The organism is Paenibacillus sp. FSL W8-0187, from assembly GCF_037969755.1.
In the GTDB taxonomy this organism is placed as follows: Bacteria; Bacillota; Bacilli; order Paenibacillales; family Paenibacillaceae; genus Paenibacillus_AQ.
Map to the genome: position 1 here is coordinate 5,699,442 of NZ_CP150206.1, position 57,671 is coordinate 5,757,112.

Genomic DNA, 57,671 nt, shown 5'->3' on the forward strand with positions numbered 1-57,671 from the left:
CGGCTTCCTGCCATCCGAGGTGCTCAAGCAGCATTACGCCGGAGAGGATAACGGAACCAGGATTTACTACGTCTTTGTCTGCATATTTCGGAGCTGTACCATGAGTCGCTTCGAAAATCGCATGTCCAGTTACATAGTTGATGTTAGCCCCTGGAGCGATACCGATACCGCCAACTTGTGCAGCCAGCGCGTCAGACAGATAGTCACCGTTCAGGTTCAATGTCGCAATGACATCAAAGTCGGTTGGACGAGTCAGAACTTGCTGCAGCGCGATGTCAGCAATCGCATCTTTAACGATGATTTTGCCAGCATCTTCAGCTGCTTTTTGAGCAGCATTAGCTGCATCTACGCCGTCTTTATCCTTGATGATATCGTATTGAGCCCAAGTGAACACTTTATCGCCGAATTCAGCTTCAGCCACTTCGTAACCCCAGTTTTTGAAGGCGCCTTCTGTAAATTTCATGATGTTGCCTTTGTGAACCAATGTCACCGATTTGCGGCCATGCTTGATTGCGTATTCAACCGCTGCACGTACAAGACGCTTGGAACCTTCGGAGGATACAGGCTTGATGCCGATACCGGACGTTTCCGGGAAGCGGATTTTGTTGGCTCCCATCTCGTCTTGAAGGAACTTGATCACTTTCTTCACTTCTTCGGAGCCTTCTTTATACTCAATACCTGCGTAGATGTCTTCCGTGTTCTCACGGAAAATAACCATGTCAACCAGCTCAGGGCGTTTTACCGGAGATGGTACGCCGTCGAAGTAACGAACAGGACGCAGGCAAGTGTACAGGTCCAGCTCTTGACGAAGGGCAACGTTCAGGGAACGGATACCGCCGCCGATAGGCGTTGTAAGAGGCCCTTTAATCGCAACGATATACTCGCGAATCGCTTCAAGCGTATCGTTCGGGAGCCATTCACCGTATGTATTGTATGCCTTCTCACCGGCAAATACTTCATACCAGGCAATTTTCTTGGAACCGTTGTATGCTTTTTCTACTGCTGCATCAAGGACGCGTTTGGAAGCTTTCCAAATGTCACGGCCAGTACCGTCACCTTCAATAAAAGGAATGACAGGGTTGTTAGGCACCTGCAGAGTTCCGTTATCAATCGTAATTTTCTCGCCTTCAGTTGGTAGTGCGAATTTTTCCAATTTCATGAGTATGAGTTCCTCCTTTGAATATGGTTCTTGTCTCTAACTATTCCAAAAATTCCACCAGAATAGGCACAGAGAAACCCGCCACCCGCGATTCACTCACGTTTGAGCGGTTCTCTAGCCTATTGTACATGATTGCCAGCCACTTAGCGAAGTTCTATCGGCACATATTTTTGGTCGGTCATACCTGTATACTCTGCACGCGGGCGGATAATACGGTTGCCTTCATACTGCTCAAGGATGTGCGCAGTCCATCCGGATACACGGCTGATGGCAAAAATCGGCGTGAACAATTCCTGCTCGATGCCGAGCTGCGTGTAGACCGATGCGGAATAGAAATCAACGTTCGGCTTCAGCCCTTTTTGGTTGGTAACCGTTTCGTCGATCAGTACCGACATGTCGTACAGCGTAGTGTCGCCTTTCATTTCACCAAGCTCACGCGACATTTTTTGCAGATGCTTCGCGCGCGGGTCGCCGTTTTTGTAAACGCGGTGTCCAAAGCCCATAATTTTTTCACGGTTGTCCAGCTTCTCCTGAATGTAAGCCTGAGCCCGATCAATCGAACCGACTTCGTTCAGCATCTTCATGACGGCTTCATTCGCACCGCCGTGCAGAGGACCTTTCAGCGCACCAATGGCGGAAGTTACGCCGGAATATATGTCGGACAGCGTGGCTACGGTTACACGGGCAGCAAACGTGGATGCGTTAAGCTCGTGATCCGCATGCAATACCAGTGCCTGATCCAGAGCCTTGATCGAAGTCTGATCAGGATCTTCGCCTCTGAGCATATACAAGAAATTCTCCGAGATGGAGACGCCGGCTTTCGGAGCGACCGGCTCTTTACCCTGACGAACACGGGCGATGGCAGCGATGATCGTCGGAAGCTGAGCTTGAAGTTTAACCGCTTTCTTTTCGTTCGCTTCACGGCTCATATCGTCGCCTTCGGCGTCATACAGAGCAAGCGCGGATACAGCCGAGCGAAGCGCAGCCATCGTATTGGTATCCTTCGGATACAATTTGATCTGCTGGATAAGCTCATCCGGAATGGCAGCATAGTCGCTCAAATCTTGTTGAAGGGCCTTAAGCTCTTCGGCATTCGGAAGTTTTCCGAACCAGAGCAGATAGGCTACCTCTTCAAAACTTGCATGTTCTGCGAGATCGTCAATATCATATCCACGATAAGTCAGAACGCCATCGACGATCGAACTAATCGCGGAGGTGGTAGCTACAATGCCTTCCAAACCCTTGGTAGCTGTCATGCAACATCTCTCCTTTATGATCGGGATAAACTGAACTATTTTGACATTCATGAAAACATTTTCATGAAGTCGGATAAAAAAGAAAAACGCGAAAAAATTGCTATGGTCCTAGTCATAAACCTTCTCATATCATACTGGATTTTGTCTGATATGTGAACATGAGCAGCGACATTCGCCGCATCAAATTGTTTTATCGACACCATAAACATTTTTTTGAAATCACTTACAATTCCATTATACCTGTGATAATTCTCATTGTCGAATCATGAAGACAAGCGTTTTCCAACTCTTTATCCTTATATTGAAACTCCTTGCATAGGTATAGAGAATGAGCGACTCTGCTCGTCCTTGAAGTGCTGCAAAGGAGTGTGATTGTTTGGAACGATTGATGCTCAAGCGTTTTGGCCGGGGAGTGTGGGTGCTGTCTTCCATCTTCGTGATTGCCTATTTAATATATGTACTGCTGCCGCTGCTTTATCCCTTCCTTCTGGCCTGGATCATCGCCTATGCCATGAATCCTTGCGTCCACCTGCTACAGCAGAGTTTGAAGCTGCCGCGGTGGTTCGCCGTCACGTTGTCCCTGCTGCTGTATTTCGGAGCGGCTCTACTGATTCTTACTGCGGCTGTTACCAGACTGGTCAAGGAACTGATTATTCTGTCACAGTCCTTCAATCTCCATATTGATACCTGGATGGAATGGCTGACGGCCTGGATGCAGAATGATAGCTTCCAGAATATCATCAATGAGATTAGCCGGTTTTATCAGAACAACCCGAATTATCACGATACCATCAATCAAAATATTACCCGCACGACACAAACGATTGGCACGGCCGTGACCGATTTAGTTACCAGTATTTTTAACGGAATTTTGCAAATTATTTATTATTTGCCGAACTTAGGCACGATTCTGATTGTTGTTTTACTGTCAACATTCTTTCTCAGCAACAGCTGGGAGCGCCATAATCGCGCGCTTATCCGCATCCTACCGGGCGTCATTCTCAAACCCATGATCTATATCTTCTCGGATCTGAAAAAAGCATTGTTCGGATTCGCGAGGGCCCAATTGATCCTCATCTCCATCACGGCCCTTATCGTCATGCTCACGCTTTATGCGCTCGGGGTCGATTCCGCCTTCTCCATCGGACTTCTGATCGGCTTGGTGGATCTTCTCCCATACCTCGGCGTTGGCATCGTCCTGATCCCCTGGTCGCTGTATGCCTTTATGTCGGGCGACCTGACGCTCGGCATCGGACTGACCGTCCTGTACAGCATCATCCTGATCGTCAGGCAGATCATGGAGCCCAAGGTGCTCGCCAGCAGTGTGGGACTGGACCCGCTCGCCGCCCTGCTGGGCATGTTTGTCGGGCTCAAGCTGTTTGGCATTCTGGGATTGATTGTAGGTCCTGTGTCGCTTGTCATCCTGGATGCATTCCACCGGGCCCATGTATTCAAGGACCTAAGGAATTATATTATCGGAGGCAGGTTCAGATAGTAAATAGACCGGCCCACGAAGGGGCCGGTCTTATGGGTGATCCTGTTTGTTTTATCTGCGAAAGATCGTAATCTTGCCGTTTTTCATATTTTTCTTCATCCATTTCAACAGCAGAATCCGATACAGCGGGCGGGTCAACGGAAATATCAGCGTAAATCCGATAATGTCAGTTACAAAGCCCGGCAGAATAAGTAGTACTCCACCTGCAAATATACATAGGCCATCAGCCATGGAAGCACCCGGAACCATGCCTGAGTTCATTCTCTGCTTGGCATCTTCCATCGCTTTGCGACCTTCGAACCTCATCATGGCCACGCCAACCGCAGAGGTCAGCAGTGTCAATAACAAGGTATTCATGCCACCCACGCGATCCGCAACAATCTGGAAGCCGAATATTTCAATAGCAGGCACGAAGATAATCGCTGCCAGCAACCATTTGAACATGAAGCTACTCCTTCCTCCCCCAAAGGGTGTCCCTCAATGCATCATACAGCTTTGGGGAGCATTTATCCAGTCGGGCCGGCTTCCACTCTCGATTCAGCCATACATGTCGGGTCGCACCTGCCGTTAACAAGGCACCGGGCAGCCCGGATTCGGGAGACAAATCCATCGTCCCCAAATCTGCCTGCTCCTGTTCGCTCAGCAAACGGACCTCATATTCATAGTGTATTCGAAGTGGGGAGAAAGCAGTCATTCTGGTAAATACCGTTACGAGATCATCATACCGCGCAGGCTGGCGGTACTTGATATCAAGTTCAACCACCGGGAGCAGGACGCCTTCTTCTTCCATTCCACGATACGTAAATCCCATTTCACGGATCATTTGGGTGCGCCCGATCTCGAACCAGTTTAAATAGTTAGCATGGTATACGACACCCATTTGATCGCTTTCCTGATAACGCACCCGAAATGACGTCCAGAACCAGCGGCTTAGTGTCGGCACGGATGGCTTAGGCATCAACATCCCCCCTTATCTATGCAAAAAGCAATGGTCGACAAAATCATCGTCCATTGCTCATATGCTGCTATATTCAGAATCCAACGGATTCTTGACTGTTGTATTACTTCTGTTGTGGAATTTGATCCACTTTCAGCAGGTTGGTCGAACCGGAACGGCCCAGCGGCACGCCTGCTGTAATCACAACAAGATCGCCTTCTTTAACGAGTCCGGACTTCACGCCACCTTGCAGCGCGTAATCAAACATCTCGTCCGTAGAAGAAGCCTGTTCGCCTTTAACCGGCGTTACACCCCAAGTCAGTGCCAAACGTCTCATCGTTCTGTCTTGAGTCGTGACAGCGACGATAGGAGCCTCTGGACGGTATTTGGATACCATACGAGCCGTTTGACCAGATTCCGTGGACGATATGATTGCTTTGGCATTCAGGTCGAGTGCCGAGATCGCAACGGATTGGCTGATTGCTTCGGTAACGCTGGTATCTTGAGCAATACGCTGTTTCAAGAACATTTCACGATAGTTCAGTGCGGACTCCGCTTTCTCTGCGATACGGGACATGGTCAAAACAGATTCTACAGGATATTTACCTGCAGCCGTTTCGCCGGACAGCATGATGGCATCGGTACCGTCAAAAATCGCATTGGCAACGTCACTTGCTTCCGCACGGGTAGGACGTGGGTTGCGCTGCATGGAATCCAGCATTTGCGTAGCCGTAATGACCGGTTTGCCAGCCAAGTTACATTTTTCGATCATGCGTTTTTGCACCAATGGAACTTCCTCAGCCGGAATCTCAACACCGAGGTCGCCCCGGGCTACCATCAAGCCATCGGATACTTCGAGGATTTCATCCAGGTTGTCAACGCCCTGCTGGTTCTCGATTTTGGAGATGATTTGGATGTGCTCGCCATTATGCTTCTTCAGCAATTCGCGAATTTCAAGCACGTCACTTGCTTTACGAACGAAGGAAGCAGCAACAAAATCGATGCCCTGTTCGATCCCGAAAACGATATCGTTGGCGTCTTTTTCCGTAATCCCTGGGAGCGAAATCGCGACTCCCGGTACGTTTACACCTTTTTTGCTCTTAATGGTTCCGCCATTGACGATGCGGCATCTGATTTCGGAGCCTTGAATCTCCACCACGGTCAGACCGATCAAACCGTCATCGATCAAGATCGTGGATCCCACTTGAACATCTTGCGGCAACTCTTTATAAGTAATGGACAAACGATTCTTATCACCAAGGATTTCCTCGGTAGTAAGGGTGATATATTCATCTTGTACAAGCTCAATCGGTTCCACTTCAAGTTTACCTGTACGGATTTCCGGTCCTTTGGTGTCAAGCAGGATCGCTACCGTTTTGTTCAACTCTTCACAAGCTTGGCGGATGTTCTTGATCCGGTTGCCATGCTCCTCGAAGTCGCCGTGAGAGAAGTTCAGACGAGCCACGTTCATGCCGGCCATAATGAGCTTCTTGGTGTTTTCCAACGATTCACTGGAAGGACCGATGGTACATACAATTTTTGTTTTGCGCATTTGGGTTTCCTCCGTTTATTAAAGGGTTCTCTATATCTCTTTTTCCAACAACTAAATCTACTACAAAAAGTCTAATTTGTATAGGAACTTTGTCATATCGTCACATACTCATCAGATTTTCACAGAATCGTCTTCCTGTTCCGCCTTCGCAAAATCGAATTCGCCAATCTTGCGGAACTTGCGGTACCGGTCTTCCTTCAGCTCGCAGGCATCCATGACGGATAGCTCTTTCAGCTGGCTGATCAGTGCGCTTTGAATGGCTGCGGCCGTCTCTTCATAGTCGCGGTGCGCACCGCCCTTAGGCTCCGGTATAATTTCCTCAATGACTTCCATTTCAAGCAGGTCCTTAGCGGTGATCTTCATGGCTTCCGCAGCCTGGTCCGCTTTGGATGCATCCTTCCACAGAATGGATGCGGCGCCGTTCGGTGAAATGGCGGAATAAATGGCATGCTCAAGCATCAACACACGATTGCCTACAGCCATTGCAAGAGCACCGCCGCTCCCACCTTCGCCGATGACCACAACAACAATAGGCACCCCAAGGGACGACATTTCCCGTAGATTACGGGCAATCGCCTCGGACTGACCTCTTTCTTCTGCTGTATTACCCGGATATGCGCCTTTTGTATCAATAAATGTGATAATGGGACGCTTGAACTTGTTCGCCTGCTGCATAAGTCGCAGAGCTTTACGGAAGCCTTCCGGATGCGGACTTCCGAAGAAACGCGCGATATTATCCTTCGTATCCTTACCGCGCTGCTGACCGACCACCGTGACGGGAACACCGTCCAGTTTGGCCAAGCCGCCGACAATGGCAAGATCGTCCCCGTAGAGACGATCTCCATGCAGCTCAATAAAATCCGTAAAGATCAACTGGATCAAATCAAGCGAAGTCGGTCGCTGCTGATGACGGGCCAGATGCATTTTCTGGGAAGGCGAAATCGAAGAATAAATTTCTTCCTCCAAACGACTATATCGTTCTTCCAGGCGGGCGATTTCATCCGTGAAATCGATCCCTTTTTCCTGTCCGAATTGTTTCAGTTCATCAATCTTCTTGCGCATTTCGGCAAGTGGCATTTCAAAAGGCAATTCGCCTGACATCAGAATCCCCCTTTCACGGTATGCATCTCCAGCAGCTTACCAAGCATGGAGCGCATATCTTTCCGATGAATAACCATGTCAAGCTGACCATGAGCCAAGTTGAACTCCGCTGTCTGGAAGTCATCCGGCAGCTTCTGGCGAATGGTCTGTTCAATAACGATACGGCCCGCAAAACCGAATACGGCTCCTGGCTCGGCAATATTGATATCGCCAAGCGTCGCAAAGCTGGCGGATACACCGCCGGTCGTCGGATCCGTTATCACTGAAATATAAAGCCCGCCGAGTTCGTTAAACCTGGACAGGGCTGCGCTTGTTTTGGCCATCTGCATCAAACTGAGAATACTCTCCTGCATCCGGGCACCGCCGGAAGTGGAGAAAATAATGAGTGGTAAACGCTTGTCCGTCGCAAACTCGATCGCTCGGGTGATTTTTTCCCCGACGACGGAGCCCATGCTTCCCGTGAAGAAATCAAAACTCATCACAGCCACCACAACAGGCTGGCCGAGAATCGAGCCTTGACCGGTAATAACCGCATCATGAAGACCGGATTTCATCTTCTGCTGCTCCAGCTTGGCCGCATATCCCGGAAACTTGAGCGGATCCACCGAGATCATATCTGCGTCAAACTCTTCAAAGCCTGTCTCATCCAGCGTCATGGCAATCCGTTCTACCGCATTCAGGCGCATATGATGTCCGCATTCCTGACACACCTTCAGATTCTTCTCAAGCTCTTTGCTGTATTGAATGGTGCCGCACTTAGCACACTTATTCATCAGACCTTCCGGAATTTCCCGTTTCGGGCGTTCGCCTTCCTGAGGCTGCCCTGCTGTCCCAAGTCGTTCCGATGGGATCGTTGCGTATTTCCTTTTTTTCTGAAATAAGTCTTTAAACACAACTACACCTCTCCAGCCGTAAATTTGAATGGCCGCCGCAATAGCACATCGCCGATCCGTACGCTAAGCTTCGCTATGTAACCCAGATGAAACTAGGGGTGCAATATCGAATTCAACACTTCCTGTACTTCCTCAAGCTCTCCGGAGGGTACCAAAATCTCAAACTGCTGTTTGGAAAGATTCACAGGACGGCTTTGAACCAAAAAACCTTCTTCCGTTAGCCTGGTCTTGATCATTTCCGCCACCTTTGCAGTTGGCGCAATATAGATTACCGTCCACATGCCTTTCAGATCCCCCTAATCTCGTCCCACAGGCATATCCTGAGCCGATATAATGGATAATGATAACATACTTCAGTTTTTACCTCAACAAAGAGAGCAGGGGGCTGAAAGCCAAATCTTACCCTTATGCAGCAATTCGACACCGCTCGCGCAAATCAGTCAGAACCTGCGGTATAATGGGCCGCATCGGGATTGTTATGGGCGATGCGTGAGGAAGCGGCAGCGGCGATGCCTGCAACGAGATCATCCAGAAACACATGTATCCCGTCCGACTTTTCATTTAATATCTCAATTACACCAATTTTTTCTTTGTCCAGGTAACCGAAACTGGTCAGTCCGATCATGCCATATATGCTCGTGACACCAAGCGCCATGGTCTCATCCACTCCGTAGAGCGGTTCGTCTTGCTCCATAATCGATTGCAGCGGCTCCGGCAGCAGTTTCTTCTCCGCCAGCTCATCCAGCGCAATGCCCGTATACAGCGTATACTGAACTTCGCGCTTGCCGAGAACGGCCCGGACGCTTTCTTCACACTGCTCGATGGTTAACTTCGGATGATAACGCTGCTGCAGCTTCAACACAATATCCGCGATGGAGCTTACGCTGACTCCTCTGCGGCTGAGCATGCTTTCTGCCAAGTCCATTGACATCACAAATCCCCCCCGCGTCTTTGGCCGCGCTCTTTCAATCCGGTTCTATCATGAAGAGCCTTCTTCATGCGAATACTCGGCCAACATTACCTGTAGTGTCCTAATTGTATGCGGGAGGGATGGGAAACGTTCTTAAATTTTCATGTCACTTCACTTTAACGGTGTCCTTGCCCAGCATGCTCTCCATTTCGGCAAAAAGCTCTGTCGAAGGCTTAATCCGATAGGCATCGCTAAGCGCAAGCACCTTCTGGCTTCGCTCATAAAACAGCACCGTTGGCACATGCCCCGGATGCTGCTGCAGGAGCTCTTTCAGCTTCACCAGCAGCTCCGATTGCTCCGCATCGGCCGTTATTTTCACAAACACGCGCTGCTCAGCCTTATGATTCGATACTCCGGTACGAGATTCCTTCTCGGACGATAAGCTGCTGCCCGATGCTTCATTTCGGATTGAGGTCGAATCATCGCCACTCCGGGCGGCAAGCGGCTCCGGAGGCGGGACGGCCGAGGGATTACCGGCCGAAACCGGCGGCATGCCGACTGCGCCCGATTTTACGCCCCGACCGTTATTCTCTCCGCCGGATCTTCCTCTTCCGCCTGCTGTTCCCCGAACCTTGCTCCGGTGAACCAGTTGGCTCAAGGTTTGCGCCTCAAGCGGAGCGATTTCTTCGGCCAGCAGCTTGAAGCCTTCGTCCTGCAGTTGGACCTTTGCCCGGATCGCGAGCAGTGCGCCTTTTTCAATCAGATGCGCGCTTCGCTTCCACACTTCGGGAAAGAGAACGACCTCGCAGCGCTCGATTTGGTCCTCGCACTCCATGAAGGCCATCGCCTTCCCCTGTTTCGTCGTAATGGTCTTTAGTGTAACCACCATCCCGGCAACCGTAGCCATCGATTCATCTTCCGCTTCATGCAGATCCATTAACCGATCAGCTCCGGATTCCGTCAGCGTATCTTCGAATCCGTCTAGTGGATGACCGGACAAATACATGCCCAGCAGCTCACGTTCGAATTCGAGCTGCTGACTTGCGGTATACGGGGGGATGTCCGGATATTCAATGTCCCAATTCGTCGTTTCCACGAAGTCGAAGAGCTGAATCTGGAGATCATCCCGCTCCTTTCTCCACTTCACGGCCGCTTCGACCGTTTCGTCCAGCATAGCAACCAGTTGGGAGCGGTGACCCTGCAAGGAATCGAAAGCCCCCGCCTGGACAAGCGACTCGATCACGCGCTTGTTGCATACGCGGAGGTCCACCCGGCGGCAAAAATCAAGCAGGCTTTCAAACGGCTTTTCACGCCTGATCTCGACGATATTCTCCACCGCTTGCGTGCCAACATTCTTAATCGCGGCAAGCCCGAATCGGATTCCGCCTCCGGCAGGACAGCCTTCATCATCGCCGCCCTCGGCAGCAGGACCGCTCATGACCGGCGTGAAATACGTTCCGCTTTCGTTGACATCCGGCGGCATGACCTCGATGTCGAGCCGCCGTGCCTCCAGCACGTATTCGGCTACCTTCCGGTGACTGCCCATAACCGCAGTCAGCATGGAAGCCATGAACGGAACCGGATAGTGCGCCTTAAGATAAGCCGTCTGGAAGGCCAGCACGCCATAAGCGGCAGCATGCGCACGGGGAAATCCGTAATTCGCGAACCGGACGATCATATCGTACACACGGTTGGCCTCATCCTCGCTATAGCCGAGCTTGAGACTGCCCGACACGAAATGGCTCCGCTCCCGGTCCAGCACTTCGCGCTTCTTCTTCGAAACCGCTCTTCGCAGCAAATCGGCTTCCCCGAGCGAGAAGCCGGCCATCGTCGAAGCGATCTGCATGATCTGCTCCTGATAGACGATAATGCCGTAAGTATCGCCTAATATCGGGATCAGGTCCGAATGGGGATACTCCGGCTCAATCCGGCCGTGCTTGGCTTGAATGAACTTCGGAATAAACTCCATGGGACCCGGGCGGTACAAGGCATTGACAGATACGATATCCTCAAATGCCGAAGGTTTCAGATCCTTCAACACCCGCCGAATGCCCGCGGATTCGAGCTGAAATACGCCCGTGGTATCGCCGCGCCCCAGCATCTCATACGTCAGATGATCGTCATCTTGCACTTGTTCGAAATCGAGTGTTCTGCCGGTCAATTCTTGAATCCATCGCAGCGTACGCTCAATGATGGACAACGTCCGCAGACCCAAAAAGTCCATCTTGAGCAGCCCCACGCTCTCCAGATTCTCCATGGAATACTGTGTCAGCGCCGTCTTCTCGCTGCCTTCCTGCAGCGGCACCGCATCCGTCAGCGGATCGCGGGAAATGACAATGCCCGCCGCATGCGTCGAAGCATGACGAGGCATGCCCTCGACCTTCATCGCCATATCGATCAGCTCGCGCACCTTCGGCTTCGTCTCGTACTGCTCCTTTAGCTGTGGGCTTTGCTCCATCGCTCCTGCGATGCTGATGCCCAGGTGGTTAGGGATCAGCTTGGCCGCCTTGTCCACATCCCCGAACGGCACATTCAGCGCACGTCCGACATCACGGACGGCCGCCCTTGCCGCCATCGTACCGAACGTGATGATCTGAGCGACATGTTCTTTCCCGTATTTATCCACCACATAATCAATGACCTCTTCCCGGCGCTCGTCACTGAAGTCGATATCAATATCCGGCATCGTAATCCGTTCCGGGTTCAGGAAGCGTTCAAACAACAATTTATATTTCATCGGATCAACATTTGTAATGTGAAGCGTGTAAGCTACCAAGCTCCCCGCCGATGAACCCCTGCCCGGTCCAACCGCGATGCCTTGCCTGTGGGCATAGGCGATAAAATCCCATACGATCAGGAAATAATCGCTGAAGCCCATGCTCTCAATGACACCGAGCTCATAGTTCAGTCGCTGCTCCAGCTCGCTGCGCAGCGCTTCATCCTGCCACCGCTCCGTATTCTCATAACGTCCTTTCAGCCCGTTCAAACAGAGATCCCGCAAGTATTCTGCTGCATTTTTCCCTTCAGGAAGAGAGCTGTATTCCGGCAAAATGGACTTGCCGAACTCCAGCTCCAGGTTACATTGGTCCGCAATCTTAGCCGTATTCAATATAGCTTCAGGCACATGGGGGTACAGACGCTCCATTTCGCTGCCGCTCTTCAAATAGAGCTGGTTCGTCTGGATTTGCAGCCTGTCTTCATCTTCCACCGTTTTGCCCGTGCCGATACAAATTAGGACGTCCTGAACTTCGGCATCGCTCTCAGCCAGATAATGCACATCATTGGTAGCGACCAGCGGAATACCCGTCTCGCGGCTCAGCTGAATCAGCTGGGGATTCACGCGCTTCTGCTCCGGAATTCCGTGATCCTGCAGCTCCAAGTAGTAGTCTTCTCCAAAAATCGCCTGGTAACGAAGCGAAGCGGCTTTTGCTTCCGCCTCACGTCCATGAAGCAGATGCTGGGGAACCTCGCCGCCCAAGCAAGCGCTGAGACATATGATGCCTTCATGATGGGCGGCGAGCGCCTCCATATCGATTCGGGGTCTGTAATGGTGCCCCTCCAGATGCCCGATCGAGCACAGCTTCATCAAATTGCGATAGCCGGTCTCATTCTTGGCAAGCAGAATCAAATGATAGATCGGCTGATCCTTGCGGCTTCCCCGCTCCTTGCGGGAGCCTACCGTGATATAGGCCTCGCAGCCGATAATCGGTTTGATGCCTTGCGCCATACAAGCTTTATAGAACGGAATGGCACCATACATCACGCCATGATCCGTAAGCGCCAGCGATTTCATTCCAAGCGCCGCCGCTTCCCGCACCAGGTCACCGATACGTGCCGCTCCATCGAGCAAACTGTATTCACTATGCACGTGCAAATGCACGAAAGAGCTCATCGTAACGCCTTCCTTTCGCCGGTACATGTATATTTAAAATCAATCCAAAGATATCTTTAAAAGTCTTTATACCATTTTATCATAATCCCGCTAGGCCCGCCCATAGAATGAAACTAGGGAGTACGTGGACAGGCGGTTGCCGTGACATCCACCAAGAGAAGAGAGGAGACATGAGGGCATGAGCGTTTTTTTATCAAAAGCGATCCTGGACTTTTTTATAGCCTTCGGCATCGTGCTGGGGGGAGCCATGGTGGGAGGTGTGGGCGCCGTGCTGTCCCTGCAGCCCCCCACCCACACCATGATGGAGGTCGCAGACCGAATTAAGATCTGGGCGCTTGCGGCTGCCATCGGAGGCACCATCGATCCGATGCGGGTCATTGAGAGCAATATGCTTGGCGGTAATTTATCCCCTGTGATCAAACAAATTCTATATCTCGGCTTTGCATTTCTTGGAGCACATATGGGCAGCGAGCTGGTCAAATGGGTGTGCTCCAGCCGGAGTTAATCGATGCGCGTACCTCCAACCCACCGCTTCCGCCCCTTCTATCAGGTCGCATCCATCTTCGTGCTGGGGATGGTTGTCGGCAGCATCGTCTACAACTCGGTCTATCATGCAGCCTACAATAAACTATGGGAGACGAATCAAGGCCAGCAGATCAAAATTGCACAATATGAAGAAGACATCGAGTCGTTAAAAAAATACAATAAACAATCCACGGTCATCAAAGAAATCAAGATCCGGAGCGAGCAAAACGACAGGGCGCCGCTGGATCCCGTGATCATCAAAGAACTCATCAGGCTTATGGGCGATGATCTGGCAGCCCTTCGGGGCCGTAATGTGTTTGATATCGACGCCGACAGCAAGCTGACGCGCTCACTCCTTAGCGACAAAATATATACGGTTCGCGAAAAGGATTACAAGGTCCAAATCAAGACCATGCTTGTGATGGAAGGTGTACTTCAAATCTGGGTTAGCTTTGATCATGTGGATGCAAAGTCAACGGTATCATGATACAATACCGATATTGTACATGATCGAATCTACACGCTTTTAGAGGTTGTTCAGTAAGTCAGCCTGACTTATTGAACACGCACTTTTAGCTATATCGTAAGCATGTTACTGAATATAAAGGAGCCTTCCATTCCATGATCACAGTCATCCACTATATCCTATACATTATCCTCGTTCTGTCCGTGATCGCTGCCGCGCTGTATAGCATTCGCGCACGACGAGCAGCGGATCCCGCAGACCGCGGAATCTATATGTCCATGATGAACCTCTATATGGGCATTATGCTGGTTTCCCTTTCGCTAGTCTGCATGTTTCTGTTCAGCGGCTCCACGCCGGCTGTCATTGTAGAAGCCGTATTCTTGGTGCTTGGCGCATTTAATATATTTTCCGGCATAAGAAGCCGCACCTATTACAGCAGACTGAAGGATTCGCGGACGGCCAGCTAAATTAAATTAAACGGAACAAGGGCATCCCGGAAGGTCTATTATAAGACCTGCAGGATGCCCCTTTATTTTGTCCGGAATTTACGTCAGCCATGATCGATCGCCTGCATGGTCATGACCGCTTTGGCAATCAGGTTCGTCTGATGCTGAATCTCAATCTCCATCTTGCAGGTACGGCGGCTGATCTCCAGCAGTTTCGGCATAATGACGATCGGGTCCTCGATCTGCACGGGCCGGATGAAATACGTTGACAGATGGTCCAGCACATGATCCCAGCCGCTGATATCCTTGGCCGCTTTAACCGCCGCTTGGCTCATTACGGTCGTAAGCACTCCTTGTGAAATCGTTCCAAGTTCTGAAGCCATTTGGGGCGTGATGAAACCGTGAAAGAACAAACGCCCTTCCTCATCCCGATCCTCTGCAATCCCATTCCAGATCAGCTGATCAAACGTTTCGCCGAGCTGAGGCTGATTTCGCGCATCCCGCAGTGCCCCTAACACTTCTTTACGAGTGACCGTTGCAAGCAGCTTGCGGTTCCGATCCACAATCGGCAGAAAATCGATCCCTTCCCACATCATAATCTGCGCCGCTGATGCAAGCGAAGTTTTCATGCTTGCCGTCACCGGGTTACGGGTCATCGCTTTCTCGATCGGCTGGGTGTCGGCGAGCCCTTCCACATCCCGGACACCAACAATGCCGATGACCCGGTTCCATTCGTCGGTTACCGGATAACGGATTTCCCCGGTCGCTTGTGAAATCCGTTTGAATTCCTCAACGGTGACGGAGTTTTTCAACTGATGATTCTTCGGCTTATCATGAGCGATATCCTCCACCAGCATAATTTTCTTCTTGATTAAACGGTCAAAAATGGCGCGGTTAATCATGGAGGCGACGGTAAACGTGTCATGACGGGACGATATAATGGGCAGATGCAGTTGGTCTGCCAACTGCTTCACTTCCCGGCTGGTTCCGAAACCGCCCGTAATCAATACGCCCGCTCCCTGCTCAAGTGCCAGGAAATGGGCATCTTCACGGTTACCGACAATCATGAGGCTTCCGGCATCGATATATCGGATCATCGCCTCTACCTTCATAGCGCCAATCACGTATTTATGCAGGCTTTTATTAAGCCCCTCCGCACCGCCAAGCACATGCCCTTCCACTATTTCAACAACATCGGCAAACATAAGCTGCTCGGATATGTTCCGCGGCTTCCGTTCCACACGAACCGTGCCGATCCGCTCCTTCGTGACCACAATGCCCAGGCTTTCCGCTTCCTTCACCGCCCGATAAGCGGTGCCCTCGCTGACGCCCATCTCTTTAGCTAACCGTCGTACCGATATTTTGCTTCCAACCTTCAAACTTTCAATATGCTGAACCAACTGCTCGTGTTTAGTAATCGTATCATCTCGAACGTCCAACTGTTACACCCCCAGAACACTATCTGTACCATACTGTATCTATTATATCACGTCCTATGACACTCCCATACCCGTCAGATACAAAAAAACCTCCCATAAAGGATAACGGATGGGCGATCCAACCGTATCCCTTATGGGAGGTTTTTGTTCATCACAACGCTCGCTATGATCCAACTCTTAATTAGCTTCCTGGCTCTTCTGTTCCTCAGGCCATTTCAATTCCCATTGACGCAATTTCTCCTTGCGGATCTCATCGAGCGCTCTCTGTTTCGCTTCATCTACACCGATGAGGTAATAGAGATGCGAACCGATCACGAGCAGGGCAAATCCTGCCCAGACTGCACCGAACAGCGAAACCCACGAGAACCCGCCAGAAAAGGAAATGCTGGGAAGGGTGTATATCAACATGCCGAGTGCAACCAATAAATAAGCGGTGTGTTTAAACTTGTTCTTCTTTTTTTTCATTGTAAACGCAGCTCCTCTACTCTCTGAAATCTATATTTCTACTCTATGAGGAGCTTGCGCAATTTATGAGACAAGTTTTTAAAAATTGTTCAAATTCGATCCGAAATTAACGGCCCGCATCATGGTTACAAATAGATTGATTTAAGGTTGAGCTGGTCCGTACAGATGCTGGAGGCTATCCGATATAATCTTGTTCACGTCTTCGATGATGACACTCAATCGCCGCTCCGCGTCAAACAAACGACGAATGTTCAGGTTCAAGCTAAGCACCTCAAACTGCTTCTCCATCTTCTCCATTTCGTCCTGAGCCGGCATATCGCCGGACATCATACGCTGTTGAAGCTCCATCTGGCGCTGACGGAAATCATCCAGCATGCGTCTGCTCTCCGGATCTGCATCCACGAGTTTCATAGCAGAGGTGATCTCCTCTACCTCCTTGCTTTCCCTCATCGCTTTTGCCAAATCATGTGCCTTGTCATAAATGTTCATTTTTAATTCCTCCAATATATTCGGCCAAAATGCCATTTTTTCAATTCGCCTTTCGCCTTTCGCCTTACTCCATCAAACATCTCATCTCCACAGCACAATCAGCATGGATTGGAACAATCCGATCACTCCACCCAGCAGAACTCCAAGCCAGGTGATAGCCCTGAATTCACGGCCGGATACACTTAGAATGATCTCTTCCAGCCGCTCAATTGGAAACTTCTCCACCTGCTCCTGAACGAGCTGCGGCAAGTTAACAGCCTTCATGGCAGCCGGGATGCTTCGCTCAAGGAAACCCAGTCCCTTATCGAGCAGTCCAGGCAAGGCTGCCCCAATAGCCGGCATTCGCGGTCCGATCACTTCGCTAACACGAAGAAGCTCGATCCGCTCAATCCACTTGGACCAAGGAAGCTTATCATCCAAAGTTCGGGTGATCCAAGCTAAGCCCGGCTCATCCGCGACATGTTCGATGAGATTCCCAAGCGGCATATCACCGTAATACGACAGCTTTCCTGAGATGATATCCGTGATGGTCTTGCGGACTTTCTCTCCCTCCAGCTGCTGAATCAGCATGGGCGTCAGCTTCTGGACCAGCTTATCCTCATCCACAAAGATCGAAGCCATGGTCCCGAGAAATCCGCCTGCCTTATCGATGAGCGATGAAGCCACCTCCGATAGCATAAGCTGTCCCTTGGCAGACAGCAGCGTGTTCTTCAGCTCCTTCAGCACCATATCGGCGGCAGCCCCGCTCCAGCCCTGGATCGTTTCCTCCGACCAGCCGGGAACAAGCTCCTTCAGCGGCTTTGCCTCCAGCCCGTAGCCATGCCATACTGCTGCGGCACCCCGGGCCGTAAGCTGGCGGGCTGATTGTTCAGCACGGACCTTCAATTGCTCCCACTGTTCCGAACTCCATACCTTTAGCGCCAAGTCTCGGAAGCTCAGCTCCGACTGGCTCCATTCCTCCAGCTTTCGATAGAGGCTGTCCTCTATCTTACCCCGAAACACCGGCTTACGAATAAGCTCCTGCAAGCCCTCGCTTGTTACCAGGTAATCCGAGACCACGTGTCCGAGCGACTCGGCTATTTCGTCTTTACGCTTGGGGATGAGCCCTGGTGTAAAGGGTATGCGGCGACCCAGGATGATTTTTTCTTCACGAGGATGAAACAGCATTTTTATCGCAAAATGGTTCGTTATGCCGCCAACAAAAGCAGCAACGCACACGTTCACCAAAATAAACAGCCAGTTCTGCATTTTAAGCACTCCTTTTTCCCGAGCAGTACAATCACCAAGGGATATATGTCCTCATATGATGCATTACATGCAATGATCAGATGAAGTCTTTGTCTGTTCACTTAAGTATCCAGTTGTTGTCGGAAGGAGATCCATCATGCGCAAATCCAAGATTAAATCCAACACCAAATCCAAGATATCGGCTCAATTAATCCGCTCAGCCCAGCTTTCGGATAACGATATCAAGCTTGGTGACCGTCTCATAAGACAGCTCCGTATCCCGACAGATTCAAAGGTACAGCTTGCCTTTGGCTCCTTCAGGCAGGAAGTCAGCGTTACCTCAGGAGGAAAATCGAACTCGCTGGCCCTAAGCCCTTCCGTATTCAGCCATTCGGGACTTCTTCCTCGTACCGTCATGAATGTCAAATATTATCCAACGGAAAGAACACTGAAGCTCGGTCCGCTTATCGGGATCATGGTCAGTCGCTATCAACCGGATGAACCTGATAAACCTTTCGGATCGATCTCAGCTTTCTGCTTGGAAATGGTCAACGCAGCCAGGAAACAAGGCGCATATGTATATTTTTTCACACCTGACATGATCGGTTCGAACCCGGCAACACTTGAAGCCATTGCTTATGACGCAGGATGGAGAAAGCTCAGCGTTCCAGCTCCGGACGTCATTAATAACCGGCTGTCTACCCGCAAACTGGAGAATAGTCCTAGCGTACAGCATTTTATGAGAGAAGTAAAATCACAATTCGGCACCCATATCTTTAACGAGAAATTTCTCGATAAATCCGATGTCTTCGAGGCACTCGGACCTGATGCGAAACTGCAGAAATACTTGCCGGAATCCTACTTGCTTAGCGGTTATCCGACGCTCAAAAAAATGTGTTCTACTTATCGGACGGTCTTCCTGAAACCGGTCCGGGGTAGTCTGGGAAAAGGTATCATCCGGATATCCCGCCAAGAGAACGGCCATTATCAAACGATGACCACCTCTCTTGAAGGAAGCAAGAAGAATACCTACTCCTCGCTTCCAAAGCTGTTCAGCAGCTTATCCGGAAAAATAAAAAAAACGCGTTATCAAATTCAGCAAGGATTGGATTTAATCCGCATCAATAAGCGAAACGTTGATTTTCGCGCGCTTGTTCATAAAAACAAAAACGGCAAATGGGCAGTGACCTCGGTCGTGGCCCGCATTGCCGGCGGAAACCACTTTGTTTCCAATCTCGCCAGAGGTGGTACACTGTCTTCCGTCAAGGATGCGCTTGCCATGAGCAGTATCCCGTTAAACTCCAAGCAAACGGCCCCCGCTCGAATGAATCAAGCGGCGCTCGATATTGCTCATGGTCTGGAAGCTGCCATCCCCTATCATTTCGGAGAGCTGGGCATTGACTTGGCAATTGATACGACAGGACGCATTTGGCTCCTGGAGGTCAACTCCAAGCCGTCCAAAGGCGAAAACGCACCGCTGAATGCCGACTCCAAAGTAAGGCCGTCAGCCGTACGACTCGTTCAGTACTGTCAATACTTGACGGGTTTCTAAAAAAAGGAGAACCCTATGGCCTCAAACAAGATAGGCACCCTGGGTGTCATGGTATGCCGCAAACCGGGCTTCCCTCCCTTTAATGAGAAGGAATTTCTCCGTGAACTAAGCTCGAAGGCTAAGGAACTCGGCATGCAGGTATTTGTTTTTTGTCCGGATGATGCCTCTCCTGCTTCTGGTGCAGTAAGCACCATAGACAGGATACAAGGATATCAATTCAATCCGGGAGATGGCTGGACCATCGGCACCTTTCCTCCTCCTGACGTCATCTATGACCGATGCCTGCACCGAAACGGTGAGGAAACGGCTGCTGCCAGCCAATGTCTGGACCAACTGCTGCAGCAGGGTGTAAAGCTGTGGTCACGAGGTCTGCCCGGCAAGCAGAAAGTGCATGAAGTATTAAAGCGCTCCTCCGCCTTACGACCTTATCTGCCGGCAACTTTAAACTATACGGGTGCCGAGACACTGAATAGGGCTTTGCTGGCTTTTGGCAGCAGACTTTTCATGAAACCTAGCGGAGGCTCCCAAGGCCGTCATACTTTGTACCTCGCTCTGACAGATCACCAGCGTGTCAGACTGCAAGGAAGGGATCGGAGCAATCGCATGTTCCAGCAGACCATTCCCGCACAAGAGATGAACGAATGGGTGAGGCGTTTTACCGGCCGACGCCGATTTATCATTCAACCCTACCTGGAGCTTTGCAACCGTAACGGAGACCCGTTTGATATTCGGTCATTGGTTCAAAAGAATGACCGCGGCATATGGTCCATCACAGGAATCGCCGCACGGCAAGGCGTAAGCCAAGGGCTGACCTCGAACCTACACGGGGGAGGTACGGCATTTCCAGCCCTCCCCTATCTAACGACTGATTTCGGAGAAGAACAGGCCATGAAGATCATTCAGAACATCCGGAATCTGTCCGCTCGGCTTCCATCTTTGCTCGAAGAAGGATTCGGCCGACTCGGCGAGCTGGGAATCGATTTTGGCGTGGATACAAAGGGACGGATCTGGATTCTGGAGGTCAACTCCAAACCGGGCCGCCGCGCATTTACACTAACGGGGGATGGTCACGCAGCCCGGCTGTCCGTCGAACATCCGATTCAATACGCCCGTTATTTATTGCTTCGACAACTTAGGAGGGTAAATACATGAGTTTGAATTTCGGAAATATTCATTTCTCGCAGCAGCCCGAAAAAGTCGTCTTTTTATCCGGTTCGCTTCTAAAGAGCCTGGGGCTATCAAGCAGGAAATCGATTAAGCTTCGCATCGGTACCAATACGGTGTCCGCTGCTGTGAAACCGATTGAGCGATCGGGGAAACACATCTATTTAAGCAACGGTGTCCGAAATGGCATCAACGTCCCCAGACAGGGCCCTGTCTATATCCATTCCCCTGGTGAGGGCGAAATCGTGCTGGGGCCTGTGGTTGGGGTTCTGTCCGACGGACCACATAATCCATCCAGCCCTTTTGGAGCCCGAACCTCGTATATTCGGCAGCTTCTTCGTGAGGGCAACAAAAAAATGTTCGTATATGCCTTTGCCCCCCGGGATATCAACTGGCAGCGCGGAACCGTTCATGCCTATATGCTCGGTTCCGGCGGCGGTTTTGTCCGCAAAACTGTTCCGCTCCCTGATGTCGTCTATAATCGCCTTCCTAGCCGGAAAACCGACTTCTCCCCTTTTACCAATCAACTGAGAGATCGGTTTCTGAAGCGTAACATCAAATTTTTCAACTGGGCCTTCTTCAATAAATCCGATGTGTACTCCCAACTGGATGGCGATGTGCAGGCAGGCAAATATTTGCCGGAAACGTATAATAATCCTAGTCCCGAGCGGATTAAGGATATGATGGAGCGTCACAACTTTGTGTATTATAAGCCCTCAGCCGGAAGTTTAGGCCTTGGAATTTACCGGTTAACCTATCTTCCAAAAAAAGGATACTTCGCGCGTTATCATGGAAACGGGGGCAACACCCTCCTCAAGTTTCCAAACTTTAATAGTCTGATGCGGATGCTTCAAGCCAAACACGGCTCCAAGCTGCGAAACTATGTTATCCAGCAAGGAATCCGTCTCATTGAAATCGACAGCTGCCCCATCGACTTCAGATTCCACATGCATAAGAACAGCAAAAACCGCTGGTCCGTGGTTGGTATCGGTGCGAAAAAGGCCGGAAGGGGCAGCGTCACGACGCATATCAAGAACGGGGGCTCCTTGATGACGCCGGAGCATGCGCTCAGCCGGGCCTTCGGCTCCAAAGCGAAAGAGGTGCTGGAGCGTGCCAAGGACGCTGCCATCGCGATGTCGGAAGCCATCGAGAATCATCATCCGCATCTGTTAGGAGAAATCGGGTTCGATATCGGAATAGATGACAACGAGAGAATATGGATGTTTGAAGCGAATTCGAAGCCGGGCCGATCGATATTCAACCACCCTTCCCTTAAAGGGGAAGGAAAAGCATCGGTCGAGCATATTTTTGAACACAGTATGTATCTCAGCGGCTTCCACAGGGGGAATGATTCGTGATCAACCGAGTGGAGAGTGATGGAAGACCGGTTGTAGCCATCCTGACCATGCACGATACGCATACGATGTTCAGGGGCAACCGGCAAAACTTTCAGGAAATCATCAAGACGGGAAAAGATATGGGCTTTATGGTCTACGTAGTGACTGTACGTGATCTGAAGCTTGATACGGGTACTGTCAAGGGCTACATCCTGAACAACGACCATTCCTGGGAGCAGAGGCCATGCCCTCTGCCCCAGGTTATATATAACCGGATCCCCTACCGAGAGGATGAAGCTCTTCCCTGGGTTCGCCGCAAAATCAAGGAATGCCAAGATCATCCCCATATCGATATCTATAATCCACACTTTTTCAATAAATGGCGGCTGTTTGCTTGGCTGAACAAATCCCGGTTAACTAAAAAATGGGCTCCTTTGACAAAGCGTTTGAAAGGTTACCCCACTTTATATGAAATGATAAAGCGGAAGCCTTACCTGTATCTTAAACCCGAGGACGGCAAAGCCGGGCAAGGGATCATGAGGGTACGATATCAGAAAAACAAACCGCTCCCCTACCGCATACAGATACAGAACAACAAAAACAGCACCACATACAAAGCAGCCTCCTTGGAGCGGCTTTGGAACCGGGTTTATCAAGAGACTAAAGGAAGCTCATACCTGATCCAGCAGGGAATCGAGCTGGCCCAGGTCCACGGTCGCGCCTTCGACCTCCGTATACTTGTGCAGAAGAACGAATACGGTGTCTGGGCAGTTACAGGAATTGGAGCTAGAATGGCAGGCGCCAAGAGCATAACCACGCATGTTCCTCGCGGAGGAACGATTGAGGATCCAGAGAAGCTGCTTCCGATTGTATTCGGTCAGGAACGGTCCGACGCCATCCTTAGCGAAGTTAAAAAAGCAGCCGTGCATATGGCACGGCAGATTGAGAAGAGCTCTGGTCAAATCCATGGCGAAATGTCCATGGACCTCGGAATTGATAACGAGGGCGTCCTTTGGTTCTTCGAAGCCAATTCAAGACCCATGAAATTTGACGAACCCGCGATCCGGAAAAAATCACTGGAGCGGATTTTTCAATATTCCGAATACCTGATCAATAAAAGGTAGTCCTTGCATCCTCTAGAGCAACCGTTAAGGAAGATATGAAAGGAGGGGATCATGTGGAAATCTCATGTCTCTCTCTCTCAAGCCCGGAAGAATGGCCGCATGCCAGACAGCAGTGCAGCGATTTCTTCCGACGGTACGGCAACAAACGTCTAACCCGCGAAGGTTACCAGTGTCTGGCCTCGCTATCCTATGAAGGGCTGCAGCAGCCCGGCACCTCAATTATGGCGGCTACGGTTCGAAGCGATATCGGCCGCATACCTGTGGGGATATGCTTTGCGGCGGATTATGGAGAAGGTGCCTGTATGATTGCTGTACACCCTCTATACCGCAACCGGCATATCGGTTCTTCCCTGATCCGCTCACAATTATCCAAATTTGGACGGCTGCGATGCAAAGTGGCCGCCGATCATTCCGCAAGTTTGCAAATGTGCTTTCATGCAGGGCTTAAGGCCATTGCTCTTGAGCAAGGTCCGACGAGCAAACCTACGCTCGTTATGAGCGGAGTCCTGCCCCTGCACCCATTCCAAAGTTGTTCAACATCTAGTGCTGACTCTATTCAAGAAGGTGAACTTCTGTGTCAAAACCCGTCTTAGGTATTATGACGTTATACTTGGATGAACGAAAAACGCTGGAGGAGCGGCATATCTACGAGCATATGATCAGAGAAGGAAAAGCGATGGGGCTCGACGTTTACGTCTTCACTCCTGCCGACGTCAACAGTACCCAAGGCCTGATCAACGCCATGGAATACGATCCAGATCATCGGAAATGGAGCCGGCGATGGCGCTCGTTTCCCAATATGATCTTTGATCGCTGCCGCATTCAAAAGAGCCCCCGCTTTCAACAGCTGCTGCGATTTCGTTCCCGCTATCGGCATTTATTGTTTCTGAACAGACCTTTACGCAACAAATGGACGATTCATCAAGTATTGTCCACCAAGAAACGCTTCCGGCCCCATCTGCCGGATACTCGGATCGTAACAAGAACAGGTGACATCCACCGGATGCTAAATGTTCATCCTACCGTCTATTTTAAACCGATCAACGGAACGGGCGGACGCGGAATTCTGCGGATTACGAAGGTCCCGGGGGTTGCGGGCACGTATGAAATCCGGGGGCGCAATTCCAACCGGAGCATCATTCGACCAAAACGAATGCCTTCAGGCCATTTGGCGCAATATCTGTCGGGCTGGGGCAATAAAGATCGATATCTGGTTCAAGAGGGGATACAGCTGGAGCTGACCGACGGAAGAGTGCATGACTACCGCATGCTCGTACAGAAAGATGGATCCGGTCAATGGCAGGTGACCGGTTGCGTGGGACGCGTCGGGGCGCCGAAGAGCGTTACCTCCAACCTGCATGGCGGCGGAATCGCGACCATGATGGAAGAATTATTAAGTAGATGGATCACAGATCCGGTAAAGCGCGCCAGCATCCGCGAGGAAGCCGATTCCCTCGGCGTGGATGTAGCCCAATTTCTTGACGGACAGTATGGAGGCTTGTGCGAGCTTGCCCTGGATCTGGCCGTGGACAAAACCGGAAGAGTTCTTCTCCTCGAGGTGAATCCTAAGCCATCAAGGGAAGTCTTCTCCCAAATCGGCGATATGGCTGCCTACCGTGAATCCATGGTGAAACCTTTAGAATATGCAATGTGGGTATACAGTCAAAAAAAATCCGCGAAAAATGCTTAAGATAAATCATAAGAAACCGTATTTTAGAATCAGAAATGCACAAAGGCTGTTTCCAAGAGGTTGCTTGATACCCTTGGGAACAGCCTTTATGACTCCTATCGATCTACTCTGCTTGATCATAAAGCTTCAGCAGGTGTGAAAAAGAATGAATAACGACGTCTGATCCCTTCAGCTCCTGCTCCCCGCCAAAGCCTGCATAGTGGCAGCCAATGACGGTTTGTCCGTTCTCTTTGCCTGCCTCCACATCCGATGACCGGTCCCCTACCATCCAGGCGTCCCGGATATCGTGTTCATCCAGCAGCAGTCTTACCAAATCCACCTTGGAAGCCGTTCCATGCTCTCCGGCACTGTAGACGCCTTCAAAGAGCGACATGATCCCTCTCGCTTCGGCTATGCCTTTCACGTAATGCTCCAGGCCGTTGCTGGCAACAAACAATCGGACGCCGCGCCGATGAAGCTCCTCCAGCGTCTCCTTCACTTCTGGATACAATACGGCTGCTTCATTGTTTAAGCCTTCGAGTTCCAGCTGCAGCAGCAGCTCGTCTGCACGGCGATGGGCTGCCAGCGTTCCATTCGGCATGACAATCTTCCAAATGTCTTCGAGCAGCATGCCCAGACATCCAAGCATGAGCTCCTCATCCGGGGTTTCTCCTTCATAATGCCCCTCTTCACGTAAAATGTCGAACAATTTGTGATAGGCGGGCAGCAGCAGGGTCTCCGTCTGAAACAGCGTTCCATCCATGTCAAATATCATCGCTTCCGGCTTGATCAACGTTGCAGTATTTTCCAATTTGGTCCTTCCCTTCCCTTCAATCCATATAATCTGATTCTAGTCTAATCTTTCCTCATCATATAGGAACCATATCACATCTGCAAACCCCATCTCCTCATTTACTTTTGATCTTCCGCCTATAAAATATGCGTAACCAGGAGTGCTTTATAGTTGTTATACATGCAACACGTACTACGATGAGGGGGATTTACATACCTGGAATAAAGGAGTCCGATACTACACCGCCAATTGGGCAGCTGGAAGCCGAGCTATTGGCTGAGCTGAGCCGCTATGATCCCCATGAACAAGCTGTCATTCTCAAGCGGATGGTGAGCCGCCTTAAGAAAGAACGGTATGTCCGCAGCCCGATCGTAGTGGTTAAAGAGATGATCCGGACGCCGCTCGTATGGCTCCTGCTGTCCATGGGAATGATGATCCCCATTCTGTTCTATATCCTGTTCGTTTGGGTATCGCTGGCAGTTGAAGGGTAATAGGGTAGAGGTAGGTAATCACTTCATTCAGAATGAGCCCACCCGCATAACCTCCGATTAAAGCCATAACCAACACCGCAAGGCCTTTCATATTCAATCTACCCCTTTTTGTCCCTGTCGATAGTACGGCAGAAGGGAGCGCGCCGTGTCCACCGCGAGCCAGAACAATCCGATGGCAATGACCGGATGCCATGCACCCGCACCAGGGAAATTGGCCGTGAAATACTGGCTGAGGACCAATAATAACATGACCAACGAGCTCCATTTATATTTGGCGGGCAGCTTGCCTACAAAACCCGAAAGCAGCATAAGCAGCGGCACAATTTCAAAAAAATGAACAAATAGAGTATGGCTTCTCCACATCGATCCATCGTGAAACAGCGCCATGCCAGCAAATAGCGTCTGAATGGCAATACAAACAACAAAAATCCAGGCCAGCCCTAGTGAAATCCAACCGGCGAGCGGTGTTTTTCTGACAGATGAAGCTTGTTGATTCATCTCGATACCCCTCTCTTGTTTCATGATCGTTACGGATACCATCCTATCACCGGAATGTTGTGATCTTGTGATGATGGCTTGCGGATTCCGTGAAATTTTCCATTCGCGGCTGGAAACCGTATATAATGGGGGGGATTTAAGGTTAAACCTAACGAATCAAAAGAAAGGCAGGATTCAGCATGGCACATACCTTGCTTCTTGTAGACGATGAGCGCAAAGTCATTGAATTTATGGAGTCATTCCTCAGGCAAGAAGGATTTCAGATTATTACCGCTGCGACAGGTACGGAGGCTTTGGCCAAAGCGAGGGATTTCAAGCCTTCCCTGGTCATACTCGATTGGATGCTGCCTGAATTAAGCGGCATTGAGGTATGCCGCGAGCTCAGAAAATCAAGCCGTGTCGGCATCATTATGGTTACTGCAAGGATTGAGGAGACAGATAAACTAATCGGGCTTGAGGTAGGGGCGGATGATTATATGACCAAGCCTTTCTCACTCCGCGAGCTAGCTGCCCGGATTCGTTCTGTTCTGCGCAGAATGGAAGGCGGTTCGGTTTCCGAGGATTTGCTTGAGCGCGGCGAATTAACGATCTCGGAAACCCAATGCCGGGTATGGAAACGCGGCCAGGAGATACAGCTGACTCCTACCGAATTCAAGCTCCTTCTTACCCTCGCTTCCAGACCGGGCGTGGTATACAGCCGTCTGCAGCTGCTTCAAGCGGCCATGGAGGACGATATCCACAATGATGAACGGACCGCGGACGCCCATATCAGCCGGATCCGTAAAAAAGTAGAAGATGACCCTGCCGAGCCCACTTTCATAAAAACGGTGTATGGTTTCGGCTACCGGTTTGAACAGCAGCCATGAGTGTTGGACGTAAGATATTCATCGTGTTGTCGTCGTTTATTATCGGATTCAGCACCGTTTTCGTCCTTCTTACTTACATTGTGATCCGCGACTCCATGGATGTTATGCTGCAAACCTCGCGTGAAGAGGAACTGGATCAGCTTGAGGCCAGGCTGCTCAGCTACTATGTGAAGAATGGGAACACCTTCCGTGCCATTCAGGATCAGGAATGGTTAAGCGAAAGTCTACCAGTAGCCGACCACCAGGAAAGTATCCTGCTGGCATCCAGGGAACAAACGGTTCTCTTGCATGAGGGGGACGCGGTGGAAAAACAGATCAAACACTTGGGGGTTAAACGGACGTTATATTTTGAAGGCAAACCGATTGCGGACGTGTATTATTATGATACGGATATAGCAAACCTGTCCAAACTTCGAATTGGCACACCCACATCCATCATCATTCTGTTGGGAGGCGGCACCATCCTCTTCGTCCTGCTCTCCCTCGGAGCCGCCTACTGGATATCGCGGAGGCTTACTGCGCCGCTGCGCAAACTCGTACCGGCCATCGAACGCCTCGGGCAAGGCGAGTACGGTATCCAGGCTCCCGTTACCTCGGAAGATGAATACGGGAAGGTCGCGGTTGCTTTTAACGGAATGTCTTCCAGACTCGAACAGTCCGAGATGGTCCGTCGCAATCTGGTGGCTGATGTGGCACATGAGCTTCGAACACCGCTGACGATCGTCAGAGGCAAGCTGGATCTGCTTCAGCAGAGCGTGCAACCGATCCAGCCGGAACTATTGCTTCCCATCCAGGATGAGTTGATTCGCTTAACCCGTCTCGTAGGAGACCTTCATCAACTATCACTGGCCGAAGCGAAGCAGCTGCCGCTGGTTCGGAAATCTACAGACATGCTGGATCTGCTGGGTCAGATTCAGGAGCGCATAGAACCAGATGCCGATGCCAAAAATTTGACCCTGCGTTTAACGAGCGCTACGGAACACACTTCCGTTCCTGTGGATCCAAGCCGCATCACACAGGTGTTTCTGAATCTATTCATCAACGCGGTTCGGTATACACCCCAAGACGGGCTTGTCCACATCACGTTACAAGAGGAGCCCGCTTCCGGCATGCTACGGATTGATATTCGGGATACAGGCCCAGGCATTGACGCCCAGCATCTTCCCTATCTCTTTGACCGCTTCTACCGCGCGGATGAAGCACGTGCACGGCATCAAGGCGGTATGGGACTGGGTCTGGCGATTGCCAAGGAATTTATCGTATCCCACGGTGGCACGATTCAGGTGGAGAGCCAGCAGGGGCAAGGAACTACATTTACGGTCCGGCTGCCCTATCATGACTCGGATCAGCAGTCGCAAGTGATATAATAGCCCCAAACTCCTATCCAACATAAACAGACAGGTCCGGACAGATATCGACCGGACCTGTCATTGTTTTATTATCGAAACGATATCCTCTCCCTTAGAATATTTTTTTCGTTGCCCGATCTTCCTTGATGATCTCTACAGCTTCCCTGAAGCGGATGGAATGAATAATCTCACGTTCCCGCAAAAACTTAAGACTGTCCTGCAAATCCACATCATCCGTCATGTCGATGAGCCATTGATATGTAGCGCGTGCTTTCTCTTCAGCCGCAATGTCCTCATACAAATCCGCAATCGGATCACCTTTTGCCTGAATATAGGTTGCTGTCCAAGGGACCCCGGCGGCATTCTCATAATACAGCGCATGATCATGATTGGCAAAATGCGCACCCAATCCGGCAGCCTCCATCTCCGAAACCGTTGCATCTTTCGTCAATTTAAACACCATGGTGGCGATCATCTCAAGGTGTGCAAATTCCTCTGTTCCAATATCGTTCAACAATCCAATGACCTTGTCGGGAATGGTATACCGCTGATTCAAGTAGCGGAGCGCTGCTGCGAGCTCCCCATCGGCTCCCCCGTATTGCTCCGTCAAGAACTTCGCCATTCTTGGATCACATTTACTTACGCGTACCGGATATTGAAGCTTTTTTTCATATACCCACATGGGATCGTCCGCCTCCTTGTTCTCGCGTTTCCTCTTCGTGAGGGCTGCATGCATGTGGTAAAAAAAGCAGCAGCCCGCTTGCCAACACCGTCACCGTTAAACCTGCCAAGGCCAAGGCCCCTGGGCCCATTCAAACGGATATCTGGAATAAGCACGGCCAAAATTTTGCAGCGGCCCATACAGCTCTTGAAATTGCTTCGCGAGCACGGTCCTTTCCTGCGTCAATTTATTGAACTGCTCGATGCTCTTGAGATCATCCGGATGGGTGTCCAAATACAGATTCAGCTCCACCAGGACAAAATCCAATGCCTGCAGCTGCTCCAGCATTTCGTAATATTTCAGATCTCCAACCTGGGGTGTGGCTTCATTCACCGCCGATCACTCTCCTTTAAATTTTCGCGAGGTATACGGGCTATACAAGGATGGCCATAACGTTCCGTGTCTCAGCGCCTCGGCAGGGCTGAACTGCGGCAGTCCTGCCGGTTGAAACACCACATACTGGTTAACAGGTACCACATACGATCTGTAGAGCTTGGGAGGGCATGGATCAAATGGCGAATGAAATACCGGGTATACGCGCACCTCTGGATTTTCCTTCAACAGGTATTCCTCCTTATCGTTACGAACCGTCGTTATCAAGGACTCTTCGTATTTAACATATGTCTTCCGCCCAGAAAATGAACTGCAAATTGACAAAAAAACCCTCTCCCCTGGAATATTTCCGGGAAAAGGGTTCTCGTTGAGTTGTCCTCAAAATTTAATTTTGATTTGGAACAAGCCGGCTTTACGCATAGCGGAATAGATAATAACGACCAAAGGGCCGATAAAAAATCCGATCACACCCACCAGTTTAAATCCGATATACATGCTGACCAGAGCAGGCAATGCGCCGATTCCGACGGCATCCCCTATGACCTTCGGTTCCAGCACGCGGCGGATTACCGTAATCAGAACGAACATGAAGATCAAGCCAACCCCTGTAAAAATATCGCCTACTGCAAGCAGGTAAATGGACCATGGTATCAAGACGGAACCTACACCCAGAATCGGCAGAATGTCGACAATGGTGACAAGCAGAGCGATGGCAAGCGGATAGTTAACGCCTAATACCAGCAAGCCGAGCAGTGTGATCACGTACGTAAACAGGCTGAGAATCAGCTGTGCCCGTAAAAAGCCGAAAATTGATTTTTTCAGGCTGATCAGCACTTCGTTCACCTGCGACTTTGATGTCTCATCGAATAGCGACAACACTTTCTCACGCATCGTATCGAGGCTGAAAGCGAACAGGAACACCGCTACACAGAATACAATGAACGTGACGAACAGATTCGGCAGCGTTTTGGCAAAGGACAAAAATGTTGATGATACCGAATTGACAAGCGACCGTATATAGGAAGAAATATTTGACATGAATTCGGTAAGACTGTCGGCAAGCCCCGGCGAAATGCCGTTCAGCATGTCTTGCGCTTGAATAATCGTATGCTGAAGGAATTCGTTAGCCCCGTCAAAATATTGCGGAGCCCGGCTCCAATATTCGACGAGCTGGTTAAACACCTGCAGACCGATCAAATAAGCCAACAGCAGCATCAAAAGAAGGAATAGCGTGCTTGTCACCGTTGCGGCCGCGATTCGATTCAACCGAAGTCTTTTCATTAAGAGCCGATTTAACGGCTCCAATGCAATAGCAATCACGATGGCCAACAAGAACGGAGCTCCAACGGTAAACATTCCGTACAGTAACAGGAGGCCGAGACCGACAAATATGAGCTGCTTAATCGACATAATCCACTTCCTAACAAATAGAGTCTTGCTAGTTCTAGGTGAAGCTGCTCTCGAGCTTCTGATGAATCATGACGCGAGTTACACGCAATCGTGTAGACTCCTCTACCTCAAAGACCACCCCGTCAAAGGTGGTTTTCTTCCCAACAGCCGGGTTCCCTTCAAGCTCCTTGAATAACCAACCGCCAATGGAATCCACGTTATGCTCTTCAATCATCAAGCCGGTCAAATCATTCACTTCTTCAATGAGCATCCGCCCATCCACTGAAAAGTACTCATCATACACTTCAATTTCAGGCCGCTCATCTTCAAATTCATCGTACAGGTCCCCAACAATCTCTTCCAGAATCTTCTCAGCTGTCAGGATACCGGCCGTCCCTCCATATTCGTCCACCACGAGCGCAAGCTGCTCATGTCTTGCCTGCATCTTCCGCAGCACCTCGCTGATCTCCGTCGATTCCGATACATCCATAATCGGTCTCATCAAGGAAGCCAGATCACGCTGCTTATCAGGCTCCGCCAGCAAGAGATCGGTAATGTGGACAAACCCGATAATGCGGTCTTTGTTGTCCGTTGCAACCGGGTAACGGGAATGCTTCGTCTCATTGACGATCTGAAGATTCTCTTCCAAGGTATAATTGGTGAAAAGAACGTCCATGTCTGTCCTTGGCAGCATAATTTCTCTGGCTCTCAAGTCAGAAAAATCGAACAGGTTGTCCATTAATTTCATCTCGTTCTCGTCAATGACACCGCTCTTTGCGCTCTCGTTCATCAGAATCCGAATCTCTTCCTCGGAGTGGGCTGCTTCGGCCTCACTTGCCGGCTCGATGCCAACCATCTTCAGAATACGATTAGCGGAAGCATTCAGAACCCAGATCACCGGCAGAAAAATGCGATAAAACCAGAGCAGCGGCGCCGACAGAATCAGAGCCGTCCCCTCCGTCCGCTGAATAGCCAAAGACTTCGGTGCAAGCTCCCCTAACACAATATGCAGGAAAGTGATAATACAGAATCCCACCGCAACCGATATCGTGCTAATCAATCGTTCATCCGTAAAGCCAATGCTATGCATAATGGGAGCCACCAGCAATTCTGAAATGGCAGGCTCCCCAATCCAGCCAAGACCCAGGGAAGTTAAGGTGATCCCAAGCTGAGTTGCGGATAAATACGCATCCAGCTTCTGATTTACTTTCAGGGCAATGCCAGCCAGCCGGTTCCCTTCGCTAACGAGCTGGGTCAACCGGGATTGACGCATTTTCACCAATGAAAATTCGGCAGCTACAAACACGCCGTTCAACAAAACGAGCAGGAAAACCAAGAGCAAATTCAAAATCAGTTTCCCGACCTCAAATTCCTCCGCCATGATGACACGCCTTCTTTCTAGAGTTCTAGTTTGTCTTTGCTTGCCTTGACTTGAAATCCACACCCTGGTAGTACATGTCCGCCACCAACAGGTTCGGCCCACAGCAGCTCACTGCATCGCAGTGACAGTTAACTGTTTGATTCAACGGGTGTCCCGTTGTCCATTCATTAAAAATATCGTCAAGCTTCTGTTCCTTAATATTACCAAACGCCGGGATATCAGCAAAATCCGTTACATACACATCGCCCGAGAATAAATTCACATTCACCCGATTACGACCATCCGGATCATTCCGGACCGTTACGTTCGGTTCTTGCCGCAGACGGCGAATGATCTCTTGGTCATGATCATCGGAGCTGCAGGCATAGAAGGGCAGCGTTCCGAACAGCATCCACATGTCCCGATCCCGGACATCGAGCAGATGGTGGATGGCAGCTTTCGTGTCATTCAAGGACAATACGGGCAGAGCGGAAGCAAAGTTTGAGGCATACATCGGGTGAACCTCGTGCCGTTTGCAGCCCATATCCTTGATCAGCTTGTGGATGCCGCTGAGTTTCGTATGCGTCCGATAGTTAATCATCGATTCAGCGGATATGTACATACCCGCTGCACTCAGCTTCTCCGAATTGACCAGCATCGTATCGTACATTTTGTATGCCGTCTCCTTGGAGACAGAACGTGCGCTATTTGCAAATCCGACCTCATAGAAGTCATCCCCGTTCAAATAATTGAATGAGATATGCATAACGTCCAGATAAGGCAGCATTTTCTCATACCGACTCATATCGAGCGTCAGATTGGAGTTAATCTGGGTCCGGATGCCCCTTTCCTTGGCATACTTGAGTAAGGGAACAATCACGTTGTCCACCGTCTTGCCCAAAAATGCCGGTTCTCCACCCGTCAGACTAATCGTCTGTAGATGCTCTACCTCGTCCAGTCGCTTCAGCATCGTATCGAGAGGCAGCATCGGGGCTTCCTTCATGACAAGCATATCACCGACAGCGCAATGCTCACAGCGCATATTACAAAGATGCGTCACTGTCATTTCCACACTGGTCAGCACATGACGACCATGCTCGCGCAGTGAAGTTATCGGATCCCACGGATCATAACTCGGCGAAATGGGCCTTACGGCTGATGGAAATGGCTGTGCTGTATTACTCATGGTTCTCTCACCTTATTTCTTTGAATTACCGATTCATGCAGTACAACTTACGCTTTATGTACTCTACGGCTTTGATAATGTCCATTATATGATTATAACATACCCAAACAGAAGGCTTCTGCTTGTTTCGGCTGGGAAATCATCCGGTTTCCCCAGGTTTGTCTGAGCGTTCCTTGGAAGTAAGTTTGTGTGCCGGAAACATCCACCTTGGACTCCACCAATTCGCTTTGCCCATCATCTTCATAAACGCAGGCACAAGCAGCACCCGAATTACGGTAGCATCCAGCAGAACGGCTGCTGTTAGGCCTAAACCGATTGCTTTCATCACTTCATTATCCGTAAATACAAACGCACCCACAACGACGGCAAGGATTAAGGCAGCGCTTGTAATCAACCCGCCCGTGCTCTCCAGACCTTCAGCTGTGCTGAATTCGTTGTCCCCCGTCCGTTCATAGTTCTCCATCATACGCGAGAGCATCATGACTTCATAGTCCATCGATATGCCGAACACCACACAGAATATCAGAATCGGCAAAAGCGCAAAGATAGATCCCGTAGAGGAAACACCCAGCCACTGCGCGCCTATCCCCTCTTGAAATACCCACACTACGATACCGAGTCCGGCGCCGAGACTGAGCATATTCATTATGCTTGCTTTTAAAGGGAGCACGACCGATCGAAACGCCAGGAGGAGAATGACATAGGTAACTACAAATACAAAAACCAGAACATAGGCGATTTTCTGATGGATGGCATCCATGATGTCCAGTTTGTATGCGGGACTTCCAGTGACATAGGTCGTCAGCTCATGAGTATCCATCGTCCTTAACGCTCGGACAAGCTGCATTGTAAGCTCATGGGATTCCCCATATTCCGGGATCACGGCGACGGCTGCCATTTTCCCCTTAACAAAACGATGCTGCTCCAGCTGCTGGCGGATATCTTCGCGGGATAAATACTTCGATGCTTCCTCTACCGATCCTCTGCCAATGCTCAGATAACTCTCTACCTGCTTCACGCCCGGCATCATCCTGATTTCATCCGTATATACCTTCATTAGCTCGATGCTGTGAGACTCCTCATAAGAGGCCGTAAGCTCCACCGCCACAACGATCGAATTCAATTCACGTTCGTCATAAGCCTGTATGAGCAGGTCGTGACCATAACGGGATTCATAGGCGGGGGGAAGCACTTCGGCTGCGGGGATCGCGATATTCATGTGCCTAACAGGATAAATCGCCAGCAACAGTAAACCGATCGCTGCGATAGAGATGGTTACAGGATGCGCCATGACAAATCTGGAGAGCTTTCTCCACATACCGGAGGTCTGCCGTGCCCGAAGCGTCCGGTATGCGGCAGGGAATAGAGGGAGCGTTTCTATACGCGGGCCCAATATTCCCAATAATGCGGGAAGAAGCGTGTTACCAGCCAGCACCGATAACAGCACGACGGTAATGCCCCCTATGCTGAAGGAACGGAAGATCGGCAGGTCTATGAAACTCATCGCCACAAAACCAATCAACACAGCCGCACCGGAGAACATCACCGCTTTGCCGGCGGTTGCGCAAGTGACAGCCAGGGCAGCTCCCACATCTCCGCTCCGTGCCCGCATCTCTTCTTTGAAGCGGCTTACGACCAGCAACGCATAATCGATACCCACGGCCAGCCCCAGCATCGTTACAACATTCGGAAGGAAATTGCTGATCGAACCGTCGGCCAAAGCGACGAAATATAGGATTCCCATCGTGACCACCACGCTGGCAACACCGGCTAACAATGGAAGAATCGCGGCAGTCAATGTTCCAAATACGACCGCCAGAATGAGCAAAGCTGCGGGAATGCCTACCATCTCGGCATGGATGATATCGCTTTTGACGGCTCGGTTCATGTCGGCGAAGATGGCGGTATTCCCTGTTATGTAAGTATCCGCTCCCGTGATGTCCGGAACCGAATCTCGAATCTCTTCAAACTGCTTCAAGGCTTCCGTGGAATCCAGATCCAGCAGCACCGTCACGGATACGATATGGTCCTGGCCTGCCTTATGAGCTGCCATATTCATATAAATATCCCTGACATAGGGACGGGCTCGCAAAGGCGCAAGCTCCGTCAATATTCGCCTCTGCGCCGTGCCTGCCGTCAGATTCTCATCGTGCTGACTGACTACGACAACATCCAATGAGGCTGCCGACAATCCTAATCCCTCTTCCAGCTTCTCAATCCCGATCTGGGCCGGACTATCCTTCGGCGTAAACCCGTTGTGCTCCAGAATGGAAGGCAGCTTAAACGCAAACGGAAGCAGCCCGCAAAACAAAAGAAGCCAGGTCACAACAATGGCTTTACGGTAGCGATATATCTGTCGCCCCCATGTATGCAGCAATGTTGTATGGCTGTTACGTCTCACGAGTCAACCTCCTTAAGTGTAAGTTTGATCTATGGTGCTCGTCCGATACCAGCGATCATAATGGCCAGCGTTTCCGACAAATCCAATTCGTAAGGTGCAGTTAGCGGTGTGCCTTCGGCATCCGTTAATACGCGGACAACGGGGCGATGAGGCACATGTGCGTGAATTTTGGATACCACTCCACTCTCACCCGTATGCAATTTCACGGTGATCCCTGGAGGATATATCGCTACCCGATCCCGAAACATGGCCAGGAATGACTGTTCATACAGTGTTCCCGAGCCTGCATACATCACCTCTACCGCTTGGTGCGGCAATAAGGCAGGCTTGTACACCCGCTGTGTTGTCATCGCGTCGTAAGAATCCGTAATCGCAATCCATTTGGCGTATTCATGGATCTCAGATCCTTTCAAGGCTCTGGGATAACCGCTGCCATCCAGGCGCTCATGATGTGACAAGGCGCAATGCGCTGATAACAGCGGAATGTTGGGTTCATCTTTCAATATTTTGAACCCGATCTCCGTATGCTTCTGAACCTCGCGAAATTCTTCTTCACTCAAACGTCCTGGATGATTCAGCAGCTCCTGGGATATCCTCGTCTTGCCGATATCGTGAAGCAATGCCCCCAAGCCCAGCACCTTCAGATCCTGCCGATTATACCCGTAAGACACACCAAGAACCGTTGAATACAGACATACGTTAAGAGAATGACGATACAAGTTGTAATCGTTCGTATTCATATCGGTCAGCAGCACCATGCCCTCGTCATGATCCGATATTTCATCCATAATAGACTCCATCATTCCAGAGAATGTTTTGCCTAAATGAAGGAAGCTTCCCTTCAGAGCAGCCTGGCTCTCCAGGGTCTTGAAGCTCGTCCGAATTGACTGGATCGCGTGCAGCCGAGTTTCCTCGGTCAACAACTCCGGAACCACGATATCCTCCGTCATCGGTTCCTCGATATAGACATACCCAAGTTCCAACGTGCCCAGACGGCGGATCAGCCCTGTTGTCAGCTCCACGCCTTCGGCAAGCAGAATTAAACCATCGCTATTATATATTCTTTTACCAAGAACCATCCCCGGCCTCAACGCGTTGATAGGTATAAGACGCAAAATCCGTCACTTCCTCTGCTATTCTCAAACTTGTGTGGGATATAGCGTCTAGTCTTCAGTGGATCACGATACGAAGAAGCCGGATCTCCTCCTTGTGTCTCCTCCTGCTTAATGCATGATAAACAGCCAAAAAACGGCTGCGAGAACAAAACGGTAGATCGCAAAATGAGTAAGCCTTATCTTCTGTATGAGCTTCATGAAGGCCAAGACGACAAAATAAGCGACAACAAACGAAACGATAAATCCGGCAAGAAATACACCGATCGTATCTAAAGTAAAATATCGATAGGAATCCAGCAATTCATATCCGGATGCAGCACACATAATGGGAATTGCGATAATAAACGAGAAGTCGGCCGATGCCTTATAGCTCACACCGCTAAGCATCCCCCCGGAGATGGTGGATCCCGAACGGGAAAATCCCGGCCATAATACGGATATGATCTGGTAGACGCCAATCTGAAAGGCCTGTTTATATGTCAAGTCATCCAAATCATGCGATGTCACTTGAACTTTATGTTTATTGTACCATTCTGCAAAAATCATAAAAATACCGCCGGCAACGAGTGCAAACAACACGGTCTGTGCATGGAACAGGCTCTTGATGAAATCCCTCGCAAAGAAAGCAACCAGCAGGGCCGGCGCAATCCCCAAAAAGATATGAATCAAATTCAATCGTCTTCGAGGCATCTTCTTGGTCAATGGTTCACTTCGGCTCCAGCCGAGCAGATTCAAAATCCGATTCCAGTAAACAATTGCGATCGCCATAATAGCGCCAAGCTGAATAACAACCTCAAACGTCTTCATGATCGGAGTTTGATCGTCGTAACCGAGCACCTTAGCCGTCAAGATCATATGGCCTGTGGAAGACACCGGAATGAATTCGGTCAGTCCTTCCACAATCCCCAGTATAATGGATGTGATAAAATCCATGATCCTTCCCCTCCCTTACCTTTGTCCTCCTCATATGTATGCTCGGCCAAAGGAAGTTAGTCGGGGATTGTCAGGATAACCAGCGTGGAATCATGGACTCTTCAAGCGAACCGGGCCTCGAAAGCTCACTTCGCAGCAAGTCTCTAATAAACTCCGGCAGCATATATACCGTATCCTTACCAAGCGACAACGACTCATATCCGATTTTGAAAGTGAACATGTCGAGTGTTCCCACCTTGTATTCTCGCTGCGGCTCTAACGGTTGTCCCTTCATGGAGACATGCGTGATCTTGCGATAGGGCTCTCCGTTCTTGTCATAGTGAATCTTCAAGCCATCGACAGCCAGGCCGCCTAATATATAACCGCGGAAGCCAAAGCCCAGTATCTTCTTCCCGCTGAACTCCTGGAGCAGGCTTTCCTCAAGTGCTTGATAAATATGTTCTCCGCGCAGCTTCACGACACAGGGATTAATCGGGGACGGACACAGACCATGGAGCATGCCGGTACTGATCTCGCCCTCCGGCAGCGGTCCTAGCAGTTGCCCCGAGTTCACGATAGAAAAATCAGCATCCGTATGCTGCAGCACTGCCTGAGCCAGCAGGTTCGCAAACGGCGACTCCTCCTCATAGTGAATGGGCAGACTACGGTCAATAACGGCTACGGCCTCCGTTAATTTCTCCCTTGCCAGCTCATGGTGTTTCATGATCGCCTGCTCTACGATGGGTTCCATCAAGTTTTTATCCACGGGCAGCAGACTTCCCTCTATACAGGTAAAGCGATCTTCTGCATGATCGCGCTGCATGACAAGGCGACCTACGTATTGTCCGAACTTGCCTGCACCGCACACGGCAGTCTTCCCAATCATCAGAGGCTCCTCAAGGATGTGATGGGTATGACCGCCTAGAATAACATCAATCCCCTCAGCATTTTCTGCTAATCTTTTATCAATCGTTAGTCCTAAATGGGATAAAACGATCATGATATCACACTGGCCCTGAAGCGCTCGCACTTGCTCAGCAATAGCCTGTACCGGATCTCCGGCTTCCCAGCCTAACAATTGATAAAATCCTGCAAAAGCAGCCGTTGCGCCGGTGAGCCCGATTCGAATGCCTTCTCGTTCCAGGATCACATGCGGCTTCATCCATGAAGGAGGTTTACCGCTCTTTGTCTCGCTTATGTTGCAGCACACAACGGGACACTGCAGTCCGGCGTATACACTCTCCAGAACATCATACGAAATGGTGAGCCCTTCGTTATTGCCAATCGTGATGGCGTCGTATCCTGTCAAATTAATGACATCCACATTGGCTTGGCCCATCGTGCCTTCAGTTTCCACCGATGCCCGGTCCATATGATCACCGATATCCAGCACAATTGCCTTATCACCGGCAACCGCCTTTTCCCGGGAAATAAGTGCCGCCACATTACTCATCATTTCAAAATGGCTGTGAATATCGTTGGTATACAATATCGTCAGCTTCTGCTTGTTGCTTCCTAACCCCATCTGGCGGCCCCCTCCCCATGTTCGTTATTCCATAATTTCCGGTCTTACAAGCATAACATTTTAGCGAAGAATATGGTATATTGTAGCCCATAAGAATTACGAGGTGATGAAGAATGTCAACAACCATTTCTATATTATTATTTGCAGGATTAGCTGATCGAATCGGCACAGCTTCACTTACATTTAACGTACCGGGCTTTCCCCTTACAGCCGGGGAATTGAAGCTGCTTCTTAGCGGGGCTTATCCTGATGTCCAATCCCAGATTTCCACGGCTTTCGTCGCGGTCAATCAAGAGTATGCGTTATCGGATCAGCTTATTCAAAGCGGTGACGAGGTAGCTCTGATTCCACCTGTGTCCGGCGGTGACGGAACCGCCCCGCAAGACTCCGGATCCAGGTCCTCGGCAGATGGGAAGTGCTCTATATCCTACGACCAGCTGTCCGTAGAAGCAACCATTGCCAAAGTTCATGATGATAATCATGGAGCAACGCTTTCCTTTGTAGGTACAACGCGAGAGATGACCGGCCAGATGCGAACGGTTACGCTGGAGTATGAAGCATATATCCCGATGGCGCTAAAAGAGATGCAGCAAATATGCGCTGACATTTTTCGACAATGGCCCGGCACGCAATGTGCGATTTCCCACCGTATCGGTACGGTCGGTATTGGAGAAACCAGTGTTGTTATCGCTGTATCCTCCCCGCATCGGAATGCATGTTATGAGGCCAGCCGTTATGCCATCGAACAATTGAAGCGATCCGTCCCAATCTGGAAAAAGGAGATCTGGGACGATGGTTCGGAATGGAAAGGACCGCAGACCGGACCCTGGGACCCAACCGTTAGGCAATAAGTCATGATTACACATTGTAAAACCATAATTTTCTTGCTAAGATAGTTTTGATCTTTTTACTTATATAAGGGCAAGAGGTGCAATGATTTGAGAGTACATGTCACGGACCTGATACCCGGTGATCAAATGCAGGATGATGCTTACAACACAAACGGCGTTCATGTTCTACAAAAAGGAGCAACCCTTCGTTTAGAGGATATATCCAAGCTATTGCAGCACGGTATCGATTACATAGAAATAAACCCACGCAAACTGTCCGTATCCCTCGATTCATCATCTGAAATTTCAGATTCATACAACAAGGTTAAACCCCATTTCAATCTTGCATTTGACGGGTGCTCCACCTTATTTACCGAAGCGTCACAAACCGGTAAATTCAATGAGTCCGTTGTGGATGATGTTTTCAAACCCTTAGTCGGCTCTCTGAATGAGCATACGGATGTGGTCTCCTTGCTTCTGCTTTTTAATGGTAAAGATGATTATACCTACAGGCACTCCATTCAAGTAGGAATGTTATCGTACTATATCGCGGATTGGATGGGTTACTCCGACAAGGAAGCTTATGAAATCGGCAAAGCGGGCTATCTCCATGATATCGGCAAAAGCAAGATTCCAAGGAATATACTGGACAAGCCAGGGAAGCTGACTTCTGAAGAATATGAGAAAGTGAAGCTGCATACCATCTATGGTTACGAGATGATCTCCGAATCCATGGAAGATAAGGTCACCGCTATGGTCGCACTCCAGCACCATGAACGGGATGACGCTTCCGGCTATCCACGAGCGCTCCGTGCAGACCAGATTCATCCATACTCTCATATTTGCGCTGTAGCCGATGTATATAGCGCGATGACAACGAACCGGGTCTATCAATCCAAGCAGCAGCTGTTAACTGTACTTCGGGAGCTGTATCGTCTTAGTTTCGGTAAGCTGAACGGCAAGCCGACGCATGCCTTCATCCAGCAGATGCTGCCGAACTTTATCGGTAAAAAGGTTCTGCTGACGACCGGCGAATCCGGCAGTATCGTCATGAACAATCCTTCGGATTACTTCCGTCCGCTCGTGAAGACTGAGGATCGATTCATCGACCTCTCCAAGGAATATAATACCGAGATCCAAGAGATTCTTCTGTAACCGGCCTTTTCGCCTAAGACCCCTTATGAATAACTCATATAACCGCCAGACTAGTATGCTGGCGGTTTTTTCGTGCGTTTTTGTGACATTCCTCACATCATCTCACTCTTGATTTCTGGCAAAATAAAAGGCGTATCCTATCGAGACGAGCTCACGCAACTATAAATGTCACAATGAATCAACATAATATAAACAATCCAAGCATCCCCAGCATAAAAAAGGGGCAAACCACTCGTGCCCGAGTGATTTGCCCCCTGTGTATATAAGAACTATTTAGCCGATACTGCCTTCCATCTCAAACTTGATGAGTCGATTCATCTCAACGGCATACTCCATCGGAAGTTCTTTGGTGAATGGCTCGATGAAGCCCATAACGATCATTTGCGTAGCTTCAGACTCGCTAAGGCCACGACTCATGAGGTAGAACAATTGTTCCTCGGACACCTTGGATACGGTCGCTTCATGCTCCAGCGTAATGTTGTCATTCTTGATCTCATTGTAAGGAATCGTATCAGACGTCGATTCATTATCGAGGATGAGTGTATCACACTGGATGTTGGCTTTCGCGCCTTCTGCATTGCGACCGAAGGAAGCCAGCCCACGGTACGTTACTTTACCGCCATGCTTACTAATGGACTTGGATACGATCGTAGAAGTCGTGTCCGGTGCCAAGTGAATCATTTTGGCTCCCGCATCCTGATGCTGGCCTTTGCCTGCTACAGCGATGGACAATACCATCCCTTTTGCACCGCGACCCTTCAGGATAACAGCAGGATACTTCATTGTCAGCTTGGAACCGATGTTGCCGTCCACCCATTCCATCGTTGCATTCTCTTCAGCAACGGCACGCTTGGTCACGAGGTTGTAGATGTTCGGCGCCCAGTTCTGAATGGTTGTATAACGAACGCGCGCATTCTTTTTACAGATGATCTCGACCACCGCACTGTGAAGTGAGTTCGTGCTGTAGATTGGCGCTGTACATCCTTCTACGTAGTGCACGAAGCTGTCCTCGTCCGCAATGATCAGCGTACGTTCGAATTGGCCCATGTTCTCGGAGTTGATTCGGAAATACGCTTGCAGCGGAATTTCACATTTCACGCCTTTTGGAACATAGATGAAGCTTCCGCCAGACCATACGGCACTGTTCAGTGCAGCAAATTTGTTATCCGTTGGAGGCACCACTGTTGCAAAGTATTCTCTCAAGATCTCAGGATGCTCTCTGAGAGCTGTATCGGTATCCATGAAGATAACGCCTTGATCCTCAAGATCCTTTTGCATGTTATGGTAAACAACTTCGGATTCGTACTGTGCGGATACACCCGCAAGGAACTTCTGCTCTGCTTCCGGAATACCCAATTTATCAAAGGTTTCCTTGATCTCAGTAGGAACTTCCTCCCAAGTCTTGCCTTGCTTGTCGGAAGGTCTTACATAGTACTGAATATCGTTGAAATCCAGCTCGTCGAGATCGCCGCCCCAGCGAGGCATTGGCATTTTCTCGAACTGCTCCAGTGATTTCAAACGGAATTCCAGCATCCATTCCGGCTCGTTCTTGATTTTGGAAATTTCCGTTACGACTTCACGCGTCAAACCTTTGCCAGTTTGAAAAATAGCTTTGTGCTCGTCACGGAAACCATATTTATATTCTCCAATTTCTGGTGCTTTTTTAGCCATTTAACTTACCTCCCTATCGATCTATTGATTCACTTACTTCGCGTCTATTCCTTTTCGGAGTGCGTTCCACGCAAGAGTTGCGCATTTAATGCGTGCAGGAAACTTGTTAACACCGGATAGGGCTTCAATATCCTCGTACTCGTCAAAATCTACAGCCTCGCCTTTCATAAGGGAGGAGAACCGATCCGCCAGACTGATCGCTTCATCCAGCGTTCTGCCTTTTACAGCGTCCGTCATCATCGAAGCGGAAGACATGCTGATGGAGCAGCCTTCCCCTGTATATTTGGCATCGGCTACTACGCCGTTCTCTACCTTAAGCTGCAAGGAAATGCGATCTCCGCAAGTCGGATTGTTCAAATCGATGGTTACTGCATCGTCTTCAAACTTGCCGCGATTGCGGGGGTTCTTATAATGATCCATGATGACACGTCTGTACAAATCGTCAAGTTGCATCGCCAAAATACTCCTTTGTCTGGATTAAGGCGCTAACTAATCGATCAACGTCCTCTTCTGTATTATACAGATAAAAGCTCGCGCGTGCCGTAGAGGATACTTTTAACCAACGCATAAGCGGTTGACAGCAATGATGTCCTGCACGAATAGCAATCCCCTGTGCATCCAGCACGGTTGCCACGTCATGCGGGTGAACGTCGCCAAGGTTAAATGTAACGAGGCCTACTTTACGCTCACGGGGACCGTAAATGGAAATGCCTTCGATCTCGGAGAGGCGGTTCATGGCGTAAGCCGCAAGCTGCGATTCATGCTGCTCGATGGCATCCATTCCGATTTCCTCCAGGAAATCGATGGCAGCGCCCAAACCGACAGCCCCTGCAATGATAGGCGTCCCTCCCTCAAACTTCCAAGGGAGCTCCTTCCAGTTCGACTCGTACAATCCAACATCATTGATCATTTCTCCGCCGAATTCGATCGGCTCCATTGATTCCAGCAGCGCCTTCTTGCCGTATAATGCGCCGATACCTGTTGGAGCGCACATCTTATGGCCGGACAAAGCGTAGAAATCGCAATCCAGGTCCTGGACGTCCACTTTCATATGCGGTGTGCTCTGCGCACCATCCACCACAATGACGGCACCGTGGCGGTGCGCGATTTCCGCCATTTGTTTCACGGGATGTACAACGCCCATCACGTTGGATACGTAAGCGATGGCTACAACCTTGGTCCGTTCGGTAACGAGTGCCTCTACATCTTCGACACGGATCGTGCCGTCAGGCTGCAGAGGAATATATTTCAGCGTAGCGCCAACGGCGATAGCCGCCTGCTGCCACGGTATGAGATTACTGTGATGCTCCATTTCCGTCAGGACAATTTCATCCCCAGGACTGCACACAGAGCGCGCGTAGGACGAAGCTACCAGATTTAGGGCCGTCGTCGTACCGCGGGTGAAAATAATTTGCTCCGAACTCTCGGCATTAATAAAACGGGCAACCTTCTCCCTGGCTCCTTCATAAGCATCAGTAGCACGGCTGCCGAGTGTATGAACCCCGCGGTGTACATTGGAGTTCTCCCATTCGTAGTACCGCTTGATAGCATCTATGACCACCTGCGGCTTTTGCGATGTCGCGGCATTGTCGAGATATACCAGCGGATGTCCGTTGATCTCCTGATGAAGAATGGGAAATTGCTCACGGACAGAGGCGATCATTGTCCCAGCTTCCTTTCAACGAGCCCCTGCAGTTGGTCGCGAAGTCCCTCAAGCGGAATTTCGCTGACTACCGGAGCCAGGAAGCCGTATATAATCAAGGATTCTGCCACGGTACGCGAAATACCACGGGACATCAGGTAGTAAATTTGCTCCTGATTCACTTGTCCTACGGACGCTGCGTGTCCAGCTGTTACATCATCCTCGTCAATCAACAGAATCGGGTTCGCGTCACCGCGAGCTTTCGGGCTGAGCATCAGCACACGCTCGGTCTGTTGTCCGTCCGCCTTCGTTGCACCCTTCTCGATCTTGGTAATTCCGTTGATGATGGCTTGTGCCTCTTCGCGCATAACCGCACGGGTAATCATCTGGGATTCGGAGCTCTTGCCATAATGCTTCGCTCGCGTGGTGTAGTTGAGCTTCTGGGATCCGGAACCTACCGCGATGACTTTTGCATCAGATGTCGAGCCGTTGCCCTTTAGGATACTCATGGTATCGCTAGCTGTATCGCCATTGTTCATTTCACCAACGATCCACTCGATCGAAGCGTCATTGTCCAGCATCGCACGACGGAATGTAACATCGGTTACTTCCCCAGCCAATTGGTGAACGGAAGCATAACGCACCTTTGCGCCATCGTTGGCGAATACTTCCACCGCCCCGTTATGGGTCAACGGTGCTGCCAGAGAATCCGATACGTAGTTGTCTACATAAGTGATCTGACTGTTCGCTTCAGCTACGATCAGCACATGCGGAGCAAATGTTGCTTCGGCATCATCCGTCAGCATCACCGCCTGCAGAGGTACATCGACCTCCACATTCTTAGGAACATAGAGGAACACCCCGCCGTTCCATACGGCAGCATGCAGAGCGGCCATCGAATGCTCGTCATTCTTAAGCGCTTGATGCAGATAAGGTTTAACCAAATCCGCGTGTTCTTTAACCGCTGTTTCCAAATCGGTGAAAATCACGCCTTTGGCAGCAAGTTCCGGAGCCAGACTTACATATACGGTTCCCGAGTTGCGTTGAATAACCAAGCCGCCTTCTCTTGAACCTTCGACAAGTTTGGCTACCTGTTCTGGCAATTCGTCAAGGGAAGCAAGTTTGTTGCTCTCTTTATATTCACCATAGCTTTGGATGTTCCAGCGCTCGATGCGTTGTTTCTCCAGCTTGGGCAGTTCCAACTGGCCAGCCAGTTTCAGGGAAGCCAAACGGCTGTCTGTCAGCCAGGCCGGTTCCTGTTTACTTTCGGACAATGCCTTCAGAGCCTCAGCGTTGACCGGAAGAATGGTTTGTGTAGTCATATCGTTTCCTCCTCCCGTCTATTTACGCGTCTTGACCTACAGTTTCATCAGTAATGCCCAGCTCTTCCTTAATCCAGTCATAACCTTCTGCCTCCAGGCGCTGTGCCAGTTCAGGGCCGCCGGATTTTACGATACGTCCTTGCATCATCACATGAACGTAATCTGGAGTGATATAGTTAAGCAAACGTTGATAGTGGGTAATAATCAAGAAACCGCGTTCCTCGGATTTCATGGCATTGACACCGTTCGCCACAATTCTCAAAGCATCGATATCAAGACCGGAGTCGATTTCGTCAAGCACGACGATTTTCGGATCCAGCATCATCATTTGCAGGATTTCGTTACGTTTCTTCTCACCACCGGAGAAACCTTCGTTCAGGTAACGGTGAGCGAACTCAGGATTCATCTCGAGCTCCTTCATTTTGCCTTCCATTTGACGAATGAACTTGATCAGGGAAATCTCATTGCCTTCACCCCGGCGTGCGTTGATAGAACTGCGCAGGAAGTCGGAGTTCGTAACGCCGGCGATTTCGCTTGGATATTGCATGGCCAGGAACAGACCTGCGAGTGCGCGCTCGTCAACTTCCATCTCCAGCACGTCTTCATCGTTAAGCAATACTTTACCTTCTGTAACTTCATATTTAGGATGCCCCATCAACGCGGAAGCCAAAGTACTTTTGCCTGTACCGTTTGGTCCCATGATGGCATGAACTTCTCCGCCCTTCATCTCAAGGTTGATACCTTTAAGGATCTCCTTGCCTTCGATTGTTGCTTTCAATCCTTCAATGACAAACTTGGTTGACATATTAGATTCCCTCCGTTGAATAGGTAGTGTATTGTTGTCCTATATGATAACAGGATTGGACGCCCTGATTTCATAAAACAAAAAATAATTATTTATTTATAATCATTCTAAACTGATTATCAATGATTCTCAAGCCATTTTATAATAAAATATGACGTATTTCAACCGGACAAGCGTTTTGCAGACAACATTCAGATAACCGTAACAATTAAAAAACAGGCATGACCGATAGACCGGCCAAGCCTGTTTCGTTCGCCCTGTTCCCCTTCATATGTGCTTGTTGCTCCCGAGAGTCATTACGGCATCCGGCACCGGCGTTTATCGCGCGTTGACAGACGGTGCTCAGGTCAACAGCATGAGCTAAAAGGCACGCGGCAAGGTAAACCGGCACCCTCAGCTCTTGCAAATACTAAGGAAAGAACAGGCATCATTCTGTTGTATCACGCTTTATCCAAGGAACGAACGCAGCATCCACATATGCTTCTCAAGATCAGCCTTAAACCCGGTGAACATGTCCGCTGTTGGCGCATCTCCGGCTTCCTCGGCCATTTCGATGCCTTCCGCCAGCTCCTCGGATACGGTTGCAAAGTCTTCAATCAAGGCTTGTACCATGCCGCGGGTATCCTCGTTGCCTGAAGCCTCCTGGACCGTTGCAAGTTCCAAATATTCTTTCATCGTTGCAGCCGGTTTGCCTTTAATCGAGAGCAGGCGCTCCGCAACCTCATCCATTTTAAGCGTAACTTCATCATACAATTCTTCGAATTTAACATGAAGGGAGTAGAATTGCTCTCCGGTTACATACCAGTGATAATTGTGGAGTTTGACATAGAGCACGTTAAAGTTCGCAACCTGTTGATTCAACAATTGCTCCAGACTTGCGTTCTTCGTTTTTCCTGCAGCTTTGCCAGATGTAGTTTTTGCCATGGTTAATCCCTTCCTTTTCTATATGAAATGCACCCTGTACTGCTTCAAAGGAACATTCGGCAGAGCGGTGTATACCCATTGTAACTGGTACCATCTGCTAATGCCATTCCTTCATTAATATATGAGTACATCCTGTGCTTGGGCGTCTATTTGTAGTTTACCCTTAGGACTACGAAGCGAATCAGTTTCGCAAACCTTTCGTCTTGCCAAAAAATTATACAAAATTCGCGAAAAAACGTTATACTAGGTAATACCAAGCAAAAAAGTTGGCTTTGTTTTTCTTCTATTATATTTGGGGGTGACCATCCATGTCTGCATATCATCCGTTGAACGCGGAAGAAGCTATACAATTAGCTAAAAGTATACCGGGCCGGTTCCCGGACCATGCCGAGCTCGAATGCCGCGAAATCGGCGACGGCAATCTCAATCTGGTGTTTCATGTCACCGCCAAAAATACAACTGATAGTATCATTATCAAGCAAGCTGTTCCTTATGCAAAAGTTGTAGGCGAATCCTGGCCGCTGTCTCTCGACCGGGCCCGTATCGAACGTCTGGCGCTGGAGACGGAGTATTCCATCTGCCCCGACCTCGTACCCGAAGTATACGGTTATTCGGATGAGCTCGCCTACACCGTAATGGAAGACCTGAGCGAGTATACCATCATGCGAAAAGGCCTGATTGAGGGCAATGCCTATCCGAAGTTCGCAGAGCATATTGGCCGCTTCATGGCCAGAACCCTGTTCTACACGTCGGATCTGGGGATGAACCAACAGAAGAAGAAGGAACTTGCCGGCCGCTTTGTCAATCCGGATTTATGCAAAATCACCGAAGATTTAATCTTCGAAGATCCATACCGCGAATCCACCAATAACAATTATGCGCAGAGCATTGCCGATGAAGCGGAAGCCCTCCGCGCCGACCTGCCGCTTCACTTTGAAGTCGCGCTGCTTCGGGAGAAGTTTCTGACTCATGCACAGGCTCTGCTCCACGGGGATTTGCATACAGGCAGCATTTTCGTCACGCCGGAATCCACTAAGGTCATCGACCCAGAATTCGCTTATTTCGGCCCGATGGGATTCGATGTCGGTGCGGTCATCGGCAACCTGCTGCTCAACTATGCGGCACAGCCGGGCTGGAGTGAGGACGAGCATACGATGGCGGCCCATGAAGCCAGACTCCTCGAGATGGCAAGCGACGTGTGGACCCACTTCGAGAACAACTTCCGCATGCTGTGGAACGATGATCTCTTGGACGAAATGTCCCGAACACCAGGTTATCAGGACCATTATGTATCACAGATTTTGAAGGACACCGCAGGATTCGCAGGCTGCAAAATGATCCGGCGCATCGTCGGATTGTCCCATGTTGCAGACATTGACACCATACCCGATGATAAGGCCAGAGAAGCTGCGCAGCGCAAAGCGCTTGCCATCGGCAAAAATCTCGTGCGTCATCATCGCAGCATCAAGTCCTTTGAGGACATTTTAACTTTGATCACACAAGCAACTACAGGAAATGAGGTATCGATATGAGCGGTATGACTACCGGCAATGCCAGCACCTATGAACCGCTAAGCTCGGTTTATTGGGGGGGAGACCATCTGGTCCTACTGGACCAGCGTTTACTCCCGGAAGAGATCGTCTATCTCCAACTCTTCACACCGGAGGAAGTCTGGGAAGGCATTCACTCCATGAAAGTCCGCGGCGCGCCGGCTATCGGCATCGCGGCAGCATTCGGCGCGGTCCTTGGCGGCATGCAGGTTGAAGCCAGCGATAACGAGGGATGGCTGCAGCAAGTCGTAAAAACTTGCGCTTATCTCGCCACTTCCAGACCGACGGCCGTCAATCTGTTCTGGGCGCTGGACCGTATCAAGCTTGCGGCTGAGAAGCTGGCAGAATCGAAACTGGATACGGCCGGACTGAATGCATCGCTGCTCGCCGAAGCCGAGGCTATTCGGGCCGAGGACGAGGATGTATGCCGCCGCATCGGCGAAAACGCGCTGCCGTTCTTCAAAGAGGGTATGGGTGTACTTACCCACTGCAACGCGGGCGGACTGGCGACTGCCAAGTACGGGACCGCACTGGCACCGATGTACCTCGCTCATGAGCAAGGGATGAACATCAAGGTGTTCGCCGATGAGACAAGACCTGTCCTGCAAGGCGCGCGTTTAACTGCTTTTGAACTCCAGCAGGCGGGGATCGACGTGACACTGCTGGCAGATAACATGGCCGCCATGGTCATGTCCAAAGGGTGGATACAAGCGGTGATCGTCGGTACGGATCGCGTTGCCGCAAACGGTGATGTCGCCAATAAGATCGGTACGTACGGGGTCGCGGTTCTGGCTAAAGCTCACGGCATTCCTTTCTACGTGGCGTGCCCGCTGTCCACGATTGATCTGAATACGAAGACAGGCGTCGATATTCCGATTGAGGAGCGTCCTGCGGAAGAGATCACGGAAGGTTTCGGCAAGCGCACAGCGCCGCAAGGCGTGAAAGTGTACAACCCTGCCTTTGACATTACGCCGAATGAATATGTGACAGCAATCATTACGGAAAAAGGCGTCGTGCAGGCTCCTTATCATGAGAGCTTAAAAAGCTTGTTCGAATAGCCGCCATATCCGAATGTTTTATGGCATCATAAAACGGACAAACGGCCCTCCAGCCGTATTGTCCGTGTTTTTTTGCGGTTTGCATGTTAGTGCATTTAGAGTTGATACTTTCATATCTCTAAAAAAAGAGCGATCCGCACGGGAATCACTCTTGTAACGTAAGGCATACATGACTCATAACATGCGTAGGATCGCATCCTTGCCAGCCAAGCCAGGATGAATGCCCCATTTCTCCGCCTCCAGGGTTACCGATTCCAGCGGCGCCTCCAGCAGCTGCTCCAATGTGCGAACCCCTACGGCTCTTCCCGCGATAATCTTGCGGTCTGCAAGCTTTTCGTTAAGAAGGCCCACATCGAGTGCACCGCACATAATATAGCCGCGGGAAGTGTATACGGCCAGCAGCGTTGTTTTCGGAAGCTGTACCTCGACGCCCATAACAATATGTCCTTCAATATCGATCGGCAGTAAAGTCACCAATATCAACAAACCTCCCCTCGCGTCGGCTTAGAATTATGTTTATTCTTTTGCAACCGACATGGTGCGAATGTCTCTGATATTATGCATTCCAACCTACGTATATGGTGCGAATGACTCCTAAGTCAATAGAATAAAGATGAAATACATATGACATTAGGACTATTATTATTCGAAAATTATGGTATATTTGATTCAGTAGAAAACATGTGAAAGCTGGTGAATGATAAAAGCTATGAACACAATTCCTGTCACCGATGATAACGGCTTTTTATTCAACGTTGATATTCTGGTCAAGAGTTCCTCCAACGCACTGGCTTTGCAATATTTGCTAGAAATGCTGAACGACAAGGCTGAAGTCGTCGATTTCCGGGTTAAGTCCGGAATGGAACTTGGAGAAATTATCAACACCTTGGTTCAAGCCAAGAAAGATTCCGTTATTAGCAAAGCTTCCGGGAAGATGGCTTCTGCCGCTTCTCAGAAAGAGAAACCTGTGCCACCTGCGACATCCTCACCGGAAAAAAAGATCGCTGCAAGCGTACCCCCTGTCCAAACTCCACTCACCGGAAGTGATCCTTTCGAATGGATTAAAGTATACAGTAAGGACAATCGCCTTGTTCGCCTGACAACCAACCGCCACGGTAAGCAGACAAGTCTGCCCTGCCGGATTCTCAACTATGATGAAAGCAATTTCCTGGTCAACGTTTATCATGTCGATGAGAAACAGGTGTATACCTTCAAGCTCAATGAAATTGACGAATTTAGCGTCAGCTGAGTCGGTATCACATCAACGGAATCCATTTTAAAAAAAACGGCTTCGCCGCCCCATAAGAAGGGATCGGTGAAGCCGTTTTTTTAACATCAGGCATTTTTTCGGGAGAGCGCCGAAGACATCAGCATCAGCCAGCCCACGATAAAGGAGACACCGCCGATCGGCGTGATCGCCCCAAGCCACTTGATGCCGGATATACTTAACACGTAGAGACTTCCGGAAAATATGACGGTTCCCGCGATGAATAAAGTCCCTGCCCAGAACAGCTTCCGGGATTCGCCCAGAACCTTCGCCACAATCCCCGCAATCAGCACCGCAAGTCCGTGAATCATATGATAATGAACTCCGGTCTCATAAATGGCAAGTTCGTCCGGCGTAATCTTATCCTTCAGCATATGGGCACCGAATGCCCCGATAGCGACAGACAATGCCATCAGGATCGAACCCCATGCAATGAATCTACGACTCATGCCTTTTCAACCCCTTTTGTCAGTGGACACCCGTGTCCTTATGTAATCAAATTAAGTTTAACGGATTCGAAGAAGCTTTTCCACCGGCATGCAAGCGCTTTGGACTTGATTTCAGGGCCATTTTGTGAAAGATTAATAAGGATGTCTTTTTATTGAAGACCCACATGTACCTATTAGAGAATGAATTCTTAAGTTAGGAGCGATTAAACACATGGATCAACAATCACCTTCCTCCCCATCCGAGGACCAAGGTTCACCCAAACGACCTAAAACCACATTTATTCCACCCGAGGACAGAAAAAACTCTCGCTTCGGCATCGCCTCATTCATACTGTCGATCGTGACGCTGCTCGGGTATATTCTACTCGGCGCACTCGGCACAACGATGATTGAGCCTTACATGACGGAGAATGGACCGATCCTTGAGCCGACTCAGGAAACGCTGGAAGCGATGACCACGCTGGCGGCCGTGTTCATCCTCGTCATGGTCATTAATATCGTCGGCTTGGTGCTTGGCATTGTAGGCTGCTTCTCCAAAACGCGCAAGCGTGTCGTCGCCGTCATTGCAACCATCGTGAACGGCGTAGTCATTATCACAATCGGAGCCCTTTTCCTATTCGTATTAAGTGCTTAAGGAGCACCACTTCGAGACACTTGCCTGATTCATCTTTAGGTTAAGTGTCTTTTTCATGACAAACCCGGATTCATTACTCACATATCGCTCTTTCTCCCGAATATAATGAATTACTACAGCCGAAAAGACGGCAACCGAGTCAAGGCTGCACTTGGGAGGTGACTGTCCATGCAAAATGAAGACGCTCTGTCGTTTGTCGTATCTCGTGAAGACTGGTCGCTGCACCGCAAAGGCTACCAGGATCAGGTACGTCATCAGCATAAAATCCGTGAAGTCATCAAACGCAACCTGCCCGACCTTATTACCGAGGAAAACATTATTCTGTCCGACGGAAAGCAGATCATTAAAGTTCCGATCCGGAGCCTTGACGAATACCGTTTCATCTATAACTACCAAAAGCAAAAGCATGTCGGTCAGGGCGACGGTGACAGTCAGGTTGGGGACGTCCTGGGACGCGACCCTTCGTCAGCCCAGCCCGGTAAGGGGGAATCGGCCGGCGATCAGGCAGGGCAGGACATCGTGGAAACCGAGGTCAGCCTGGAAGAACTGGAGAATATGCTGTTTGAGGAACTGGAGCTCCCGCTGCTGCAGCCTAAGGATAAAGAGCAGATCGAAACAGAATCCATCGTTTTCAACGACATCCGCAAAAAGGGCATCATGTCCAACATTGACAAGAAGCGCACCATCCTGGAGAATCTGCGCCGCAATGCCAAAGACGGCAAACCCGGCATCCACGGCATCAGTCCGGACGACCTGCGTTACAAGACTTGGGACGATACCGTCATTCCGGAGTCCAATGCGGTTATTATCGCCATGATGGATACGTCCGGGTCCATGGGCTCCTTTGAGAAATACTGCGCGCGCAGCTTTTTCTTCTGGATGACCCGCTTCCTCCGCAAACAGTACGAGAAAGTAGAAATCGTGTTTATCGCCCACCATACCGAAGCAAAAGAAGTGACCGAGGAAGAGTTCTTCACGCGAGGTGAAAGCGGCGGAACCATATGTTCATCCGCTTATCAGAAGGCGCTTGATATTATCCATCACCGTTATCCCCCTTCCCAATACAACATTTATCCCTTCCACTTCTCCGACGGCGATAATCTCACGTCCGATAATGAACGCTGCGTCAAACTCATCGGCGAGCTGCTGAAGGTAAGCAACATGTTCGGTTACGGTGAGGTCAATCAATACAATCGCAGCAGCACACTGATGTCGGCCTATAAGAATATCAAGCTGGACCAATTCATGTACCATGTCATCAAAGACAAAGGGGAAGTGTACGAGGCACTCAAAACCTTTTTTCGTAAACGGCAAGGAGCCGCCATCTAATCCATATACTATTATTTAAAGGAAAATCATGGATATTTAATCATCCAGATATTGGAGGAGGCTGGGACCTCCTCTTTCTTATGGCCTGCGGCGATACGGCTAACAGACCGTTACCGAAGCATGGATATACCAAACATAAAGGCTTGTCATTTCAAATGAAAAATCTGTCTTATTATTGACATCACAATGTAGCCGTAGGTTCATTTTTTTGTCACCTTCTGTTTTTCCAAGGATGGTAGTATTAGCTATGACATCTTGTTGCAGGATATTACAGGATTCGATATGCGTCTCCTTAATTTAAGATATCCTCCTATAAAGGAAAGGGAAGGTTTACCATGTTCCAAATGACACATTCACTATTCAGCACCCAGACGTTTGAGAATATGTCCTACATATTATCGCAGCGGCTGTTACAGGGCGGCATAAGCGCAGATCCTTCGAAAGGAGCGATCTCCCGTGCCGGTATCAGATAAGCCACATTCACGCTACATGCCCGGTCTCGACGGACTTAGGGCCCTCGCCTTGATCGGGGTAATGGGATACCACTGGAATTTTGGTTTTGCAGGCGGTGGTTTTCTCGGAGTAAGTTTATTCTTCGTACTGTCCGGGTATCTCATTACAGATATTCTCGCATCGCAATGGCATCACCAGCGCCGGATTGATCTGAAAGATTTCTGGATACGAAGGTTCCGGCGGCTCCTGCCGGCCATGCTGCTCATGCTGTTCATCCTTGTGGTATGGGTTACGCTGTTTGACCGATCGCGACTAGCTACGCTCCGGAGTGAGGTGCTCGGCGCCGTTACATACATAAGCAACTGGCAGTTTATTTTTCAGCAGCAATCTTATTTCGAATCATTTGGCCCACCTTCTCCACTGGGGCATTTCTGGTCGCTTGCCGTGGAAGAGCAGTTTTACTTACTGTGGCCTTTGATCATGTTAGCGGTTCTCAAGCTATTCCCCCGCAGGGGACAGCTGTTCACTTTCATTGCTGCCGGAGCCGCGATTTCGGCTTTGGCCATGGCGGTGATCTATCAGCCGGGAGATGATCCTAGCCGGGTCTATTATGGAACGGATACCCGAGCGTTTGGTCTGCTCATTGGAGCTGGGCTGGCTGTCGTATGGCCCAGTTGGAAGCTGTCCACCCCTGTTTCAAGGGCTACCCGGCGCAGACTCAATGTGACAGGCGCCGCGGCAATGCTTATCATACTCTCCATGATGTGGCAGGTGGACCGTTACGATTCGTTCCTGTATCAAGGAGGCATGTTTCTCTTCTCTCTTGCCGCCGCCGTCCTCGTTGCGGTGTTGGCGCACCCAGGGGCTTCGATCAGCCGCTTGTTAAGCTGGAAACCCCTGTTATGGATCGGCGTTCGATCCTATGGAATTTACTTATGGCATTACCCGGTGATGATCCTGACCTCACCTGCATCCGGTGCAGGCGATCTGAGTTTGCCTCAGGTTGCACTGCAAATCGCGGCAAGCGTTCTGCTGGCCGCCCTATCCTGGAAGTATGTTGAAGAACCGATACGACATGGCGGACTGAAGAAATTATGGTTTAAGGCCCGATCCATTCGGCGCCGTTCAACTTCGATTTCGTTAAGAGGCTGGGTCGTGTCGATAAGCTCGCTAATTCTAATCGGCGTTTTTTGCTCGGGGATGATGAGCAGTGTATCCTCTGCGAGAACGGTAGGTGATATCGCGGCCATGCTAAACCTCGATGATCCTGCCCCGGAAGAACCGGACCAGACTGAAGGTGGAGAGGTCGGAGCGATGGAGCCACCACAAGGACAATCGCCACTTCCTGCAGACACGAACGGGAAAGTCCCCCCGCCTCCTACCGACGCGAAGCAGCCTGGTGTTGTGAAGAAGCCAAACTCCGATGAAGAAGCGGATCAACTGCCGATTGCGGATGGAGCAACAGGGTCTGGCAATGACGATGCTAGCGGAAACGAAGAGCCGGACCATCCTGTTGGAAATGACGTTGACAACAAAAATGAGCCAACCGACGCAGGGAACGAAAGCTCCGATAAGGCTGATTCCGGGAAAACAATCCCGGATCAACCGAATGAAGATAAAGCTGATAAACCTGGTGAGAATGAGGCGGATAAGCCGGATCCATCCAAGGACGCGGCAACCGAAACGACAGGCGGAAAGAGCAATCCTACGAAGCCAACGAATAAGCCTCAAAATCCTCCGGTATCCAAGTCCGCCATCACGGCCATTGGAGATTCGGTCATGCTCGGGGTATCCCCTTATCTGGAGAAATCGCTGCCCGGCATTCACATCGATGCGGTAATAGGCCGCCAAATGCGTCAGGCCGATGACCTGATTCCCGTTATGAAAGCCCAGAACCGGATAGATGGCGGCATTATCGTCATCGGGCTGGGAACCAACGGCGCTTTCTCGAAAAAGGATCTGGATTCTCTTCTGCGTCCGCTGGATTCAGCTAAGCAAATTCTGCTTATCAACACACGGGTTCCACGGGATTGGGAACAGAACGTCAACGGCATGCTGGCAAAAGCGGCTGCCCAGAACCCGAAGGTTACGCTCGTGGATTGGTATTCAGCCAGTAAGGATCATCCGGAATACTTCCGGTCTGACGGCGTCCATCTGGAGCCGGAAGGTGCCGAGGCCTACACGTCCATGCTGCTTCAAGCTATCAAGAAATAAAGCGTTTATCCTGATTCTTGCCATCATTCATTCTCATATCGTCGACCTGATCTCATCCTTCTATGAGACAGGTCGACTTTTTAGTTATATACGTAATCGGAAGCAGCAATATGATATAATTCGGTTACTTAATCTCATTATTTCTTAATAGAAGGCGGTGTCCTGGCATATGAACAATATCGTGACAATGAAATGGCTGCTGGCCAGACTCTATGAACCGGATCTGGTCATCGTTGACTGCCGTTTTGCCCTCGGCAAGCCGGAAAGCGGCCGAGCCGCTTACGAGGAATCGCATATTCCCCGTGCCGTTTACCTTGACTTGGAGAAGGAC

The 57,671-nt window shown here is 50.0% G+C and carries 56 protein-coding genes (2 of these 56 cut by a window edge); 22 read left to right on the forward strand and 34 right to left on the reverse strand.

All coding sequences use genetic code 11. From position 1 onward, the window contains the following. A protein-coding gene (gene icd / locus MKY48_RS25730) for an NADP-dependent isocitrate dehydrogenase (protein ID WP_339267254.1) crosses the window boundary here: on the reverse strand, positions 1-1,159 show its 5' portion. The gene continues 134 nt to the left of window position 1, outside the view; only the first 1,159 of its 1,293 coding nucleotides appear in the window; its start codon is at positions 1,157-1,159; the stop codon falls past the left edge of the window. 143 nt (positions 1,160-1,302) lie between these two features. Continuing rightward, positions 1,303-2,415 (reverse strand): citrate synthase, encoded by a 1,113-nt coding sequence (citZ, locus tag MKY48_RS25735; protein WP_076324330.1) that lies wholly within the window; start codon positions 2,413-2,415, stop codon positions 1,303-1,305. A gap of 376 nt (positions 2,416-2,791) precedes the next feature. On the opposite strand from citZ, the gene ytvI (MKY48_RS25740) reads away from it, so the two are divergent. Beyond that, positions 2,792-3,910, forward strand: coding sequence for a sporulation integral membrane protein YtvI (ytvI, locus tag MKY48_RS25740; protein ID WP_339291584.1), 1,119 nt, complete (start codon positions 2,792-2,794; stop codon positions 3,908-3,910). Positions 3,911-3,961: 51 nt separating this feature from the next. Here ytvI (MKY48_RS25740) and MKY48_RS25745 read toward each other — a convergent pair whose 3' ends face one another. The 8 genes from MKY48_RS25745 to MKY48_RS25780 form a co-directional block, all read right to left on the reverse strand. Then, complete coding sequence (locus tag MKY48_RS25745) at positions 3,962-4,354, reverse strand: FxsA family protein (protein WP_076324332.1); 393 nt, start codon at positions 4,352-4,354, stop codon at positions 3,962-3,964. Between the two features lie 4 nt (positions 4,355-4,358). Continuing rightward, complete coding sequence (locus MKY48_RS25750; RefSeq protein WP_339291585.1) at positions 4,359-4,868, reverse strand: thioesterase family protein; 510 nt, start codon at positions 4,866-4,868, stop codon at positions 4,359-4,361. A gap of 103 nt (positions 4,869-4,971) precedes the next feature. Beyond that, positions 4,972-6,399 carry a pyruvate kinase gene (pyk, locus tag MKY48_RS25755; protein WP_098748411.1) on the reverse strand — a complete coding sequence of 476 codons (1,428 nt, stop codon included), beginning with the start codon at positions 6,397-6,399 and terminating at the stop codon, positions 4,972-4,974. 111 nt (positions 6,400-6,510) lie between these two features. Beyond that, complete coding sequence (locus tag MKY48_RS25760; RefSeq protein ID WP_076324335.1) at positions 6,511-7,500, reverse strand: acetyl-CoA carboxylase carboxyltransferase subunit alpha; 990 nt, start codon at positions 7,498-7,500, stop codon at positions 6,511-6,513. After that, entirely contained in the window at positions 7,500-8,393 is an 894-nt protein-coding gene (gene accD / locus MKY48_RS25765) for an acetyl-CoA carboxylase, carboxyltransferase subunit beta (RefSeq protein WP_071218063.1), read from the reverse strand. The genes MKY48_RS25760 and accD overlap by 1 nt, the downstream gene beginning before the upstream one ends. Positions 8,394-8,485: 92 nt before the next feature. Next, entirely contained in the window at positions 8,486-8,674 is a 189-nt protein-coding gene (locus tag MKY48_RS25770; RefSeq protein WP_006212044.1) for a hypothetical protein, read from the reverse strand. 155 nt (positions 8,675-8,829) lie between these two features. After that, positions 8,830-9,324 (reverse strand): phosphatidylglycerophosphatase A, encoded by a 495-nt coding sequence (locus MKY48_RS25775; protein ID WP_076324336.1) that lies wholly within the window; start codon positions 9,322-9,324, stop codon positions 8,830-8,832. 145 nt (positions 9,325-9,469) lie between these two features. Beyond that, positions 9,470-13,195: a DNA polymerase III subunit alpha gene (locus MKY48_RS25780; protein ID WP_339291586.1), complete on the reverse strand. Its 3,726-nt coding sequence runs from the start codon at positions 13,193-13,195 to the stop codon at positions 9,470-9,472. 178 nt (positions 13,196-13,373) lie between these two features. On the opposite strand from MKY48_RS25780, the gene MKY48_RS25785 reads away from it, so the two are divergent. The 3 genes from MKY48_RS25785 to MKY48_RS25795 all read left to right on the forward strand — a co-directional run bounded on the left by MKY48_RS25785 (position 13,374) and on the right by MKY48_RS25795 (position 14,653). After that, complete coding sequence (locus MKY48_RS25785) at positions 13,374-13,700, forward strand: YtrH family sporulation protein (protein WP_076324338.1); 327 nt, start codon at positions 13,374-13,376, stop codon at positions 13,698-13,700. Positions 13,701-13,703: 3 nt separating this feature from the next. Further along, positions 13,704-14,207: a hypothetical protein gene (locus MKY48_RS25790; RefSeq protein WP_339291587.1), complete on the forward strand. Its 504-nt coding sequence runs from the start codon at positions 13,704-13,706 to the stop codon at positions 14,205-14,207. Between the two features lie 134 nt (positions 14,208-14,341). Continuing rightward, positions 14,342-14,653 (forward strand): YtpI family protein, encoded by a 312-nt coding sequence (locus MKY48_RS25795; RefSeq protein WP_339267264.1) that lies wholly within the window; start codon positions 14,342-14,344, stop codon positions 14,651-14,653. A gap of 83 nt (positions 14,654-14,736) precedes the next feature. Here MKY48_RS25795 and MKY48_RS25800 read toward each other — a convergent pair whose 3' ends face one another. The 4 genes from MKY48_RS25800 to MKY48_RS25815 all read right to left on the reverse strand — a co-directional run bounded on the left by MKY48_RS25800 (position 14,737) and on the right by MKY48_RS25815 (position 18,273). After that, on the reverse strand, positions 14,737-16,071 hold the full coding sequence (locus MKY48_RS25800; RefSeq protein ID WP_076324341.1) for a DRTGG domain-containing protein: 1,335 nt from the start codon (positions 16,069-16,071) through the stop codon (positions 14,737-14,739). Positions 16,072-16,248: 177 nt separating this feature from the next. Then, positions 16,249-16,536, reverse strand: coding sequence for a hypothetical protein (locus tag MKY48_RS25805; RefSeq protein WP_339291588.1), 288 nt, complete (start codon positions 16,534-16,536; stop codon positions 16,249-16,251). Between the two features lie 141 nt (positions 16,537-16,677). Next, positions 16,678-17,025 (reverse strand): YlbF family regulator, encoded by a 348-nt coding sequence (locus MKY48_RS25810; protein WP_076324343.1) that lies wholly within the window; start codon positions 17,023-17,025, stop codon positions 16,678-16,680. Between the two features lie 81 nt (positions 17,026-17,106). Beyond that, entirely contained in the window at positions 17,107-18,273 is a 1,167-nt protein-coding gene (locus tag MKY48_RS25815) for a DUF445 family protein (protein ID WP_339291589.1), read from the reverse strand. A gap of 136 nt (positions 18,274-18,409) precedes the next feature. Between MKY48_RS25815 and MKY48_RS25820 the strand changes: the two genes are divergently transcribed. From MKY48_RS25820 to MKY48_RS25845, 6 genes are read left to right on the forward strand one after another with little or no spacing between them, the layout of a single operon-like run. Continuing rightward, positions 18,410-19,804: a YheC/YheD family protein gene (locus MKY48_RS25820; protein WP_339291590.1), complete on the forward strand. Its 1,395-nt coding sequence runs from the start codon at positions 18,410-18,412 to the stop codon at positions 19,802-19,804. A gap of 15 nt (positions 19,805-19,819) precedes the next feature. Beyond that, entirely contained in the window at positions 19,820-20,956 is a 1,137-nt protein-coding gene (locus tag MKY48_RS25825) for a YheC/YheD family protein (protein ID WP_339267270.1), read from the forward strand. Further along, positions 20,953-22,326 carry a YheC/YheD family protein gene (locus tag MKY48_RS25830; protein ID WP_339267272.1) on the forward strand — a complete coding sequence of 458 codons (1,374 nt, stop codon included), beginning with the start codon at positions 20,953-20,955 and terminating at the stop codon, positions 22,324-22,326. The genes MKY48_RS25825 and MKY48_RS25830 overlap by 4 nt, the downstream gene beginning before the upstream one ends. Then, positions 22,323-23,429: a YheC/YheD family protein gene (locus MKY48_RS25835; protein WP_339267274.1), complete on the forward strand. Its 1,107-nt coding sequence runs from the start codon at positions 22,323-22,325 to the stop codon at positions 23,427-23,429. Before MKY48_RS25830 ends, MKY48_RS25835 begins: the two co-directional genes overlap by 4 nt. Before the next feature lie 53 nt (positions 23,430-23,482). Beyond that, a complete protein-coding gene (locus MKY48_RS25840) occupies positions 23,483-24,022 on the forward strand; it encodes a GNAT family N-acetyltransferase (RefSeq protein WP_339267276.1) in 540 nt (179 codons plus the stop codon). Further along, a complete protein-coding gene (locus MKY48_RS25845) occupies positions 24,004-25,119 on the forward strand; it encodes a YheC/YheD family protein (protein ID WP_339267278.1) in 1,116 nt (371 codons plus the stop codon). Before MKY48_RS25840 ends, MKY48_RS25845 begins: the two co-directional genes overlap by 19 nt. A 103-nt stretch (positions 25,120-25,222) precedes the next feature. Here MKY48_RS25845 and MKY48_RS25850 read toward each other — a convergent pair whose 3' ends face one another. Then, entirely contained in the window at positions 25,223-25,909 is a 687-nt protein-coding gene (locus tag MKY48_RS25850) for an HAD family hydrolase (protein WP_339291591.1), read from the reverse strand. A gap of 254 nt (positions 25,910-26,163) precedes the next feature. On the opposite strand from MKY48_RS25850, the gene MKY48_RS25855 reads away from it, so the two are divergent. Further along, positions 26,164-26,382, forward strand: a complete 219-nt coding sequence (locus MKY48_RS25855; RefSeq protein ID WP_339291592.1) for a hypothetical protein — start codon at positions 26,164-26,166, stop codon at positions 26,380-26,382. Between the two features lie 93 nt (positions 26,383-26,475). Here MKY48_RS25855 and MKY48_RS25860 read toward each other — a convergent pair whose 3' ends face one another. Further along, a complete protein-coding gene (locus MKY48_RS25860) occupies positions 26,476-26,880 on the reverse strand; it encodes a DUF6220 domain-containing protein (RefSeq protein WP_339291593.1) in 405 nt (134 codons plus the stop codon). Between the two features lie 179 nt (positions 26,881-27,059). Between MKY48_RS25860 and MKY48_RS25865 the strand changes: the two genes are divergently transcribed. Further along, positions 27,060-27,746, forward strand: coding sequence for a response regulator transcription factor (locus MKY48_RS25865; protein ID WP_339267284.1), 687 nt, complete (start codon positions 27,060-27,062; stop codon positions 27,744-27,746). Then, positions 27,743-29,113 carry an ATP-binding protein gene (locus MKY48_RS25870; protein ID WP_339291594.1) on the forward strand — a complete coding sequence of 457 codons (1,371 nt, stop codon included), beginning with the start codon at positions 27,743-27,745 and terminating at the stop codon, positions 29,111-29,113. Before MKY48_RS25865 ends, MKY48_RS25870 begins: the two co-directional genes overlap by 4 nt. 94 nt (positions 29,114-29,207) lie before the next feature. Here the strand turns inward: MKY48_RS25870 and MKY48_RS25875 are convergent, their stop codons facing one another. The 10 genes from MKY48_RS25875 to MKY48_RS25920 all read right to left on the reverse strand — a co-directional run bounded on the left by MKY48_RS25875 (position 29,208) and on the right by MKY48_RS25920 (position 40,037). Further along, on the reverse strand, positions 29,208-29,777 hold the full coding sequence (locus MKY48_RS25875) for a manganese catalase family protein (protein WP_339267288.1): 570 nt from the start codon (positions 29,775-29,777) through the stop codon (positions 29,208-29,210). A 96-nt stretch (positions 29,778-29,873) separates the two neighbouring features. Next, entirely contained in the window at positions 29,874-30,149 is a 276-nt protein-coding gene (locus tag MKY48_RS25880; RefSeq protein ID WP_280530285.1) for a spore coat protein CotJB, read from the reverse strand. A gap of 6 nt (positions 30,150-30,155) precedes the next feature. Beyond that, the gene (locus tag MKY48_RS25885; RefSeq protein WP_213643601.1) at positions 30,156-30,377 is read right to left on the reverse strand and encodes a spore coat associated protein CotJA; all 222 of its coding nucleotides are present in this window, start codon (positions 30,375-30,377) and stop codon (positions 30,156-30,158) included. Between the two features lie 150 nt (positions 30,378-30,527). Then, a complete protein-coding gene (gene ytvI / locus MKY48_RS25890; RefSeq protein ID WP_339291595.1) occupies positions 30,528-31,559 on the reverse strand; it encodes a sporulation integral membrane protein YtvI in 1,032 nt (343 codons plus the stop codon). Positions 31,560-31,593: 34 nt separating this feature from the next. Next, a complete protein-coding gene (locus MKY48_RS25895; RefSeq protein ID WP_339267293.1) occupies positions 31,594-32,919 on the reverse strand; it encodes a hemolysin family protein in 1,326 nt (441 codons plus the stop codon). Positions 32,920-32,944: 25 nt separating this feature from the next. Then, positions 32,945-34,084, reverse strand: coding sequence for a radical SAM/CxCxxxxC motif protein YfkAB (gene yfkAB, locus MKY48_RS25900; protein WP_339291596.1), 1,140 nt, complete (start codon positions 34,082-34,084; stop codon positions 32,945-32,947). A gap of 139 nt (positions 34,085-34,223) precedes the next feature. Further along, positions 34,224-36,485: an MMPL family transporter gene (locus MKY48_RS25905; RefSeq protein WP_339291597.1), complete on the reverse strand. Its 2,262-nt coding sequence runs from the start codon at positions 36,483-36,485 to the stop codon at positions 34,224-34,226. Between the two features lie 29 nt (positions 36,486-36,514). Next, positions 36,515-37,600, reverse strand: coding sequence for an HD-GYP domain-containing protein (locus tag MKY48_RS25910; protein ID WP_339291598.1), 1,086 nt, complete (start codon positions 37,598-37,600; stop codon positions 36,515-36,517). Between the two features lie 108 nt (positions 37,601-37,708). After that, complete coding sequence (locus MKY48_RS25915) at positions 37,709-38,533, reverse strand: undecaprenyl-diphosphate phosphatase (protein WP_280530284.1); 825 nt, start codon at positions 38,531-38,533, stop codon at positions 37,709-37,711. Positions 38,534-38,603: 70 nt separating this feature from the next. Next, the gene (locus MKY48_RS25920; RefSeq protein ID WP_339291599.1) at positions 38,604-40,037 is read right to left on the reverse strand and encodes a bifunctional UDP-sugar hydrolase/5'-nucleotidase; all 1,434 of its coding nucleotides are present in this window, start codon (positions 40,035-40,037) and stop codon (positions 38,604-38,606) included. Between the two features lie 113 nt (positions 40,038-40,150). Here MKY48_RS25920 and moaD point away from each other — a divergent pair, with 113 nt between their 5' ends. Next, a complete protein-coding gene (gene moaD, locus MKY48_RS25925; RefSeq protein WP_339267303.1) occupies positions 40,151-40,888 on the forward strand; it encodes a molybdopterin converting factor subunit 1 in 738 nt (245 codons plus the stop codon). Positions 40,889-40,975: 87 nt separating this feature from the next. Further along, positions 40,976-42,022, forward strand: a complete 1,047-nt coding sequence (locus MKY48_RS25930; RefSeq protein ID WP_076324366.1) for an HD-GYP domain-containing protein — start codon at positions 40,976-40,978, stop codon at positions 42,020-42,022. Positions 42,023-42,295: 273 nt separating this feature from the next. Here MKY48_RS25930 and sufB read toward each other — a convergent pair whose 3' ends face one another. The 6 genes from sufB to MKY48_RS25960 form a co-directional block, all read right to left on the reverse strand. Further along, positions 42,296-43,693 carry a Fe-S cluster assembly protein SufB gene (sufB, locus tag MKY48_RS25935; RefSeq protein ID WP_076324367.1) on the reverse strand — a complete coding sequence of 466 codons (1,398 nt, stop codon included), beginning with the start codon at positions 43,691-43,693 and terminating at the stop codon, positions 42,296-42,298. Positions 43,694-43,726: 33 nt separating this feature from the next. Further along, complete coding sequence (sufU, locus tag MKY48_RS25940) at positions 43,727-44,146, reverse strand: Fe-S cluster assembly sulfur transfer protein SufU (RefSeq protein WP_098748444.1); 420 nt, start codon at positions 44,144-44,146, stop codon at positions 43,727-43,729. Then, positions 44,136-45,356 carry a cysteine desulfurase gene (locus tag MKY48_RS25945; protein WP_339291600.1) on the reverse strand — a complete coding sequence of 407 codons (1,221 nt, stop codon included), beginning with the start codon at positions 45,354-45,356 and terminating at the stop codon, positions 44,136-44,138. The genes sufU and MKY48_RS25945 overlap by 11 nt, the downstream gene beginning before the upstream one ends. Beyond that, positions 45,353-46,657 (reverse strand): Fe-S cluster assembly protein SufD, encoded by a 1,305-nt coding sequence (sufD, locus tag MKY48_RS25950; protein ID WP_339291601.1) that lies wholly within the window; start codon positions 46,655-46,657, stop codon positions 45,353-45,355. The genes MKY48_RS25945 and sufD overlap by 4 nt, the downstream gene beginning before the upstream one ends. A gap of 22 nt (positions 46,658-46,679) precedes the next feature. Then, on the reverse strand, positions 46,680-47,462 hold the full coding sequence (gene sufC / locus MKY48_RS25955) for a Fe-S cluster assembly ATPase SufC (RefSeq protein ID WP_100538838.1): 783 nt from the start codon (positions 47,460-47,462) through the stop codon (positions 46,680-46,682). 447 nt (positions 47,463-47,909) lie between these two features. Then, entirely contained in the window at positions 47,910-48,386 is a 477-nt protein-coding gene (locus tag MKY48_RS25960) for a Dps family protein (RefSeq protein ID WP_076324372.1), read from the reverse strand. A 308-nt stretch (positions 48,387-48,694) separates the two neighbouring features. Between MKY48_RS25960 and mtnK the strand changes: the two genes are divergently transcribed. Continuing rightward, complete coding sequence (mtnK, locus tag MKY48_RS25965) at positions 48,695-49,918, forward strand: S-methyl-5-thioribose kinase (protein WP_339291602.1); 1,224 nt, start codon at positions 48,695-48,697, stop codon at positions 49,916-49,918. Continuing rightward, positions 49,915-50,994: an S-methyl-5-thioribose-1-phosphate isomerase gene (mtnA, locus tag MKY48_RS25970; protein ID WP_339291603.1), complete on the forward strand. Its 1,080-nt coding sequence runs from the start codon at positions 49,915-49,917 to the stop codon at positions 50,992-50,994. The genes mtnK and mtnA overlap by 4 nt, the downstream gene beginning before the upstream one ends. Positions 50,995-51,168: 174 nt before the next feature. Here mtnA and MKY48_RS25975 read toward each other — a convergent pair whose 3' ends face one another. Beyond that, on the reverse strand, positions 51,169-51,471 hold the full coding sequence (locus MKY48_RS25975) for a DUF1805 domain-containing protein (protein ID WP_076324375.1): 303 nt from the start codon (positions 51,469-51,471) through the stop codon (positions 51,169-51,171). A 232-nt stretch (positions 51,472-51,703) separates the two neighbouring features. On the opposite strand from MKY48_RS25975, the gene MKY48_RS25980 reads away from it, so the two are divergent. Continuing rightward, entirely contained in the window at positions 51,704-52,243 is a 540-nt protein-coding gene (locus MKY48_RS25980) for a hypothetical protein (protein WP_339291604.1), read from the forward strand. A gap of 86 nt (positions 52,244-52,329) precedes the next feature. Here MKY48_RS25980 and MKY48_RS25985 read toward each other — a convergent pair whose 3' ends face one another. Then, positions 52,330-52,710, reverse strand: coding sequence for a DUF423 domain-containing protein (locus MKY48_RS25985; protein ID WP_213643589.1), 381 nt, complete (start codon positions 52,708-52,710; stop codon positions 52,330-52,332). A 211-nt stretch (positions 52,711-52,921) separates the two neighbouring features. Here MKY48_RS25985 and MKY48_RS25990 point away from each other — a divergent pair, with 211 nt between their 5' ends. The 4 genes from MKY48_RS25990 to MKY48_RS26005 all read left to right on the forward strand — a co-directional run. Then, complete coding sequence (locus tag MKY48_RS25990) at positions 52,922-53,344, forward strand: hypothetical protein (protein WP_076324378.1); 423 nt, start codon at positions 52,922-52,924, stop codon at positions 53,342-53,344. A 168-nt stretch (positions 53,345-53,512) separates the two neighbouring features. After that, on the forward strand, positions 53,513-54,673 hold the full coding sequence (gene yhbH, locus MKY48_RS25995; protein ID WP_339291605.1) for a sporulation protein YhbH: 1,161 nt from the start codon (positions 53,513-53,515) through the stop codon (positions 54,671-54,673). Between the two features lie 456 nt (positions 54,674-55,129). Next, entirely contained in the window at positions 55,130-57,340 is a 2,211-nt protein-coding gene (locus MKY48_RS26000; RefSeq protein ID WP_339291606.1) for an acyltransferase family protein, read from the forward strand. Between the two features lie 169 nt (positions 57,341-57,509). Next, positions 57,510-57,671, forward strand: the beginning of a protein-coding gene (locus tag MKY48_RS26005) for a sulfurtransferase (RefSeq protein WP_339291607.1). It continues 675 nt past the right edge of the window; 162 of the gene's 837 nt are visible here — the first part of the coding sequence; the start codon lies at positions 57,510-57,512; the stop codon falls past the right edge of the window.

Excerpts from the sequence above, each read along its gene's own strand:
- citZ (WP_076324330.1), bottom strand. The coding sequence starts at position 2,415 with ATGACAGCTACCAAGGGTTTGGAAGGCATTGTAGCTACCACCTCCGCG.
- MKY48_RS25745 (WP_076324332.1), bottom strand. The coding sequence starts at position 4,354 with ATGTTCAAATGGTTGCTGGCAGCGATTATCTTCGTGCCTGCTATTGAA.
- MKY48_RS25750 (WP_339291585.1), bottom strand. The coding sequence starts at position 4,868 with ATGCCTAAGCCATCCGTGCCGACACTAAGCCGCTGGTTCTGGACGTCA.
- pyk (WP_098748411.1), bottom strand. The coding sequence starts at position 6,399 with ATGCGCAAAACAAAAATTGTATGTACCATCGGTCCTTCCAGTGAATCG.
- MKY48_RS25760 (WP_076324335.1), bottom strand. The coding sequence starts at position 7,500 with ATGTCAGGCGAATTGCCTTTTGAAATGCCACTTGCCGAAATGCGCAAG.
- MKY48_RS25770 (WP_006212044.1), bottom strand. The coding sequence starts at position 8,674 with ATGTGGACGGTAATCTATATTGCGCCAACTGCAAAGGTGGCGGAAATG.
- MKY48_RS25775 (WP_076324336.1), bottom strand. The coding sequence starts at position 9,324 with ATGTCAATGGACTTGGCAGAAAGCATGCTCAGCCGCAGAGGAGTCAGC.
- MKY48_RS25780 (WP_339291586.1), bottom strand. The coding sequence starts at position 13,195 with ATGAGCTCTTTCGTGCATTTGCACGTGCATAGTGAATACAGTTTGCTC.
- MKY48_RS25785 (WP_076324338.1), top strand. The coding sequence starts at position 13,374 with ATGAGCGTTTTTTTATCAAAAGCGATCCTGGACTTTTTTATAGCCTTC.
- MKY48_RS25790 (WP_339291587.1), top strand. The coding sequence starts at position 13,704 with ATGCGCGTACCTCCAACCCACCGCTTCCGCCCCTTCTATCAGGTCGCA.
- MKY48_RS25795 (WP_339267264.1), top strand. The coding sequence starts at position 14,342 with ATGATCACAGTCATCCACTATATCCTATACATTATCCTCGTTCTGTCC.
- MKY48_RS25805 (WP_339291588.1), bottom strand. The coding sequence starts at position 16,536 with ATGAAAAAAAAGAAGAACAAGTTTAAACACACCGCTTATTTATTGGTT.
- MKY48_RS25810 (WP_076324343.1), bottom strand. The coding sequence starts at position 17,025 with ATGAACATTTATGACAAGGCACATGATTTGGCAAAAGCGATGAGGGAA.
- MKY48_RS25815 (WP_339291589.1), bottom strand. The coding sequence starts at position 18,273 with ATGCAGAACTGGCTGTTTATTTTGGTGAACGTGTGCGTTGCTGCTTTT.
- MKY48_RS25820 (WP_339291590.1), top strand. The coding sequence starts at position 18,410 with ATGCGCAAATCCAAGATTAAATCCAACACCAAATCCAAGATATCGGCT.
- MKY48_RS25825 (WP_339267270.1), top strand. The coding sequence starts at position 19,820 with ATGGCCTCAAACAAGATAGGCACCCTGGGTGTCATGGTATGCCGCAAA.
- MKY48_RS25830 (WP_339267272.1), top strand. The coding sequence starts at position 20,953 with ATGAGTTTGAATTTCGGAAATATTCATTTCTCGCAGCAGCCCGAAAAA.
- MKY48_RS25860 (WP_339291593.1), bottom strand. The coding sequence starts at position 26,880 with ATGAATCAACAAGCTTCATCTGTCAGAAAAACACCGCTCGCCGGTTGG.
- MKY48_RS25865 (WP_339267284.1), top strand. The coding sequence starts at position 27,060 with ATGGCACATACCTTGCTTCTTGTAGACGATGAGCGCAAAGTCATTGAA.
- MKY48_RS25870 (WP_339291594.1), top strand. The coding sequence starts at position 27,743 with ATGAGTGTTGGACGTAAGATATTCATCGTGTTGTCGTCGTTTATTATC.
- MKY48_RS25875 (WP_339267288.1), bottom strand. The coding sequence starts at position 29,777 with ATGTGGGTATATGAAAAAAAGCTTCAATATCCGGTACGCGTAAGTAAA.
- ytvI (WP_339291595.1), bottom strand. The coding sequence starts at position 31,559 with ATGTCGATTAAGCAGCTCATATTTGTCGGTCTCGGCCTCCTGTTACTG.
- MKY48_RS25895 (WP_339267293.1), bottom strand. The coding sequence starts at position 32,919 with ATGGCGGAGGAATTTGAGGTCGGGAAACTGATTTTGAATTTGCTCTTG.
- yfkAB (WP_339291596.1), bottom strand. The coding sequence starts at position 34,084 with ATGAGTAATACAGCACAGCCATTTCCATCAGCCGTAAGGCCCATTTCG.
- MKY48_RS25915 (WP_280530284.1), bottom strand. The coding sequence starts at position 38,533 with ATGGATTTTATCACATCCATTATACTGGGGATTGTGGAAGGACTGACC.
- MKY48_RS25920 (WP_339291599.1), bottom strand. The coding sequence starts at position 40,037 with ATGGGGTTAGGAAGCAACAAGCAGAAGCTGACGATATTGTATACCAAC.
- moaD (WP_339267303.1), top strand. The coding sequence starts at position 40,151 with ATGTCAACAACCATTTCTATATTATTATTTGCAGGATTAGCTGATCGA.
- sufB (WP_076324367.1), bottom strand. The coding sequence starts at position 43,693 with ATGGCTAAAAAAGCACCAGAAATTGGAGAATATAAATATGGTTTCCGT.
- sufU (WP_098748444.1), bottom strand. The coding sequence starts at position 44,146 with ATGCAACTTGACGATTTGTACAGACGTGTCATCATGGATCATTATAAG.
- MKY48_RS25945 (WP_339291600.1), bottom strand. The coding sequence starts at position 45,356 with ATGATCGCCTCTGTCCGTGAGCAATTTCCCATTCTTCATCAGGAGATC.
- sufD (WP_339291601.1), bottom strand. The coding sequence starts at position 46,657 with ATGACTACACAAACCATTCTTCCGGTCAACGCTGAGGCTCTGAAGGCA.
- sufC (WP_100538838.1), bottom strand. The coding sequence starts at position 47,462 with ATGTCAACCAAGTTTGTCATTGAAGGATTGAAAGCAACAATCGAAGGC.
- MKY48_RS25960 (WP_076324372.1), bottom strand. The coding sequence starts at position 48,386 with ATGGCAAAAACTACATCTGGCAAAGCTGCAGGAAAAACGAAGAACGCA.
- mtnK (WP_339291602.1), top strand. The coding sequence starts at position 48,695 with ATGTCTGCATATCATCCGTTGAACGCGGAAGAAGCTATACAATTAGCT.
- mtnA (WP_339291603.1), top strand. The coding sequence starts at position 49,915 with ATGAGCGGTATGACTACCGGCAATGCCAGCACCTATGAACCGCTAAGC.
- MKY48_RS25980 (WP_339291604.1), top strand. The coding sequence starts at position 51,704 with ATGAACACAATTCCTGTCACCGATGATAACGGCTTTTTATTCAACGTT.
- MKY48_RS25985 (WP_213643589.1), bottom strand. The coding sequence starts at position 52,710 with ATGAGTCGTAGATTCATTGCATGGGGTTCGATCCTGATGGCATTGTCT.
- MKY48_RS25990 (WP_076324378.1), top strand. The coding sequence starts at position 52,922 with ATGGATCAACAATCACCTTCCTCCCCATCCGAGGACCAAGGTTCACCC.
- yhbH (WP_339291605.1), top strand. The coding sequence starts at position 53,513 with ATGCAAAATGAAGACGCTCTGTCGTTTGTCGTATCTCGTGAAGACTGG.